This is a genomic window from Moorena sp. SIO1G6, assembly GCF_010672795.1.
In the GTDB taxonomy this organism is placed as follows: domain Bacteria; phylum Cyanobacteriota; class Cyanobacteriia; order Cyanobacteriales; family Coleofasciculaceae; genus Moorena; species Moorena producens.
In genome coordinates this window covers 1-57,671 of sequence record NZ_JAAHFZ010000005.1, presented here as the reverse complement: position 1 = coordinate 57,671, position 57,671 = coordinate 1, and the positions used below count along the sequence as shown (strand labels likewise).

The following is a 57,671-nucleotide window of genomic DNA, read 5'->3' as shown; positions in this document are numbered from 1 at the left end:
TGAAGTTAAGGAAATTGCGGAAATTCTGCTTCAGGAAATCTCTAGCTCTATACAAGAGAAAGGAATTATCCTGGAAGTCACAGAGGCTTTCAAGGACCACTTAGTCAAAGCAGGCTACGAACCGAGCTATGGTGCTAGACCTCTACGACGGGCAATTATGAGCCTGTTAGAAGATAGCTTAGCCGAAGCCATGCTATCTGGTCAGATTCAAGAGGGGGATACAGCAGTTGTTGATGTGGATGATCACGGTCAGGTCACCGTATTATCTGCAAACGCCCAAAAGAGGCTGCGGCAACCAGTTGGGGTTTGCTAGTGCCAAGGAATGATGCCAAATTTCGTTAAAGCCTGGACTTTAAAGGCTGGATCTGTAGAGGGGTTGCCTGCAATCCCTCTAACATATATCTACATCTACTATAAAAGATACAAAAAGTAGATATATACAGCGCCATAGTTAACCAGGAAAAAGGCTCCTCCTCATGAAGTTAGTTATTCCCGTTGCTCTACCAGAACATTCCTATGATATTGCGATCGCACAACACCTTCCTGATGGCAAGATGACCACAGGTGGCTTAGATGATATTGGGGTTTGGATGAGCCGTCTACAGTTGGGTAAAAAAGTTTTAGTGGTATCTAATCCAGCAATTTTCCGAAGATATGGGGAAAGAGCGATCGCAGCCTTGGAGTTAGTGGGATATCAGGTATCTAGCCTCACCCTGCCTGCTGGTGAACGATACAAAACTGTCAAATCTATCCAAAAGATCTATGATGTTGCCCTAGAAAACCGCCTAGAACGCTCCTCGACTCTAGTGGCATTGGGCGGTGGGGTAATTGGGGATATGACAGGATTTGCAGCTGCTACTTGGCTAAGGGGAATTAATTTCGTCCAGGTCCCCACATCGCTGTTGGCCATGGTTGATGCTTCAGTTGGTGGCAAAACTGGGGTCAATCACCCCAAGGGCAAAAACTTGATTGGTGCCTTCCATCAACCACGATTTGTCTTAATTGACCCCTCGGTCTTAAAAACATTGCCAGCCCGAGAATTGCGAGCAGGGATGGCAGAAGTGATTAAGTATGGGATTATCTGGGATGAAGAGCTATTTGTGAAACTAGAGGAATCAAAGCGACTTGACCAATTGCGTTACCTGAAGAAGGATTTATTAGAAACAATTCTCTCTCGGTCTTGTCAAGCTAAAGCAGATGTGGTCAGTCAGGATGAGAAAGAAGCTGGGATCAGAGCAATTTTGAACTATGGTCACACCATTGGTCATGCCGTAGAAAGCTTAACAGGCTACAAGTTAGTGAATCATGGGGAAGCGGTAGGGATTGGAATGGTAGCGGCAGGCCAGATTGCTGTGGGACTCCAGATGTGGCAGCCAGAAGAGGCCGAACGCCAGGATGCTTTAATCAAAAAAGCTGGACTACCTACTCAGTTACCCAGTGGGCTAGATATTGATGCGATTATTGATACCCTGCAAACGGATAAGAAAGTAAAAGAGGGTAAGGTAAGATTTGTTTTGCCTACCAAGATTGGTGAAGTAACCTTGACAGATCAGGTGCCAACTGATCTGATTAGGGAGGTGCTTAGGCAAATGCAGCTATAGCAAAGGGAATCGGGAGTGGGGAATCGGGAATCGGGAATCGGGAATCGGGAGTGGGGAATCGGGAATCGGGAATCGGGAATCGGGAATCGGGAATCGGGAATCGGGAGTCGCTTACAAGGGTAGGTTTTTGAGAAAGGGGTGAGTAGGTACTTTTATAGCACTACCCATTAAGCTTAGGACATTCCTAAACTCTGAAACTTAGTCATAGCTTACTTCTGACTTCTGACGCAAGAACCTTGCTGACTTGCGCGTAGCGCTATATTACGTATAAATTCCTCAAAATATGTATCACCATACACAATAATTTCCCGGATAATTATCCCCATTTCCCGCTTTTCCCGATTCCCCACTCCCGATTCCCCACTCCCGACTCCCGATTCCCGATTCCCCACTCCCGATTCCCCACTCCCAACTCAAATGTCAAGGTTTGATAACTTGCTCAAAACATCTATCGAAGATGCTATGAAACCATTGAGAACCGGCCAAAGGGTTGACCCCTCATGTCACTCAATTCCTGACTGGGTAAGACTCTCCCCAGGTTACCCTAGGGGGCGGAAAGGATTTGCCCACACCATTATCCATAGCAATTAGGGAAAGTTGATCGAGAAATCGCAAAATTTTGAAAATGAGCTAGGGTAGACATTGGCACCAATCTAGATTTCAATTTAGGGTTAGGTTGCCATTGACACACGAAAATTACCCAAAGCTATGGGCAAAGGGCTTATTGCCCCACGTTAAGGGTGAAATTAACAAAAAAATATGCGACCTTAGCAGTAGTGGCAATTCGTTGTAATTCGGTTCCAGTTGAGAGGCAATATTAATGAGTGATGGTATGGCATTCCTGACGGGGGCTGCCTTTGCCGGAATGGCAGCATTGTTTCTCCTCAAAGGAGGAGGCAATATGGTGGCGAATAACCTTCCCTCTTCCCAACCCTTCCAAATTTCCCCTAACAATCCCTATAATTCCCCTTACACAGATCAACCGCCAAACCAGGCTCTAGCTTCACCGAACTTAAATAATTTAAATAATAATTTAAATAATATGCTCAATGTTGAACAGCAGCGGCGGGACACTGAGCAGCTCAAAGCTATGGTTGAGCAACAACGAGCTGAAACTGAACAGCTCAAAGCCCAACTTCACAATCAGCAGTTACTGCTAGACAATCTAACTGCTCAGGTTGATGCCAGTGTGATCAGGGCTCCTGAGCAACTAATCCCTAATCGTAAAACTACTAATGAAACCGCAAATACCCTCATGTCAGGAATACTTTGGGGACTTGGCGGTATGGCGGTAACCATTGGTGGTGGTGCCGTTGTGATTGGCGGGTTAGCCTTGATATCACGACCACAGCGTCCTCCTCGTACAACTTACGTGGTCCAACACCCCTACTCTAGTGCTCCTCCTTCCCTACCAGCGAGACGGCGCTCTGAGTTTATGTCTCATCAATATGATGATAGACTTTATGACCGGATGGACTACGAATAGATTGTCCAAGTCTACTCATCGTAGTATAGGTCATCCTCAGAGTCTAGGAATTTCAAGGATTTCCCCAAAAGCTGCCACACTAGAGGTGCGATCGCTCCCCCAAGAAGACCAATACCAACGCTAACAGCCAAGACAACACCGATTGGCAGATCAATTGACTCGAAGACTAAAAACTTCACGGATACTTCCGTGATATTTTGGATCGAGAAAATAGCGATCGCGCCAATCCAAATAGCAACTATCAGAGAAGTCAGAAGTAAGCCAAGTTTTATGATCTGGGAATAGTTCATTTTGGTAACTAGTTAATGGTGACTAGTTCGACTCTATTTATTATTTTTTCTAGCACAGTAGCCCATCGAATACCTGATTCTGTCAACAGTAGGTGTAGGGTGGGCAAATAATTTTAGTTTCACCAAAAGTACAGTTATCATCGACATGCAGCCCACCCTACTGACTCTGGTGTAGGGTGGGCAAATAATTATAGTTTCACCAAAAGTACAGTTCTCATCTCCCTTTGCCCACCCTACTGACTGACTATGTCACAATGGCTGGTAAGGATAGCCGGAGGTGAGAGCGATGCCCCAACTACTCGACCAAACCACCGATCAACGCATCGTACATGATGGCAGCTGGGAACAGTTTAAGTTGATCCAGAAGGGCTTTGATGGTTCTCCTGGTGTTCGGCTGTTTTACTTTGATGGGATAATCGAGATTCTGATGCCAGGACGAGAACATGAAATTTTTGCCAGTATCATCGGTTACTTAATCACAACCTTTCTGACGGAAAAGGGTATTTTCTTTCAGCCAACTCGCTCAATGACTCAGGAAAAAGAAGGCGTCGCCTCTGCCCAAGCTGATGAGTCTTACTGCATCGGTAGTGTTAAGCCAATTCCAGATTTGTCCATTGAAGTGGTTTTTAGCAGTGGTGGCATCAGCAAGTTAGAACGTTATCAAGCTTTAGGTGTTCCAGAGGTTTGGTTTTGGGAAGATGGATTACTAAAGCTTTATCATCTTCAAGATGGCAGTTATGTCCCAATTGAGCGTAGCTTGCTACCCGGACTGAGTGAATTGGATCTTGATTGCTTCACACACTGTGTTTTGATGGCGGAAACCGATGCGGGAGAAGCGATTAGAGCGTTTCGTAGGCAGATTTAGGGTAAGCTGTCAGCTGTCAGCTTTCAGCTAAAGCGCTACGCGCACGCTACGCGAACAGCGATGAGTTGGGTAGGGTGGGCTGCGTCATGATAGTTTCACCAAAAGTACAGTAATCATTGACATGCAGCCCACCCTACAAAAGCGATCGCACTAATAACCTTCAACCTCATAACCTTGGCCAAAAGGCCACGCTACGCGAACAACCAACTAACCTTCAACCTGATAACCCAAAAAAAATAGTTCCCTCTAGACTGGCCCCACCACATGGCTGTCGTAAAAGCTAATTATGTTTCCTGAAGGTTCAGAGACATCAAACACACTGTGTATTCGCCCTTCGCGAATTTCGCTCGGTGCATAGCCAGCCTCTTGCAGGGCGACTTGTTGAGCCTTCAAATCATCAACCATCAGATCAAAACTCGCTTGTCCTGGTGCCGCTTCAGGTTTATTTCTAAGCACCAGATGGGTTCCCCCTCTCAACTCAAGCACTGCTAAGTCTGGAAATTCAGCAACCTTAAGCATTCCCACAAACTCGAAGAAGTCGAGAGATTTTTTGAAGTCTGAAACGTTTAACAAGATAGGGGAGGCAAGAGGGGGCGAAATTCCCCCACCTCGTCCAGGTGTTGAAGTTACCGTAAGGATAGTGGAGCCTTAATCAAAAAGTTTTAACCCTTTTATACATAACCGACCAACCATAAAGGCTCCACTATCCTAAGGTTTCGTTTCTGGGATGGATAGCCCCTTCAAATGCCAGAGACCTGTTTCCTTACCCAACTCTCTATATATTCTCCAACGCTTACCCCGGAGTCTTCAGCCGACAATTGCAACCATTTCCAAGTAGTATCTGTTAACCAGATTCCGTGTTGTCTTTTTAGCTCGTCATAATGAGCGGGTGCTCCCCTCATTCTTTTCTGAGGCTTTTTCCTTTTTGTGCTTGACATTTGTATTTACCATCAACTATACTAAAATAATATCAGCCCAAGCACGAAGATTTCAAGGAGGTGGTTTCATTCATGGCGAATCTCAGACATACATTTCGTCTGTATCCTAACAAAACAGCTGCGTCAAAGATGTTTTACGCGAGAAAAATGCACCAGTTGCTTTATAACGCTGGGATAGGCGATCGCCGCTATGAATGGAAAGCAAATAAAAAGTCCATAGGATATCTTGATCAACAAAACTGCTTGCCCGCCTTCAAGGAATGTTGGCCGGAGTACAAGGAGTTATATAGTACTTCCTTGCAAGCGACCCTTAAGAGGGTAGACCTGGCATATAATCGCTTCTTTCTTGGGTTAAGTGAAATTCCCAAATATAAGCCAATTCGGAAATACTCCGGATGGACTTATCCCAGTAAGGCTGGTTGGAAGGCTAATACTGACGGAAAAGATGGAACTTTGACGTTGAATGACCTCGGACTCACTATAAAGATGCGTGGTCAGGCCAAGTTTTGGGGGACACCAACGACTCTAACAATTACGTACAAGTCTAGTGTAAACGCTTGGTATGCTTCAATAACCGTTAAAGTAGAAACCCCCGACACTAAATATGGTTCAGGATCTGACTTAACGTACGAGAAAATCGTAGCCTATGACTTAGGGACTGAAACAGCAATCACAGCTTTCAACGGCAGCGAGTTTGAGGAGATAGCCAACCAGCGTTTTACGAAGACTCTAGAGCCTAAAGTGAAGGCCGCCGGGAAGGAAAAGCGCAGGAAGCAGGCTCCTAATTTCAAAAAAAGTATAAAGGCGTCTAAGCGTTGGAAAAAAGCCAACAAAAAAGAATCCCAACTAAAGAGGAAAGCGGGTAACGCGCGTAAAGATTGGCAACACGTCTTGATGCAGTCGCTCATGGGGGAAACCCCCAAGACCGCGCTGCATCGCAAGGTTACATCAGATTTATCTAGTCGTTATGACATCGGCGTAACCGAGAAGCTCAATACGAAAGGAATGACCCGGAAAGCCAAGAAAGGGTCGAAAAGAAGGAAACAAAAAGCTGGATTAAACAAAGCCATTCTGGATGTAGGATTCGGTACTCTCAATAAAATGCTGACCTACAAAATCGAACTCAAAGGCGGAATTGTTCTTCAACTACCGACTAGACAACTAAAGCCATCTCAGCGTTGTCCAGAATGTGGAAAGGTTCACAAAGACTGGGCTGAACTGTCGAATAGATACCACGTCTGTGATATTTGCGGCTTTGGGTTCGATAGAGACAAGACAAGCGCAATAGTGATGTTCAATGCAGCATTAGGAAAACAGCCGGGGTACGGTGCTGACCTCGATAAACGTGGATTTTCTAGCTCTACTTCAAAGACCAGAAAGCATACTGGATCAATGAAGCAACTGGGAAAGATGAAGCGTCAAAAATCACGCTCTAAGGATGGGGTAGCTGACACCCCGTCCTGGCCGTAGGCCACGCTACGCGAACGAACAGGGCGGGGTAGTTCATGCTAACATGCCCAATCCAAATAGGAGGGCGTTGATCTGACTGTGGATTATTTGGAGTCATGGTTCTTACTCTAAAACGGTTGGATATTGTTCAAATTTCTGTGAAGTAAGCATTCAGCTGTCAGGTGTCAGCTAATGGGCTATGCGCACGCTACGCGAACAGTTGGGTAGGGTGGGCTGCGTCATGATCGTTTCTACAAAAGTACAGTAATCATCGACCTTTGCCCACCCGACAAAAGCGATTACGCACCGACGCACGCTAAGCGATCGCACTTTCTATTCTTATTAATCTATCAATCTTAAATTCTCCTCTTATTAATCTATCAATCTTAAATTCTCCCGTTTGCCCATTGCGCACCGGCCCACGCTACGCTGGGTTTATTTTAAGCTGACGGCTGACAGCTGACAGCTGACTGCTTACATAACCTTCAACCAACTAACCTTCAACCTGATAACCTTCAACCTGATAACCTTCAACCTGATAACCTTCAACCTGATAACCTTCAACCAACTAACCTTCAACCAACTAACCTTCAACCAACTAACCTTCAACCAACTAACCAAAAAAAATAGCCGCAGAAATACTTTCCACGGCTAGGAATTTTCGCTTATGCACTCAATTTTCTCACCTATCTGTTCGCGTCGCAAACAGACCGGAGCCTTTGTCCGTAAGCATTCAGCTATCAGCTATCAGCATTCAGTAGTGGTGTCGGGTGGGCAAATAATCATAGTTTCACCATTTGTACAGTTATCATTGATATTTGTCCACCCTACAAAGCTATCTGTTCGCTATCAGCATTCAGTAGTGGTGTAGGGTGGGCAAATAATCATAGTTTCACCATTTGTACAGTTATCATCGACCTTTGCCCACCCTACAAAGCGCGATATTTCTACTGACGGCTGACGGCTGACGGCTGACGGCTAACCTTTGGCCAGGGGGGAAACCCCCCCAGAAATTTAAGGTCTTAACGCCAAATCCAATATCTGATCATAATCGTAATAAATTCTCCTGGATTTCCCGTCGGCTGAAGAGGACCCCAGTCAGTAAGTTGAGCGTAGCCCAAGCCATTAAGGATATACACGGTATGGGTTATTTGCTGGCGAGACCCTTTTAAAATGTACGGAACAACGAATCCGTTTGAATTATCGTTTGAATTTGGCTGAGAGTTTTGAGGCATAGTCGAATAATTGTTTTTAGTTTTATAAATATAATCATAATGATTACAAATTAATGTGTCAAGGGTTTTTAGATTTTTTTTTGTTGAGGGTTAATTGAAAGAAAGGTAAGCTATCAGCTATCAGCAAAATGCTTAAAATTTTGCTCGTTCGCGTAGCGTGCGCCGAAGCGCAAATGGTATAATTTAATGGGTTTAAATTTGGATATCTTATGAATAATATTTGGAAATTTTGTAGGGTGCGTTAGGCGGTTTGGGTGAGAAGATTATATGATATAACCAAGCGTTGAAGCCGTAACGCACCGTGGTATTGGTTGAGAATGGTTTGGTTTCAATTTGGATATAGGATGAATATAATTTTGGGATTTTGTAGGGTGCGTTAGGCGGTTTGGTTGAGAAGATTAGATGATATAACCAAGGGTTGAAGCCGTAACGCACCATGGTATTGGTAAAGAATGGTTTGGTTTCAATTTGGATATAGGATGAATATAATTTTGGGATTTTGTAGGGTGCGTTAGGCGGTTTGGTTGAGAAGATTATATGATATAACCAAGCGTTGAAGCCGTAACGCACCATGGTATATGTTAAGAATGGTTTGGTTTCAATTTGAATATATTGTATATAGATGGTGCGTTACATTTTATTAACGCACCCTACAAGAGCGATCGCACCAAAATGAGTTAAGCTAGCATCAACACAAAATTTCAAGCAACAACAGAGGCGATCGCACTTCAATTGAAAGTTCAAAATTAAAAATTAAAAATTAGGGAAGAAAATATTTAAGTGGGGTAGGGTGGGCAAATCATGAGACTTTGTCCATATGCTCCGTGAGCATGTATATTTGCCCACCCTACAAGAGCGATCGCACTACAAGAGCGATCGCACTAATAACCTTCAACCTGATCATCTTCAACCTGATCACCTTCAAGCAACTAACCAAAAAAAAAATAGGTGTAGGGTGGGCAAATAATAATAGTTTCACCATTTGTACAGTTATCATCGACCTTTGCCCACCCTACAAAAGCGATCGCACTAAGCTATTTGAGGGGCTCCAATTTTCTCCTTAAGCTTTTCATATATTTTATTGGCCGTAGATGAGAAGTTTCTATTTTTTTCATTTGCACCTTCTGAAAGTTGGAATATCATGTAGGCAAAGTTCTCCGCTACCTGATCTCCAACGTTAGCCCACTCGTATATACTGACGATTTGATTTTCCTTCTCACGTTTATCATATAAATTTACCGGTACTGTACTATATTTAAAATCGCTATAGTAGAGTGACTTGTATATATACCTTTCATTTGTATTATCACTATTATTTTGGTTCGGTTTGAGCTTTTGGCGTTTGTCTTTATCTTTGACATGGTCTTCTACTGTTGGGATATCTGCTATCATGAGATTATCTGCATCTTGAAATTTTTCTTTGATTTCATCTAAGGTTCTGTAATGGATAAAATACATGGGCCTCTCCTCGATAGTGGGATTTCGGGAAATGGTAAGGGCATGGTCTACCAAATGGCCTAGCTCATGGATTATTGTTGTTTTAAATAACTTATAGTTTGCCAATCCCTGTCCTTCTTTTGTTGTTCCTTCATGTGTTGTGCGCAATTCTTCGGCCTCGTTAGACTTATAATTTACTGTTATGAAGGTTTCTCCTTCTCGGCTTTTTCCATTTGTCTTTTCGTCTTCTTTTGTGGTTATTACTACCTTAGTGAAATATCTATTGTCTGCTAAATATCTGAGTAACCCGTTCCACCCGTCCTCCACTGTTTGAAAAGCATCGTTCGTTGCTGTTTTGATAGTTTCAACTTGATCGTAGTCATCTGTGAAAATATGATAAGATATTCTGTTGTCAATCCCGCACTCCCTTACGTGTTTGGCCGGTAATTTAAAAACCTTTCTTACCCAGTTGAACGAGACGGCCTGTACTTCCCTTCCATTTCTTTGAGCGTCCAGGTGGGGTTTCGAGTAGATTCTGGGGTGCAAGCTCTTCCCAGGAAAGGGCTCGGGTCTGTTTGCCCGTGTTAGACCGGACTCCGGCACCGGCTGATCCGCGCGCAGGCATATCGGCCAAACTGCGCCCTTTGGGTGGTGTTTTTTGCCTTGGTTCTTGTTGGCCGCTTTCGCACCCATCACATCGGATTCTTTCTCCAACCCTGCATCGTCGTTGATTTCCACACCATCGGTCTGCTTAGTCGGTTTTACCCTTCCCTGCTTCTGCTGCACCACATGCCAAGCCTCATGGGCCAAATGCTTCTCCTGCCCCGGCCCCACATGAATATCCGTCCCCTGTGTATAGGCCAGTGCCTGCAACTGTGCCGGTTTCTGCGAGTTGTAATGTACCCTCACATCATCCATCGAGTAACCCGAGAGGTTTTCAACGCCTGCTTTGAGGCGATCAGGCAAGCCAGTTTTGTTTTGATTATCACTCCTCGATGCCCTCAAGCTTTCGCCAGTTATCACCGTATCCCCCGTCAACGGTTGTGCTCTCCGCTGCACCATAATCCTTTTCGGCTGCATTACCTGATGCCCACCGACCTTCGCCCCTTCCTGGTTTTTATCAACCGGCAGTCCTATCCTTAGCTTTGCTTGCAGCCCCTTTTCATACCATGCTGTGTCGGGCACGTATTGTCCTGATTCTAAGGTGCGCATCACATTAGCACTCATACTTCCCCATTCCCCGACCGCCTCTTCGGCGTTCCACTCCCTTTCCTCGGCTTCCAATATTTCTCTATAACCAATCACTCTGGAGTCTTTCTTTTTTTGAGCAATTGTCCTAGAGGTAGAGTGAGAATATTTCGGTTTATAGGTATGAGTAGTGCGCATAGCAAGTTCCTTTTTCCTTGGTAAGTATTCTGCTATCAGCTGTCAGCCGTCAGCTAATCAATGGGAGGTAGTAAACAAGCTGGGGGGTGCTGGTACGGCTGGTTGAAAATCCCTGCTCGTTTTACACTATCCCTACCGTGCCGTAAACCGGCGTCGAAGGTTGACGCATCCCCCAATCAGCTGATATCTGTTCGCGTTGCGTGCGCGTAGCGCATTAGCTGACGGCTGAATGCTTACATCCCCTGTACCCTTGAAGAAAACAATATCAGGCGTAGGGTGGGCAAATTCTGTGAATCTGACCATCAGTACCGTTATCCTGTGCATTTGCTACAAGGCGTAGGGTGGGCAAATTCTGTGAATCTGACCATTAGATCAGGAATACTGTCGATTTGCCCACCCTACAAAAGACTTTTTTTGGGGAATCCTTTGGGCTTCATGAATATACAAATGCTAAGCCAGGTTAAACCAAGAATTACTTACTCGCACCGTATAAGAAACAATTATTAACAACAATTCTTCTATAGCAAAGGGAGTCGGGAGTCGGGAATCGGGAGTCGGGAATCGGGAGTCGGGAATCGGGGTAGGGTGGGCAAATACCTTTCCTCTGACCAAATCCTCTGGATTCGAGTCAATTTGCCCACCCTACAAGTGCTTTCGAATGGTCAACTGCCGGGTTTCGATGGTACATTAGCTGCAACAGTATTTATTGTGATCAGTGATCGACACCCCCGGTCGCCATCTACTATTGGAAATTGTATATTTACTTGGAGTGGTAAGCCATGGTGAGGCAGATTGAAACCCTATCGAGATCAGCTCTGCAAACGGAAGTATCTCACTTGCGGGAAGAGTTGCAGCTTAGAGACCAGTTAGTGCAGCAGCTGTCTCAAGAACTATTCCGCTTGGTGAAGGGGAATGCTAACTTCAAACCACCCCAAGAGGTGTCTGAGCGCCACAAGGCTCAGATGGTGGTCTTGCGCGAACAGTTGCACGATGTGGAGCAGCAGGTGGAATTTTATCAACAGCAAATTGCCACCCGTGACACGGAAATTAAGCAATTGCGGGATAATGTAGAAGAATTAACCGAGCGCTCCCGTCAGCTAGAACAAGTGGTTCAAGAGCTACCAAAAATTTATCACCAGAAGTTTTCGGAACGGATGGCACCAGTTAAGGAGAAGGTGACCATGTTACAGCGGGAAAACCGACAACTCCACGCAGAACTCCAGAGTGTCAGTTACCGACTAGCGGTCAGAAGCCGCAATATCACCCGCGTTGATCTACCGAGCTTCAATCGTCAGAATGGTAGTCCAATCCCAACGTTTGGTAGTGTGTAACAGCCTTTGGGTTAGGGGTGCGTCAACTGGATGGTTGAAGGTTAGTTAGTTGAAGGTTGAAGGTTGGGTTGTGGAAGGTTGAAGGTTAGATGGTTGAAGGTTGAAGGTTAGATGGTTGAAGGTTGAAGGTTAGATGGTTGAAGGTTGAAGATTAGTTGCGTAGGGTGCGTTAGGGGGGGCATGCCTTCATTTTCCGCCTCGTAGCCACTGTATAGATAGCCCGCCCCGTAACGCACCACCGGGTCACACTGCAATAATAAGATCTACCCGTTTGTGGAAGGTTGTTCGCCCTTGGCGTTCGGTTAGGGTAGGTTGGTTTGTGGAAGGTTGTTCGCCCTTGGCGTTCGGTTAGGGTAGGTTAGTTTGTTGTTGGCCTTAGGCGTTCGGTTAGGGTAGGTTAGCAACAGTTAACATTCGGGAAAACTTTCAACAACAAATGGGGAAAACTTGGGGAGAACTTGGGGAAAACTTTCAACTTTTACTCTGTCTTCGAGTTCCTAACTTGTCAACTTGCTAACTTGTTAACTTGCTAACCCTTCGACTTGGCAACCCTTCGACTTGACCACCCCATATCATGAGCTATTGTCTTAATCCTAAATGCCAAAATCCCCAAAATCCCAATCAGGCCAGGTTTTGTGCCTATTGTGGAACTAGATTACGATTAGGCGGACGCTTCCGTGCTCTGAAGCTAATTAGTATTGGTGGTATGGGGCGCACCTTTCTGGGGGTGGATGAGGCAGATGATAGCAATAGTAAGTGTATCATCAAACAGTTATCCTTACAACAGCAGGATACCAACAATGCTCAGAAAGCGGCTGAGTCTTTCCGCCAAGAAGCTACTAGGCTGCAAGTGCTGGGACAACATCCTCAGATTCCGGAACTTCTGGCCTATTTTGAGGCGGATCACCAATTAGGTATCGCAGGAGAACCTGCTTTAGTCCACAGGTATATCGAGGGGCAAAGCTTAGCCACAGAACTGGAAACGGAAGGGACCTTTAGGGAAAACCAGGTTCGGCAAGTCCTGATTGAATTGCTGCCAGTGCTGCGCTTTATCCATAGTCATCAGGTAATTCATCGGGATATTAATCCCCACAATATCATTCGTCGCCCTCCTCCTGAGTCCTCTTTGTCCCACTTACCAACACAAAAAACCAGGAAGAGGTTTTATTCTTGGGGGGGAAGGGGGAGCGAACTGTTTCTGGTGGATTTCAGTGCTGCTAAGCTGACTACAAAAACTGTGCTAGCACGAACGGGAACTATGATTGGCTCTGCGGCTTACACGGCTTCGGAACAGTTGATGGGAAAAGCGATCGCAACCAGTGATTTGTTCAGTTTAGGGGTTACCTGTATTCATCTGCTTACCAATGTTCACCCCTTTGATATGTTTAATAGTCTAGAAGGGAAGTGGGTTTGGGTCGATTACCTCAGGCAACCTGTGAGTGATCCGCTTATTCGCATCCTCAACAAAATGGTAGAGAATTTACCAAACCAACGCTACCAATCAGCTACTCAAGTCCTCGGAGCACTTGGTTTACCAGAGGATTTCGCTGCTATACCAGTAACGTCTTTATCTACAACAGTTCCCCCTAAATTTGATACTCCTACTTGGAAATGTATACATACTTTTTCCGAAGAGTCTAGTGGAATTAATTCTATCGCCTTTAGCCCTAATGGAGAAACTCTAGTTAGTGGTAGTACAGATAAAAATATCACGATCTTTAACTGGCAAGCTAAAACAGTGGTGGCTAAACTTTCAGGACATTTAAATGTGATTGAAGCGGTTGGGTTTAGTCCAGATGGAGAAATTATTGCTAGTAGCAGTTGGGATAATACCATTAAACTATGGCATGGGGATACGGGAAATTTAATCCATACCCTTTGTGGACATTCTGCTTGGGTGAAGTGTCTGGCAATTAGTCACAATGGGCAACTTATAGCTAGCGGTAGTGCGGATCAGACTATTAAGCTTTGGTTGCTGAAGAAGGCATCATTACAGACAACTTTGTTTGGCCATTTAGGAACAGTTAACGCAGTTGCTATTAGTAAACATGGACAACTGCTAGCTAGTGGTAGTGCTGACAAAACCATTAAGCTTTGGAATTTAGTAACTGGTAAGCTCGCCGCAACCATTACTGGACATTCGGCATCGGTAGAGTCACTCACCTTTAGCCCTAGTGGTCAAATCTTAATTAGTGGCAGTGCTGATAAAACCATTAAGATTTGGTTGCTGAAGAGGGATCGGTATTTACAAATACCAAAGAAACCGTTGGTTACTCTGACCGGACATGGGAATGCTGTTAAATCTATTGCTATTAGCCCTCAAGGGAATACGTTAATTAGTGGTAGCGCCGATAAGACTGTCAAAATCTGGCATCCTGGTAGTGGTGAATTGCTCTATACTCTCACCGATCATTTAGGCGCTGTCACTACAGTTGCTATTAGCCATGATGGTGCTACCATTGCTAGTAGTTCTCAAGATAATACTATTAAGATTTGGCAGTTTGAGTGATTGGGAGAAAGGGAACAGGGAATAGGGAATAGGGAATAGGGAATAGGGAATAGGGAGCAGGGAGCAGGCAATAGGCAATAGGCAATAGGCAATAGGCAATAGGCAATAGGCAATAGGCAAGAGGGAAAAAAACCTGTGTACCTCATAGGCGTAGGGTGTGTTAGGGACGGGCTTGCCCTCATTTTCTCAATAGCCAGTGTTGGGAGAGTCCGTCCGATTGTAACGGGCAAGATGCCCGTTCCACCCACCGGGTCAAACAGCTTTGATCAGATGCACCCGATTAAACCAATGCTTACCTGTTGTCTTGATGCAGTCGCTCATGGGGGAAACCACGGCAGTTGCTCATGGGGGAAACCCCCTTTGGCGGCACTGCCTCCCCAAGACCGCGCTGCATCGCTTATTCAAAAGCTGACGGCTGACGGCTGATAGCTGATAGCTAACAATCTATAATTGTTTCCGACGTTTTAAGGTTGAGGTAAAAAGCCACCCTCCTAGACCCAACATTCCCATCAATGTTGTTGGTTCAGGAACAAGTGTATAGGTGACAGTTCCACTTCCGAGAACGGGCTGGCGCGGCTCGTCTTCTGGAGTATAGAAGGTAGGATCGAAACCGTCAGTGAAATCACCATTAGAAAAGCGGAAAAAATCTCCAGGGAAGTCACCAACGGCGGTAAAAGGATGATAAACTACATCGTAATCTAGCCCCAGTAATTCTCCGTTTAGGAAATTGACAGTTGGGAAGTCTGGGAAACGCTCGTCGTCCTCTTCATTAATTCGAGGATCACTAAATAGGGTAACTAACAAACCATCGTCAACTCCTAAACTCTCAGCTCCCACCTTAGTCAAACTTGAATCGTCAAAGGTAAACTCACCGTTGTAATAATCAGGATTGGGGGCAATATCGAGTTCAGGAGAGCCAGTCAGGAAAAAGCTCTTTTCCAGATTCACTGTGAAATTATATTTGACAGTTGCTGCTTCAACGGAGTTAATTCCGACTACCCCTAAGCTTAAGCTACCGCCAACGATCGCTGCTGCTACTTTAGTTAAAGTCTTGATTGTCATTGTTATTCTCCTAGTACAAGAAAAAATACACAATAAATTTCACCTCTTTTCCAGCTAAGAGGGAAGCACCCGATGCCTGGATATGTAGATTTATAGCGCTACGCTTAGCGTCAGAAGTCAGAAGTCAGAAGTCAGAAGTAAGCTATTACTTACGTTTCGGAGTTTAGTAAACTTTTGCCTCTTGCCTCTTGCCTCTTGCCTTGCGTGTAGCGCTATATTGTTTCCGACGCTGTAAGGTTGAGGAGAAAAGCCACCCTCCCAGACCCAACACTCCTATCAATGTTGTTGGTTCAGGAACCGCAGAAACTTTGGCAAATTGTCCTGTTGTTTCTAAGTCAGTTAGTCGATCAATATAGGTGTCACCAACCTTGCCCGTATCAATCAGTTCCTGGGTGGTTCGAGTCGGAAACGCAATATCTTCATGGCTACTAAAACCGATAGGAAAACCAAACTCATCCAACCAATCATCTACATGGACGTGAGGGGTACTACTTTGGGGTGGTTTTGACCAGAAGGTTAAACCATCGCTTCTGGAGCCATCTCCAATGTTGATTCCATCTGGGTCAAAGTAAGTCCCCGATTGGAGTATTTGCTTTGTTTGAGTATCAAAATTGAAGTTAACGCCTGGATCCAAATGATTATCGGTATAGCTTCTCAAAAAATTGCCTTGAGGATCAAAAAATGAGACAGTCAGAGAATCTAAGTCACTGGTCCTGACGATTCCATCGGTGTAACTTTGGGTTTCGTCATAGCTAAATAAACCGGTAACGCTAAAGCCAGCAATTTGACCTGTCCAATCAAATCCAAAGGTAATTGCCTCAGCTACGGTAGGGATAACGATACTTAATGCTGTACTTACAGTGATAAGGGCTGTCTTGAAATAGCGAGACATAAGTTTAAATCTTCTAGAATCAAATGATATGCTTTCGGCAGAAGGAGTTAGTAGTCAATAGTTAAATTTAGTAGTTGCTAAACTCAAACTTACGAAGGATTTATGAGTAAACATTTTTAACTCCTTCTTTTAAAATTATTATTATTTGAAAAAAAAATTGCCTTTTAAAACATAAAATGCTCCTATAAAACCCAATGTTAAAAGCCCCAAAATTGAATTAAATTCAGAAACTTGAAGCAGCTCAATAAATCGGGTATAGCATTATTGGGTAAGGGTAACCATTCAGCTAATTTGCTACAGATGGTGCTTTTGAATGAATAAAATGGGTAAGCATTCGTTTAACCTGAGTTACGTCGTCACAGCGTCGTTCGCACAGCGTGGTCATTCGCTTAGCGTGGCCAAAAGGCCAAGGCCAAAGGCTGTGACACAAAGCACCTCAAGTAGCGTGGCCTTGGCTTTTGGCTTTTGGCCAACGCCTGAATGCTTACTACCAAATAGCGGACGAGAAAAAAATGTAGGCATTGTGTTGAACTGCTCTAAATCTCGAATGCCTCCTTATTAATAGTTTTTATCAATTAACGCCGATTTTAATCTATCAAGATTTTTAATAAAACTCAACCCTCAACTATGAAGATAATATAAAAATATTATAAAGATAAGATGAAGATAGCTTGAAAATTTAAACTGATACACCTCAGAGGGTCAAAATGTAATTTTTATGTGATATAATTAAAGTTTATGAGTTAAAGCTTAGGGTAAAATTACCAGTAATCATCTGTTGCTAGAAACGATTTAATCAGGTTTTCAGCCTGATTGTTGAGGGCGACTTGCTCTGGTTTGAGCTCACTTTCTTTAGGGTAGAATCCCTATCACCGAACACCCATCACTTAACCCCTGTCTACTTTTCAGCCTTATTGTCACCTGATCAGCTGATCTACCTAGGCTTGCTGCCCTCAATCCTTCCTCAAACCCTTAAGTAACCAAACGTCAGGGCAGAAAAATTTTGCTATTTGTTGACCGATCTTGACTATAAGATTCATCAATTATTAATAACTTATTTCAATTAGTGACTAGTTTTGGAATAGGGAATAGGGAATAGGGAATAGGGAGCAGGGACTTCGGAGCAGGGAATAGGAAAGAGATCCAAAGAATTTTTAATGTTGTGATAAATTAGCACCATTGTTCATAACCTATTTATATAGGGCTTCTCATAGCTATGAGGTACACAGGATTTTTTTCCTGATCTGAAGTTCCCTATTCTCTCTTCCCTACTCCCTGCTCCCTAACTTTGGAGTTAAACTGCATCTATGGACAGACTCCGATCACCCTTATGGAAATTACCATTCAACTCCCCGATGAAATCGCTAGTCAACTCCAAGTAGGTGACCTCTCCCGCAGAATCCTTGAACTGATTGTGGCTGATCGCTATCGTCAAGGTCAGCTTGGTGCTGCCCAAGTCCGCAGAATCCTTAACTTTTCTTCTCGCTGGGAAACCTACCAATTCCTCAAGCAGGAAAAAGCTTACCTTCCCTACACCGAAGCTGACCTAGAGCAAGATAGCCAAACCCTCGACAATCTATTTGCCAACCCTGGATGATCGTTGTTTCTAATACTTCCCCGATTAACTACCTAATCCTGATTGGGCAGATTAACCTGCTACCCCAACTGTTTGGGCAAATCATTATTCCCCAAGCAGTGTATGATGAGCTATCAGATGTGGCTGCCCCACCACCTGTGCAAACTTGGATTGCCACCCCACCCCCTTGGCTTAAAATTAGACCCGTTAGCCTATCTTCCGATTCAGTTCTAGATTTACTAGACCCCGGAGAACTGGCAGCTATTCTTTTAGCTCAAGAACTCACAGCAGATTTAATTTTGCTAGATGATATGAAGGCAAGGCGCATAGCAAAAGAACGAGGATTAACCATCACAGGTATTTTGGGAATTTTAGACCGGGCAGCTACTATGAAACTTATCAATTTACCTGTTGTTGTCGATAATCTTAAAAATACATCGTTTTGGGCATCGGAAAGTTTATTTGAAAAGCTTTTAGATAAGCATTCCTAAAAAACATGACAACGTCTCTTATAAATCCTAATCAAGATTTCGCTCTATGGGCTGTGCTGCTGTCAGCAGCAACAATTGGATTCTGGGCAGAACGAACTCCTTGGGGAGCTAAACTATCTGGGGCTGTTGTCACCATTTTGGTAACGTTCATCCTATCTAATCTTAGGATTATCCCACCGGATGCTCCCGCCTATGGTGTGGTCTGGTCTTACTTAGTTCCATTAGCTATTCCTTTACTACTATTCCAAGCTGACTTGTTTCGGATTGTGCGGGAGGCTGGACCTACTTTAATTGCCTATGGAATTGGTGCAGTGGGAACAATCTTAGGCACAGTAGTTGCTTACTATCTCATTCCTTTAGGAGAGGAAGGTTGGAAGTTGGCAGCAATTTTTTGTGCTACTTATATTGGTGGTTCTGTTAATTTTGCGGCAACCGCTGAAAGCACTGGATTAAGAGCAGGAGATTTACTGAGTGCCGGGGTAGCAGCAGATAATTTAGTGATGACCTTGTACTTTTTAGTGCTGTTTACTTTACCTTCCATTAAGTGGCTACGGGGAATTTTCCCTACCCAGCGTTCCCATGATAATTCTAATTCTAGTCAGTTTAGTGTCTTTGATTCCCAGTCTCGACAAGAACTGTCTGTTATCAAGATAAGTTTCGCATTAGCCATTAGTATGATTGCTTGTGCTGTCGGTTATGGTCTCGCTAGCTGGTTGGGCTTCAACAAAGGGGGAATTTTGGTAGTAACAGTTTTAATAGTAATGCTAGCGACAGTATTCCCAAGTTATTTGGGTAGGATAACGGCTGCAGAAAAAATTGGCTATCTGCTGATGCAGGTATTTTTTGCTGTAATTGGAGCCAGCGCTAATGTGGAAATAGTGCTACGAGTGGGATCAGTTCTTTGAACTCTCCACGGGTTGAAACCGCGTGGATTCTAAACGGATATCACTTCGCGGGTTGAAACCGCGCTCCGTGATGCCGCTTCACGATACGATCTAGAGAGAGAGTCTAGTTTGTATCGTTGGGGCAGGTTCAATACTGCCCTTCCGACCTCGGCTAAAGAAAACTCTAGCTGTGTCGCTACTTTTCTAAGGATGTTGGCCGCACCGTTGCAATCTGAATTGATTAATTCACCTTTTCCAGATCTGTAAAGCCCACGTCTAATTCTTCTTCCTGTCTCTTTCCACCCCTCGGGTTTTCCACCAAGTGTAGGCAAAAAATCACGATCTAAAAAACTAGCTTTGCTTGTATAGCTTTCTTCTGTTTCAACGAATTTAATTCCATGCTCAATACATAACTGTTCTATTCGGTTTTTTAATTTAGCCGTGGGTATTTGAACAAAATTCTGATTGTTCCTTTTTCCAATATTGATACTGTCTTTATTGCGTTGGTTCCAGCCGAAGACTATTGTACTGACTTCATTCCTTAAACACCAGTTAACTATAAATCTAGCTCCTTTGTTTATGTTGTCTCGCATTTGTATATTGCGCTTTTCGGTTAGGCTCGCAAGCTCATCGTCCCAATAGCTTTGCTCCTTCCCTTTCTTTAAACTAGCCACACGCTTGTTATAACGCTGGTTCTGAGACTTGACTTTTCTTCCATCTAAGATAAAGGATTTCCCCGTAGTAGAAACACAGGTTAGCCAGTTATTTACCCCAGGGTCTATACCTAATACTTTGTCTGTTTTCTGAACCTGTTCGGGAGTTGATCTTTCGTAAACAAAATCTATGTACAAGCACCCATTCCTGGGGACAAAGCGATACTCTTTAATTGACCCAAAGTCAATATTGGAAGGCATCGGAAGCATGAAATTATCTATCCCAAACCAAGCCTTTATTTGTTTCCCTAAGGTAAATTTTAACTGTCCCTTAACTTGTTTTACCCATCTAGCAGGGTAACTAACAACGGCTAGCCCTCCCTTTTTCCTGTAAGTGGGAACTCTAGGCTTGTTAGATAATTGACCTTTTTTGTACAGCTTGCTTAAAGCTTTATAAGATTTGAACGACTCAATTACTCCATGCAGTGTCTGCTGAGCACAAGCTGACCTCATTGCTTTAAAGTGAGGATTTGTCTTCATTATCTTGTCTAATTCAGCATTTGTAAGGTATTTACCAGCTTTAAACAAAATCTGACGACAATAGTAAATTCCACAATTGGTCAATTTATTCGCTTCTGAGCAAATGAATTCTAATATTGCTCTATTTTCAGGCGTAGTACTTATTAAATGCTGTTGACAACCGTACATGCTGCATCGACCTTTTAGCTGTGTTATTCTAATAATATACCCTGGAAATTAGGATGTCAACAAAATGTCGAAAGAAAACAAAAGAAAAGTGGGAAGACCCAGCCTTCATGGTGTCAGGAAAAAGTCATATAGCGTGATGGCCACAGAGACGGCTTGGAATGGAGTGAAAGAGATGGCGAAGACCTCTGGTTTGAGTCTCTCTGAATTTATTGAGACTTTAGGACGAACTAAGCAGCTTCCTTAATACGAGAGCCGGGATCAATCCCGGCTCGCTCCACGCCCACCCAATAAATTAGGTGGCTAACCCTCGCTTATTACTTTCTTGTTTATTTTTGCTGGATTAATTCTCGCCATCCATTTGTTAGTGCTACTGGGAGTTGGGCGATTGCTGGGTTTGGATTTAGCTGAATTAGTAATTGCGTCCAATGCTAATATGGGTGGGCCAACTACAGCAGCGGCTATGGCGACAGCACGGCAGTGGGATAAGCTAGTTACTCCAGCGATTCTTTGCGGTACTCTGGGTTATGCAGTAGCTACGTTTATTGGTGTCGGGTTAGGTAATTTTCTGCGGTCTTTGGGTTGATATTGAATTTTGAAATTGGGTGAGGTACTTACGCCGGTGGATTTTAGGGAGCAGGGAGCAGGGAGCAGGGAGCAGGGAGCAGGGAAGTCGGAAGTGGTAAAAAATACTGTTTACCTCATAGCTATGAAAAACGCTATATCGCATTTTCCTAGGTTTTGGAAATATTTCCGGATCTAGGTACAACTCCCTTGGATTCAGAAATAGTAGATGCACCCTGACTAATCCCTCAGCTACCCGCTGGGGTTTTTTGTTGATCTTGAACGTAGATATAAGGGAATTAACCAGAAGCAGAGGAATTTGGGAAAATACCAAGGCCGTATAGTATCACAAAACCCAAGGCAATTTAGCAGAAGAATTCCAGGTTTTCTCCCAAGGCTCACCACCAACTTCTAATCCACATAAATTACTTTCAGCTATCAAAATCGGTTCAACGTTATCCCCACGTCGTTGTTTAAGTTCCAACTTCAGGTGACCTTGCATAGTATCTCGGCAAATGAAATCTAAGCCCTTTTCCGTGGGAGCTCGTAGAAGTGTACCAGCATAGTCAGTTGTACCAGTTAACTCTACTTCATACTCACCATTGCGCCCTTGCATCTGCCAATTTCCCCAAGGCTTGATCTGCCAGCTTACTTCTGAATTCCAGGGGACGAATTCATAAAATTTACCTTCGTAGTGAATGCCAATCAAAGCAGCTGCTTCTGCCAAGCCCATTACTTCCCGTCTACCACCACCAGCAGTCAGAGCCAGGTCTGGTTGATCGGTAAAACTGTTGCAATTGAGCCAAAACCACTTCTTAGGAAAAGCACGACCCCAATTTTTTTCCCCATAGGCCGGGACATTGGTAAAGTCATATAGCCTACCATTCCAATCAATCCAGCCAGTGGCTAAACCGTGGGCCATCAAGATTTGCCATCCTGGTTCAAATATCTGTAAAAACGAAAGCCAGCCAGCGGTTGATTGCTGGGCTTTTCCCAGATCTCCCCAGCCATAAATCGGTTTAATTTCATAGCGCCAATCACAATAGCCTCCGCTGGCTGGGTCCCGAATAAACCCTTGATTCAAGGTAGCTGTAGCCTGATATCCTTCCTTGATTTGATACTCAAATTTATCGGGGTTAAGGTATTGAGGAGTAATTTGTAATTTAGTTTTACCCCAATGTCCTAGACCTAAGGATTCCGATGACCCCCAAAACTCTTCCGGATGGGGAAAGGTACGACACAGATACTGATCATCAGGGCCTAGAATTTGGGCTGAACCACCACTATAGGGTTGACCACCAATGGGGTCTTCAATGGAATACATAAACGCAAAGGTCTGACCACAATTCGGTAAAGTCACCCGATAGTACCAACCTTCAAAAAAGCGTCCGCTCTTACCGTCCCAGTGATATCCGCTGTGGGGTGTTTGAAAAGGATCTGTCATAGACTAGGGTTTGGTTCGATTGAATTTTGATAGTCTCAGCTTAGGGAGAAACAGGATTTTGCCATTAATTCTTAGGCGTTGCTGAATCAGGGTCTGATTTGAGGAGTTGCGTTCCCGGGAGTAATAGCATCACATTTCTCGCCAGATAATCAACCCAAGTCAATCCTACTATGCAATGCCGATTAATGTCAGTAATAATTCTTAACATCAAAGGTACCCTCAAGGGTAATGTCAAGCCAGGGTTAGATTTTCTATGATCAATGTGTTGATTGAAATTAATTACAGCAAGAGGTAAATGATGAGTATAGCAGGAACATGGGGTCAATCTGAGGGTCAATCTGAGATTACAGTGGAGGATATGCAGGTTACTATCACTATGGGTACTCGTCCAAATGGGCGTGGTGTTGTGATCTGTAGTGACCCAGATGTAATACGAGTTAACTTCCCAGATGATCGAGTTTACATAGGTACTCTGATTAATCAAAATCAAATACAGTGGGCCGGGATAGGAACATTAAACGCGAATAACGTTTGGACGAGGTAACAAGTTTAGGTAGTGGTAAAGATGTAGTGGTTTAGCTACTTGTTTACCACTACCGAAGTTTAGACCTCGGCGTTTGAGTCGTAAGTAATAAGCTGTTGTGCATTTAAAATGCACAACAGCTTAGTTAAGATCAGGACCCAAATAGTCTATCAAGCGAAAAAGTTTTTGCTACTCCAAATCCGAGGAAATGTGGCGACATTCTGGTAATTCACTATCTTAAATTTTGGGATGTTCCAGATCCTTCTCTGTGTAATTATTTAAATTATACCTTAATTCAGCAACGCCAATTCTTTTGAAACTCCCCGTCTCTTTAGAGCGGGGAGTTTCAATAATCCGATGGTGGGCAGTGCCTACCAACTAGAAGCGTTGAAAGTTAGCAGGTTACATGTTCGATGTTGGGCAAATAACCTACCCGACAGGAACGCCAAAGGCGAACAACCCCATCACCTTCAATCGTGGGCAGATGGTGGGCAGTGCCGAGTAACCCTATAGCCAGCTTGGTGAATCTGTCTAATCCACTGCCCACCCTACATCAACTGTTCCCTCTTACCCCTACTCCCTACTCCCTACTCCCTACTCCCTAATGCCCGATAACAAGGTATTCACACCGGAAATGACTGCTGATGGCTCATTTACCTTTTTTTGTTCAGAAATTGGTGAATCCTATCACAGCCGACAAGGTGCCATAGAAGAAGCCCAGGTGAAGTTTGTCAAACCTTGCCAACTAGCCCAAAAAGCCCAACAGCCAGTGCTACGGTTGTTGGATATCTGTTATGGTCTAGGTTACAACACCGCTGCTGCCCTAGGGGAAATTTGGACACAAAATCCCCACTGCCATGTCCAACTGGTTGCCCTAGAATTAGACTCTACCGTACCACAAGCTGCGATCGCTCAGGGTTGGCTGAATCACTTTCGTGATCCTATCCCCCAACTATTAGAGGCTCTGGCAACTACTGGACTGGTTGAAACCGAGCAATTCCAAGCTCAACTATATCTCGGTGATGCCAGAGAGACTATCCAACAGGTGCAACAAGGTAACTTCCAAGCCGATGCTATCTTTCTTGACCCCTTTTCCCCACCTAACTGTCCTCAATTATGGACCCTAGAATTTATTCAACACTTAGCCCAATGTTGCTCAGACACCGGTAGACTAGCCACCTACTCTTGTGCCGCAGCAGTTAGAATTGCCCTGATCACAGCTGGGTTTACGATTGGCTCTACCATTGAAGTGGGAAATCGGCAACCCGGTACTGTCGCTAGCTTTACTGAAACTGATTTACCTAGCTTATCAATCCGAGAGCAAGAACATTTGGAAACTCGTGCTGCTGTGCCTTACCGAGACCCTAATTTATCTGACTCAGCCTCAGGCATTTTACACCGACGCCGCCTAGAGCAGCAAAACTCTTTACTTGAAGCAACCTCTCATTGGAAAAAGCGTTGGTTGAGAGAGCAAAGGGAATAGGGAATAGGGAATAGGGAACAGGGAGTCGGGAGTCGGGAGTCGGGAGTCGGGAGTCGGGAGTCGGGAGTCGGGAGTCGGGAGTCGGGAGTAGCAAAAGGCAAAAGGTGTTGCTTAATAATTGAATGATTTTAAGAGTGAGGTGGAATGGGCATCTTGGTGGAATGGGCATCTTGCTGTGGAATGGGCATCTTGCTGTGGAATGGGCATCTTGCCCGTCCCTTGATCTTTTCGCGCGGGTAGGATGCCCACTCTACTCCTATTCATTCAAAGACTGACGCAACGCCAGGCAATAGGCATGCATGCTAAAGGCAAGACAGGTTTAAGCGATGCAGTCCCGATTCCCGATTCCCGATTCCCGATTCCCGATTCCCGTTCCCCTCCTGGGAGGGGTTAGGGGTGGGTTCCGATTCCCGATTCCCGATTCCCGATTCCATTCCTATAGTCATAATAAGTTAATTTTAAGCTAATTAGCAATTAATCAGAGTTTAATCCGGAATAATCCTATTTATTCTCCCAATAAATTCATCATTCTTATCCTTAATTCTTAATTCTCTCTGTTGCATCTTTAACAAAACTGCCAATTTATGACATTGAACTGAAGTCAAGTCTTAGTATGATAGGGATGCAAAGATGGAAGCAAAAAGCTAATCTATGGTTGCAGTAGCAATTCTAGCGGCAGGACGCGGAACTCGCATGAAATCTGACCTGCCCAAAGTCTGTCACCGTTTGGGTTCACAAACTCTAGTGGAGCGAGTGCTCAACAGTTGTGTTTCTATTAACCCCTCACGAGTGATCGTGATTTGTGGCTATCAGAGTGAACGGGTAAAAGAAAGTCTGAGCGCCTACACGGATGTAGAATTCGTTGAACAGAAAGAGCAATTGGGTACTGGTCATGCCGTCCAGCAACTGTTGCCCCACTTGGCAGACGATACGGGAGACTTACTGGTCTTAAATGGTGATGTTCCCTTGTTGCGTCCCGATACCATTAAACGACTATTAGAAAGCCATCAAGCCCATAACAATGGCGCTACGATCCTAACTGCCCATTTGCCCAATCCCACGGGCTATGGACGGGTTTTCTGTGATAGTAACAATCAGCTGCAACAGATTGTGGAACACCGGGATTGCACTGATGCTCAAAAGCAAAATCACCGCATCAATGCTGGTGTCTATTGCTTCAACTGGTCTCAATTGGCTTTGGTCCTACCAAAACTGTCTGCGGATAATGACCAAAATGAGTATTACCTAACGGATGCGGTTACCATGGTTAATCCAGTAATGGCAGTGGATGTGGAAGTAACCCACGAAATTCTCGGGATTAATGACCGTAAACAGCTGGCCATGGCTGAGCAGATTTTGCAAGAGCGGATTAAGGATGGCTGGATGAAGGCAGGGGTGACATTAATTAACCCAGACAGTATCACCATTGATGAGACTGTCCAATTGCAACCTGATGTCACCATTGAGCCCCAAACTCATTTGCGGGGTAAGACGGTGATTGGTGCTGGTAGCAGGATTGGCCCAGGGAGTCTGATTGAAAATAGCCAGTTGGGTGATAAGGTGACCGTGCTATATTCAGTGGTAAGTGATTCTGTGGTTCAAGATGGCACCCGTATTGGTCCGTATTCCCATCTTCGGGGTCATGCCCAAGTAGGAGAATCCTGCCGTATTGGAAATTTTGTGGAACTGAAAAATACTCAGATTGGCGATCGCACTAATGCCTCTCATCTATCTTATTTGGGAGATGCTACCCTAGGGTCACGAGTGAATATTGGCGCAGGTACCATTACTGCCAATTACGATGGTGTTAAAAAGCATAAAACCCAGATAGGCGATCGCACTAAGACTGGCTCGAATAGTGTTTTGGTGGCACCACTGACCTTAGGAGAGGATGTCACGGTGGCGGCTGGTTCTGTGGTTACCAAGGATGTGCCAAACGATAGCTTGGTGATTGCTCGTAGTAGAAATCAGGTCGTTAAACCCGGTTGGCGATTAAAGACCACTGAAGATTCCAACAGCTGAGCAAGGATAAGGGATGGCGGTAAGTTGATCAGGTTGTTGGGTGGTAAGCTATCAGCATTCAGCTAATGGGCTACAGATGGTGCTACTTGAGGTGCTATCAGCTAATGGGCTACAGATGGTGCTACTTGATGTGCCAAAGGCTGACGGCTGAATGCTGACGGCTGAATGCTGAGGTTGGGTGAATTACCAAATTGGGTGTTTCAAGAGGGGCAATAGGGGTAACAGAAGTAAGAAGCAGCAAGCTTATGACTAAAGACTAGGATAATAATTGTTTGTTGACGGAAAATGGAGCTTGCCCTATGACTTGGGAAATTGCTTCTGTTGTTGCTGAATCTGTTGCCCCTATTTTAGGGAGAAAAATTCAAACTAGGCTAACTCCTGCCGACATCCACAAAGCAGTAGAGCAAGGACTCAAAGCTGCCCTAATGCGAGAAGAACCTTTGGCACCAGAGCAGCGCCTTTTTTATTACTCCGCTCCTGATGCGATCGCGTTTTTTCTGGAAGACTTTTTCCAAGATAGGGAAGTACAGGAGGAATTACACAAACCCCTCCAAGAGGATAACAAAATACCCTTAACCCCTCTACTTGTGGAGAAATTTAAGCAGGTAGCCTCAAACTATGCCCCCACTCAACCACAAGATAGTTTTATTCTTCCGTGGATGGAAACCTTTGTCAAGACTTATAGTGAAAAAACCAGCAGTTATTTAGAATTTCAACTAACTAAGGAAAACTATTTCCTGCAAATTTCCAACAGGGTTGATGAGGTTAAGTTTGCTGGGATGTTGGTAGGGACCCAGGATGGAAACCATGCCGTTAAGCTTGACCAAATTTTTGTCATGCCTGAGGTGGAAGTGTTACATCCTCCTAGTAGTCAGCGACCGGTAGAGTTTTGGCTGGATCATCCTCAGATAGCATTACCCAGTAAGCCATGGCAACCATTGCGAACGCAAACGGCTCAACAAAAAACTCTTGCCCAATCTTTATTAGCGGTAAAAACCTGGCAGGCTACCTCTACTAAATCCCGGAACGTGATGCTACTGGGTGCGCCTGGTTCAGGTAAAACCACCTTAATGAATTATGTTGCTGTAATGTTAGCCCAGAAGCAACCAGAAGCAATTGGGTTAGCGCCAGATATTGACTGGCTGCCGATTTTAATTGATATCCGGGATTGGGTCGAGTATTCAGATATCAGTATTCTAGAGTATGCACGGCAGTTTGCGGAAAAAAAACTATTACTGAAATCCCTGCCTAAAGGTTTCTTTGAACATTGGTTGGAGGATGGACGAACAGTGATTTTGCTCGATGGGCTCGATCAAGTCACAGAACCAGCCAAAGGTGAGCAAGTCGTAGGGCAAATTAAAGATTTTATCCAGCAATTTCCTAACAATTGGGAATTATAACCTCCGATAACGACCGTTACCTTAACTCAAATTACCCCTGGGATTTTTTATGGAACAAAAAATTTTATCACTATCAACTTCAGTTATTTGATGACAGTAAAATTGAAGAATTTATTCAGCGCTGGTACTATAGTCAGATTCAAGACAAAGCAGAAGCACAACGACTGAAAGAAAGCCTGATCAACCTACTATCTGAGCATGATCAGATTAGAAACCTGGCAAGACATCCCCTATTGTTAACGATTATTACCCTAATTCACCGCTATCATTTCCGATTGCCTTTGGAGCGCTATCAGCTTTATGACCAGGCAGTAGACCTGTTATTAACCTCCTGGGATAATAAACCAGATATTAATAAACCAGATATTAATAAACCAGATATTAGTAATAATCAGACGCTGAAATATCTGGGATTGAATGATTGCAGACGATTGATGGAACGTCTCGGGTATTGGATGCATACCCAGGATAGTAAAAAGGAAAAAGATAAAACGGAGAAAGAAGGTAGGATAGTAATTAATCGAGATGAACTGATCGCTTGGTTTGGTAGAGAAATTAAAACCATGAAACAGATTCAGTTATACGAGGCCAAGGCAGAAGCCAAACGGTTGGTTAATTTAATTAGCGTTCGCGTAGCGGCTCCAAAGGAGCATCGCACTGGCATTTTAACACAACAAGGGTTGGATGGTTACGCCTTTATCCATAAAATATTTCAAGACTATCTGTGTGCTCAAGAAATTAACTATCAAGCCGATAATGAAGGGAATTTTGATATTATCCTGAATCATATCCAAGACTATCTCCATGACTCCCAGTCGCAAGACGTCTTGCTCCTACTAATTGCTCAGCTTAAACCCAAAAAAGCCGCTAAAGCAATTCAGGAAATTTTCAATAATGGCAGTGAGTATGAGTCTTGGTTACATCGTGATTTATTATTTGCTGCCACTTGCATTGCCGAAAATCCTCAACCCTTGAAGATAGCAGATAATTCACTAATGCAAGAAATTTTAGCAGCATTAGTTACCCTAGCAGCCAGTGATTCACGGCGCGTTGGTTACCAAATTCATCAGCAGGTCTTTCAAACCCTTTCCGACTTGAATCAGACTGAGATTAAACTTGACGTTTTACAAGTATTGAAAGATATAGCAAACTCTCATAAAGATACACAATCCCAGGAAAGCCAAGTCGAGTTAGGGCAAAACCAATTAGGGCAAAAACAATTAGGGCAAAACCCGACAGTCCTCAAAACCTTTTTGGCAGGGCTAGAAGATAAAAATAATACCGTGCGTCACCAGGCCAGTGAGATATTAACTAGTGATAGATTAACTAGTGTAACTAAATTAGACTATCCCGACTATTATCTCACTACTACCGAGCACACTAGTCTTCAAAAAAATATTCAGAACTTATCACTAAGCGCTATTGTCAGATTAGACAATACTTCAGAAAGCTTAGTAAATACATTGCTGAGCTGGCTAAAAGATGACGATGCTACCATTCGTTCTGAAGCAGCTTTAGCATTAGGTGAATTGGATCAGGTTTCTGAGCCAGTAGTGAATAGCTTGTTGATGGGGCTAAACGATAAAAATGCTCGTGTTCGTTACTCCAGTATCTGGGCATTGGGCAAATTGAAGCAGCATGGTAAAACCGTTGTGAGTGCCTTATTGACAAGGCTAAACGATCAAAATTCTCGTGTTCGTTGCTTGAGTGCTTCGGTCTTGGGTAAATTAGACCAGCATAGTGAAAGCGTAGTCAGTGCTTTAGTCACATGCCTCAAAGATAAAGATTCTGATCTTCGTTGTGCCGCTGCTACTGCTTTAGGTCAGTTAGGTAATGGTCAGTTAGGTAACCTTTCTGAAACAGTGATCAGTGCCCTACTACCACAGCTAGAGGATCAAGATTCTGATGTACGTTGTGCCGCTATTAAAGCCTTAAGCCAGTTGGGTAATTCTTCACAAGTTGTGATCACTGCCTTGCTGGGGTGCCTCAAAGATGAGGAGTCTGGTGTACGAGCCTCAGCTGCTGAGACCTTGGCTGAGTTAGGTAAACCATCTAGTTATGTGTCCAGTGCTCTTGCACAATGGATTGAGCTGCACCAAGCCTCAGACTATGTTGGTAGTGGGATTGATGCTCTATGGAATTTGGAGAACCCAAAGTAGGTTATTAGTTATAGGTCAGATCATTTTTGGCAAAAATCACCATTCTATTCTGAAGAAAATCAATAGTTTTAGGATAAATCCATTCTGGAACCTTTGGAGATTCTTGGTCAAATACAATGTGATAAGGATAGTTTTCCTCTAAAAGATCGCTAAAAAATTTGTATAGGGAAGGATAGTCATTTTTAAGACGGACAATAAATCTTTTGTAGTAGCGGGAATTAACCGCAATATAGTCTGGTTTTCGGTCTTTCAATCTCTCAAGGTTATACCATTGTGTATCTTCTTCTCTATCTTCCTTCTCCCAGCGTATATGTGTTGACCACTGCAGGCGTGCCATGATCCAGGGATTATCTTTAAATAGACGGCTAAACTTTTTTTTACGTCCGCTAATATCTGGCATTATTTGTTCTGTTAAAATCACCCCTGGTATCTTACTAAATTGTGGAGAATAGGCACTCGATTCTATTGAACTTCCCTTTTCAATATTTGTTTTTACCCACTCTTGAGCTACCATTCGAGGGTCTTCTGTAAAACGCTTACCCACATAAAAACTGCAAATCAAGTTGTAACTTAAAATAACTAGTAAAAGTCCAATCATTAACCGCCGATTTCCCTTGATTTTATTCCAGAATACACCAGAAATAATTAAACCAAAAGGAACTATTGGCATTACGAAGCGAGTTTCCATTCTCGGAAAAGAGCCAAACTTAAAATAATATAATAAAAATACACTAAAAAGTAACAATATCCCTTTATGTTCGAGGGGTTTTTCCTTGTCTACAGCAAGACTATAAAAACAAAATAATAAGCCAAGCAAAAACACTAACCATGATGGTAAACCGATAATTTCTTGGATGGCGACAACAAATTCCCCAAAACTATTCCCTTCTGCAATTCCCCCATAGACAGGGGTGACAATATAGTTGTACCAAAAATGCTCCCAAAAAGTAGAATAGTCAAGTAAGGCAAAGGGATTGCATACCAAAAAACCAATAACGACCATCGAAAGACCAATAATAAGTTTTTTGTCGAACAGTAATTTTTTCCATTGCCTCAATGATATTGAAGTAATGGAAAGAACATGAGCAACAACAATTCCCATTCCTATTGCCAAACCATTATATTTAGTAGCTGTGGCAATTCCCGTGCAAAAACCAGCTATAACATAATCCGATAACTTGCCAGATAACAAAATATTTTGAGCGAAATAGAAGGATAATAACATCCAAAACATTACGGGAATCTCTGTTGTCAAAAAATGACTAAAGCTGATGAAGCCTGCGCTGGTAGCAAAAATAATTGTCACTAGGCGAGCTGGGAAAACCCCAAAAAACCTCTTGCAGATCTGATAGACTAAAATAATTGAACCTAAAAACAGAAAAACTGTTAGCATTCTTGACCAGAGGAGTTTAGCTGGATTAATATCATCGGCGGATAGATGTAGAGTATTGCCGATTAATTCAAAGGGTAAAACAGATAAAAAGTAAACAAAATAGGTATGAAAAGGTGGCTTCTGAAATGATTCTGGATTGAAAGGTAATTTTCCAGCTTGAAAAAGTTCTTTAAAGCCCATTTGGTCAGGATTCCATTCTTCCACCCATCCCCAATTAATCCCGTAGATACAGAAAACTAGACCCAAGAAAAGAGCAAATAGCAAAACCTTGTCTAATTTTTTGAGCATTTTAGCACTATTCATATCATGTCTGCTTGATTACTTACGATACAGCAGTTTTCAATTGGGTTAGGTACTTTCGTCTTGGGTTTTAGGGAGCAGGGACTGCAGTCGCTCTCAGAAAAAATGGCTAAAAGTATTGCTAGGCAACGCTTTTAGCCATTGAGATACTATTTAGTATAAAAAATCAATTATCAAAATCTCAAAGCTATAAACAATAGTAGTTTGAGGCGACTAAAGTATATAGCTTAGTCTAACAGGTACCGAAAAGCCATTAATAATAACTATCAAGATTTCAGCATCCTGTATCCGTAAGTTGTCAGATACCCTTAAATCGAGAGAAATTCCACATCCTTAGTCATATTCAACGTATCCACAATCTTTTCCCCAGTATGATAAGCCGCTAGCAGAACTTCACTAGTTTTGCCCCATGCGATCGCACCATTAGCATCTAGAGCGATAGCGGCAAAATCTCGCTGATTCTTCCGAGCTTCCTTAAATGAACGCTCCATTGCATTCACCAGGGATGAACCATCAGTGACTCGCACCACAATCCGTGCTGCTAGACACTCTTCCATAATGTCTTCCCCGATACCGGTGCAGCTCACTGCTGCATCAGCAGTAGCGTAATTTCCTGCTGGCATCGCCGAGTCGCTGACGCGACCAATCCGTTCAAAACCCTTACCACCAGTAGAGGTCCCTGCTGCCAGATGACCCCGGCCATCTAGTACAACCACACCAATGGTTCCCCGTCGAGCTTCAGAGCTCGTCACCAATTCGTCCTCAGCAATAACTCCCGCCATCTTATGGCTAAAATTGGCCTGCCTTTCTTGGAGCCACTCTTGTAACCGCAGCTTCGTCATAGGATTGTAAACCGGGAGTTGAAGGTCTCGTAACAATTCTGCAGCTCCATAGTCCGACAGCACGCGGTCATCGGAGCCTTGCAACGCTTCTGCCAGCTCAATCGGATGCTGCACTCGCGACACATTAATCACACCGCTGAAGCGTTGAGATTGACCTTCCATCAGGGACGCACTCATCCGGATTTGCCCATCTGATTGCAACACTGAACCGGTTCCAGCATTAAAGCGGGGGTCATCTTCTAACAGTTGGCAACCTCGGACAACAGCATCAGTCGCACTAGTACCGTTCACTAACAAGGCATAAATCTCCTCAATAATTGAGTGGAGGGACTTGCGAATCGCATCAGCCCCTCCTTTGCCTTTTATAGAACTACCAGCACCACCGTGGATAATGACTTTGGGACACACCGTCTTCACAAACATACACAATACTGAAGAAAATATTAAGGATTAAAACATTTAGTGTGAATTATGAGACTCTGATGTGTCAAGTGTGAAAATATACAAAACCCGAAAAACTGACTAAGAAAATTTCTCGATCCAGCCCTGGTTATCCTTGATACCTCATCTCTGCTTCACGCCAGATTTCCGTCTGCGACAGCGCTCTGAGCAATATTTGACTTCCTCCCAACAATCTTGCCATTTTTTGCGCCATGTAAACGAACGTTGACAAACAGGGCAAATTTTTGTTGGCAGGTTCGATTTCAATTGCTGGCGTGTCATATTAGTTTTATTATAGATTATAAATACCTATAATTGTAACAATTTATTAACTTATATCAAGTTTAATTAAAACAATTTACAAAAGTTAATTGTTAATTGTTAGTTAATTGTTAATTGTTAATCGTTAATTGGTAAGCATTCAGCTATCAGCTAATGCGCTACTTGAGGTGCTACTTGAGGTGCTATCAGCTTAAGTATTCAGCTATCAGCTATCAGCTATCAGTTATCAGCTATCAGTTATCAGCTATAGCGGTTTTTAAGCTAGTAAGGTACAAGTTTTTGGCTTTTAGGGAGCAGGGACTGAGGCCGTAGGCCACGCTTCGCGAACGGAGCAGGGAGCAGTAAAGTCGGAAGAGGAAAGAGGTAAAAAGTTTTGTGTACCTCATTAGGCTAAAAACCGCTATATAAGTTATCAGTTATCAGCTATCAGTTATTAGCTTTCAGTAGACTTCGCGGCAGTTGTCGGGAACAGCGGATCACCGGAACAGGGAACAGTGGACAAGAATTGACGCAAAGCGATGCAGAGGTGCGACCCGTGGCGAATTTAATTACGGGTCAAACGCACCATTACGGTCTTGGGGAGGCAGTGCGGTCTTGGGGAGGCAGCGCGGTCTTGGGGGTTTCCCCCATGAGCGACTGCCGTGGTTCCCCCCATGAGCAACTGCCGTGGTTTCCCCCACTCGCGCTTTGCATCAAGAACACTATTAGAAAAATACTTTTGCAAGAGGTCTAGTCAACAGCTGACGGCTGAAGGCTAATAACTGATAGCTGACCCCTGACCGCTGACCGCTGAAGGCTGACCGCTGACCGCTGACCGCTGACCGCTGACCGCTGACCGCTGACCGCTGACCGCTGACGGCACCTCAAGTAGCGTGAGCCTTAGGCTCACGGCTGAATGCTTACCTATCAGCTAAAGGCTTGTGGCCACGCTACGGGAAAAGTTTATGCCCATAGCGTGGCCAACGGCCAACGGCTGACCGCTGACCGCTGACCGCTGAATGCTTACGTTAATTGTTAATTGTTAATTGACCACTTTTGAGTTTTGATTGTCTATAGCAATTCTAAATAGGTTGTGAAATTTCACGGGGGCAGGATACCCGTACTCACAAGGATTTTGGGTTTCTGAATGTTCACAACTCGTTTATAAAACCTATTTTTCATACTTATCAAGTACTTTGTCCTAGGTTTTAGGCAATAGGTAGTAGGCAATAGGGAGTAGGCATAAGCCAATTGACTGTACATCATTACTAGGAGAAATGCTATAGTAAGGGGAAAAAGAACCCCTATTATCAAGTCAGGTTGAATACCCATAATTAGAGGGAGGGTGGGGAGGGTGGGAAGTCTGGTGAGATAGGGAGATGGGGAGATGGGGAGATGGGGAGATGGGGGAGATTTTTATTAAGGGTAACTATCCCGACATGATCTATGACCTTTCCCAACTAAATCGATAACTAGATAACAATTAATCAAACTAACAATTAATCACGCTAACAACTAATCAAATAAGCTATGCAACCTATTCGACAAGGGGACGTTATTTTACTTCCTGTAGAGCAAATCAATGGACAACAGTTACCTCACCTAACCCTAGCAGAAGGGGAGGTAACTGGACATTCTCATCGCATCAGTGATGGTGTTGCTCAGTTATACGAAAAAAATGGCATCCTTTATCTACAAGTTGTTTCAGAAACAGCAACCTTAACTCACGAAGAGCATAAGGCCATAGAGCTTCCCTATGGTAGCTGGATGGTGCGAATTCAACGGGAATATGAACCTCAAGGATGGCGATATGTTGCTGACTAATATCATGTCCGGTTGACTACTTATATAGCACAGGGAGTAGGGAGTAGGGAGTAGGGAGTAGGGAGTAGGGAACAACAATTATCACAATTCCTACACGGATCCCTATTCAAACTTGTAACGTGAAACTTGATAACTTGTAAGTTGTAAGTTGATAACTTTTAACTTACCAATTACTAATTACTAAGCATTCAGCTGACGGCTGACAGCTGACGGCTGTATGCTTACCTCGATACTATCTCCTTAAATCTTATCCAGTTGAACCAAAGCATTGTAGTCTGGAATATCTACTTCAGGCGATCGCTTACCTTTATCCAATAGCACATTTCCTTCAGGCCAATGTACCTGTAAATTTCCTGGTGTAATCGGTGCGATATGGATGTGTCCTTGGAATTGACCCTGTTGATTCCTCAGAATTACGGCATCGCCATGGTTTAATCCCAGTTTTTTAGCATCTACCTGACTAATCAGCACCGCCTCTCGCTTTGCACCAGTAATGGCATCTTTCTGTTCTTGCACCATGCTGTTAAATTGCTTACCTCGCCTGGTGGCTACTAGGAAATGACCGTCTGGCAGTTCTAACTTCGGTGGAGATAAGGGGGAAAAATGGGCTAACCCATCGGCTGTGGGGAAATTCCAGCCAAAGCAAAGATGGGAACCGCCATACTGGAACTGATCACCAGCTTCCTTAAGATGTTGGATACCAGCATACTGGGGGATAACCTGGGCAATTTCTGCCCGAATCGCGGCTGTGCTATCAAAGTGTAATTTATCTGCTAAATCCGGACGCACTCGCCGTGCTAGTTCCATAAACACTTCCCACTCCGGACGGGCTTCCCCAATCCGAGGGCCAGGAATTTCTGGACTGAAAATCACCCTTCTCTCGGTACTGGTTTCAGTTACTCCCCCTGGGATTTCGTAGCGAGTCGTGGCGGGTAACAAGACTACGGTTTCTCCAGGTTCTACTAACATTTGACTGGAGAGGACAATATCCATATGGACTCTCAGAGGGATTCGCTGTAGTGCCTCTTTGATATATTCTGGTTCTGGCAACACCTCCAGGAAATTGCCTCCTACAGAAAATACTATATCCAACTCCCCTGAATGGGCAGCATCAATCATTTCTGCTGCTGTTAATCCTTTGGTGGTGGGGACCTCAAACTGCCATTGTTGGCTGAGCTTGGCAGCATTTTCTGGAGTAATGGGCTTGCCACCAGGAAAAACCGTGGCATAGCATCCCATTTCTGCTCCTCCTTGCACCCCAGAGTGCCCCCGAATCGGCATTAAGCCACAGCCTTCTCGACCAACAAACCCTTTGGCTAAGGCTAGGTTAATGATGGCTCGCACATTATCTTCCCCACACTGATGCTGGGTAATACCCATGCTCCAGACAAACACAGCTTTATCAGCTTCAGCTAGCATCTTGGCAAAGGCATACATATGTTTACGGGAAGTACCAGAAAGCTGTTCTAGTTCTTCCCAGGATTGGTTAGCTAGGGTTGCTTTTAATTGCTCAAAATTAGTCGTATGATTTTTGATGAAGGATGAGTCTACCCAATTATTGGCAATCATCTCCTTGAGCGTGCCATTGAGGAATGCCATATCCCCACCCATATTGATTAAAAAGAAGTCTTCGGCAAATTTAGTACCAAATAAGGCACTTTCTGGTATCGAAGGCACCCAATAGCGTTCCATACCTGGTTCTTGGTAAGTGTTAATTACCACGATTTTGGTACCAGCCTTCTTAGCCCAGTGGAGATACTTAACTGTAACTGGTTGATTGTTGGCAACGTTAGAGCCAATGAATACTAATAAATCTGTGCCAATCCAATCTTTATAAGAACAAGTAGTAGCTGCTACTCCTAATCCGGCTTTAAGTCCAGCAGTACTGGGAGAATGGCAGATGCGAGCAGCATTATCTATATTATTAGTCCCGATCGCCCGCACTGCTTTTTGGGCAGCGTAGTAGGTTTCATTTACTGTACCTCTACTGGTTAGATAAACGCTAAATCGGTTGGTGCTGCTATCGGTGGGTGAAGGGGAACTATTCCGTAGGGAATCGCTGATTAATTCCAGTGCTTTATCCCAGCTAATTCGACAGAATCCTTTCTCCCCTCGTTGCCGCATCATGGGGTAAGGAAGCCGTCCCAAATCCCGCAGTTGGATACTTTTTTTTCTCTGAAGCTGGGAGACATCTGCTAAGATTTGGGGGTCAAATGCTGCCATGGTATTCATCCGCAACAACCGTAGCCGGACATTACAGACATGGACGCCATCAAGAGTCCAGTCTTTCATACCAGTAGTGCCAAGGGCGCAACCGTCGCACACTCCCTGATTTAAGATATCCCAAGCATAGGATAACTGGTCTCGGTTTTCCCAAGCTGCTCTGAAGACTTCCCAATAATTGTTCGGGTATTGTTCACCAATACCGAATGGTTTCCAGTTTGCCCAGTGGGAAGGAGTCCAGCCTTTTTTGGGTTGACGCAGCATGAGTTTGGAGTAACGTTAAAATCTGGTTACTTGATCACGTTACCATAAACTTTAGCAGACAAACTATTACGTAATATTAATTTTTTATTTATTACTAATTAGAGCAATAAAAGTAGAGTTTAGGACATAGTTTTTTTGGGAATAGGGAACAGGGAATAGGGAACAGGCAACAGCGAAGATAAATATGTATTAACCGTCAGCTGTCAGCTATCATGCTGAAAATAAACCTGTTTCGGGATAATTTAATAGTTCGAGATTGTATCGAATTTAAAGTCTGGGGAAAAGCCCTTGGCCTATGGCCACGCTACGCGAACAGCTTTCCGTAACAGAGATTAGCAACAAAGCTCCTCAAGTAGCTTAGCCATTCCCGTAGCGTGGCCATTCGCGTAGGGTGGCCCAAAGGCCAAGGCCAACGGCTGATATCTGAATGCTTACTCTTAACCTTTACTTCGACTGCTATACAAAAGATTGGGAAGCACCTATCCTATGCCTAAAAAATTTGTAGCACTATTAGATACTATTAGATAAGATTAGCCAAATCATTAAACTACCGATCAGGTCATATAGCAGTTCCCAATTGGGTATTGAAAACTGCTATCAACCAACTATGAATCAGCACCGTAGCAAAACTAAATCCCAAGTCTGGGTATTGGAAAACAGCCAAGTGCGATCGCGTTTAGATCAACTGGCAACAGAGGAACCCTTGGAAATTCGCCTGACCTCTCCCCAGAAAACCGTAGCTGTGACTATGCGCACCCCAGGGGCAGATTTTGAACTAGCAGCCGGGTTCCTCTACAGTGAAGGAGTTGTAAGGCATCGGGATGATATTCAACGGATTAGCTACTGTGTGGATGCTAATCGAGATGGTCAACAGCGCTATAACATTGTGAATGTGGCCCTGAGGGAGGAACTGACTCCAGATTTGCAGCCCCTGGAACGTCACTTTTTTACCACTAGCGCCTGTGGAATTTGTGGAAAAGCCAGTCTTGAGGCACTACGGTTGCGAGGGTGTCCAGTGATGTCTGATAGCCTGGAAGTCAGTACTGAGGTGATTTACAGCCTCTCGGAACAGCTGCGTTCCGCCCAATCAGTGTTTTCCACAACTGGGGGAATCCATGCTGCTGGGTTGTTTAATACCCAAGGAGAGTTACTATCCTTACAAGAAGATGTGGGACGTCACAATGCTCTGGATAAATTGGTGGGTTCAGCCTTATTAACTAATCAACTGCCCTTAAGCGATCGCATTGTGATGGTCAGTGGGCGCTCTAGTTTTGAGATTTTACAGAAATGTCTGATGGCTAGGGTACCGATTGTTTGCGCAGTATCTGCTCCCAGCAGTCTAGCGGTAACCCTAGCCAGAGAGTTTGGGATTACTCTAGTGGGATTTCTGCGGGGAAAACGGTTTAATGTTTATTCTGGCAAAGAGCGTATTTCTAGTTTGTGTGATCATGGTTGAGATGTCAGCATTCAGCGGTCAGCTGTCAGCGGTCAGCATTCCGTAACTCAGATTAAACTTTTGCTTACCTATTGTCTTGATGCAGTCGCTTATTCAAAAGCTGTTTGCTGTAGCTTATCCTATACCCATAAGCAGATCAAGTACTGTGGCACAGGCTAGAAGCCTGTGCCACGCATGAGCTGATAGCTGATAGCTGATAGCTTACGCTAGATTAAAAAATAACATCGTTAACCGTAATCATATTGGCGCTCACACCATTCAATGTAGCTAACGGTTGATTATTTTCAGTTGTGATCCAGGTATTACCATTTTGTTCAAAGATAGAAAGTGACCCAAAGGTTAGATCTCCATCTAATTTCAACAAATCTTGACCATCTTCAAAGTCCTCAATAGTGTTCTTGCCTGCAGTGGACAAGACAAAGATATCTTTTCCAGTGCCACCAGTCAGGATGTTATCTCCTTGACCACCATTGAGGAGGTCGTTACCGCTACCGCCAAAGAGTTTATCTTGACCTTGGCCGCCTAAGAGGGTGTCATTGCCAGCCTCTCCAAATAACTTATCATCACCGCCGCCACCGTCAATAAAATCATCACCTGCTAGACCTTTGGCAATATCTTGACCGGTCAACAGATTGATGGTGTCGTTGTTTGGGGTGAGGGTTAGATTATCGTCGTTGGGGGTTGCTTGTATAGCCTCAAAGGCACCGATGTCGAATCCATTACCTTGAGGACGAGTTACACCACGTTGATCGATCAGTACACCAGCATTAGGATTAGCAGCATCAATGGCTGGGCTGCCATCAAGCAGGGCGTGAGTGAAAGTTGGACCACCGTTATCTTGCAAAGTGGTGTCGATAACTGAGTCAACGGATACACTTAACTCCTCGCTGGCATTGAAACCAGTGCTACCTTGCAGATTGCCAATTAGGTTATTACCTTCACTAGTGAAATTCCCACTCACATCAGCGTTATTCCTAAAAAATCGAACAGTATTATTTCCAGCAATAATACTGTTACTAACTACAAAGGTACCTATTGGCACTGAAACTCCGCCATTAATACCAAAATTATCACCTCCTATATTTCCTGTATTGTTAATGATGGTGCTAAAACTAACATTTGCTGTTGGATTAGATCCAAGCATTATGATACCGCCGCCTCCATCAGCAGATTCATTGCCACTAATGGTGCTATTAATTACCTTTAAGCTACCCCCATTGTAAATACCACCACCCCGAGAAGCCTTATTATTGTTAATAGTGCTGCTATCTATCTCAAGACTTCCACTTGAAAAATTGCGGATACCACCGCCACCTGAGAAGACACCACCAGTAGACCCAAAGCTAGGGTCTTCGTTGCCGCTAACAGTGCTCCCAAATAGTTTCAAGATCCCATTGTTAGCAATGCCAGCACCAGTCCTACCTTTATTATTGCTGATAGTACTGCTATTTAATGTGAGATTTTCTGTGTTAAAGATGCCAGCACCCGTTTCACCAAAGCGACTAATTCGTCCACCAGTAATGGTCAAGTCTTCAATCTCAACATTAATGAGGTTACTACTATTTCCATCGTCAATCCGAAAAACACGGGAGGCATTATTACCACTGACGGTCAACTTGTCTGCTCCCAGACCCTCGATGGTTAGGTCTTTGTCAATCGTTAGTTGACCTTGGGTAAGAATGATGGTTCCACCTGTAAGACTAGAAGCAAAGTTAACAGTCCCTCCAGCACTGATAGAAGCAATTGCCTCTCGCAAGGAAACATCCCCAGGACTCAGGTTGCCATCGTTTTCATCTACCAAAGTGTCTACAGTTAGACTGGCAAAAACTCCTTGATATACCTGCATCAATTCCGGCAAAAATGCTGAATCTACAGCAATCTCAGCCGTACAACATTCTAGATTCCAATCACCACCTAAGGCAGCATTACCCGTGCGGTTCGCAGAAGCAGCAATCTCAGTACCAGTTATTTGGTGGAGTCGTTCCAAAAATTCTGTACCAGCATCGACCGTAGCAACATTGCAGCCGTAGAGGAGAATAGGAGTGGGTGAATCAGTCGTTGACCAAGTTTTTAATTGAGGGGCGTAATAGTTTAAAGTATCTAGACTAAGTTGGCTATTCCCTAAATACAAACATCCCGGTGAACCGTGAGAAACGATGTGGATAGCAGTAATATCAGTGCGTCCTTGCAGAGCCTTGGTAATTTCTTCAACGCCATCCTGTGTAGAGTCCAGGACAATCACCTCAGCTTCGGGTACCGTACCATTAACTAAACTCTGATAATCATCAACCCCTGAGTCAATAAAGACAATAGTGCTAGAGGTTTTGGAGTGACTTCCCAGAACTTTGTGTACCTCAGTCTCCCCAAAGTTCAACGACTTATCGAGATCGTTAAAACTTGCATATTTGATATCAAACATGCTAAAATGCCCCTTTATAATGTGTTGGTTTGTAACAGTAGCCACTGGTGAAATGGCTACTAGTCTCAGCAGTCCTCTAAAATCCCATTGATTACTGTTAGCATCCTGCACATTAGTATTAGTAGGTGGCTGCCATCCACCTACTAATTGTGACAAGTTGCTAACAGCCTCAAGCATTCGATAATAAGGGTTTGACTGATTATAATCTCAACCCAAATTACCAATCAGATATTTAGGATAATATTTGCGACCTCAGATATCCTAACTACAAATCCGGCCAATGTAGGTGAAGCTTTGATGAAGTATCACTGAAGTTTTATTAAATTTCAGTTAAGCAGGGCTTTCACATTTATAGGGCTTACGCATTTGCCCCCTAAATCCCCCAATTATGGGGTACTTTGACATCATTACCCCTCCCGGTGCGCTTTCCGCATCTAATTATTAAATTCGCCACGGGTCGCACCGAAAAATTGGGGGGCTAGGGCGTGTCTTCAAACTCCGAGTACCCCCGTTTCCCTTAAAAAAGGGGGACTTTGAGTATGGCTCCCCCCTTAATAAGGGGGGCTGGGGGGGATCTAATATCTTGCGGAAAACTTTGAAAACACACCCTAGGGGGGCGAAATCCACTTAACTGCGTAAGTCCTGATTTAATCAGATATAGCGTTTGTATTTGATTTGTGAACATACTCCCAAAGGGCAAGAGGCAACAGGCAACAGGCAACAGGCAAGAGTAACCCACCCGACACCTGACGTCAAATTAAAAAACCTACACCCTACACCCTACACCCTGCTCCGAAGTCCCTGCTCCCTAAAACCCAGAGATTTGTACCTCATCAGTATAATAATTGCTAGATATGATTAATCACAACGATGCTAAAAAATCTGCTCAAAAAAATCTACTAAAACTATTCCGTATACCCCTAAAAGCCACTCTAATTGGGTTTTTCCTTATCAATGGAGGATGCTTGGGAGGATGCTTAGCCCAGACAATTCCACTGACCGAAAATCTGATTAACCTCGATTCCGATCACGGCGAACAGTTACTGATGGCAAGCCAAGCCCGAGAAGACTATTTGCCCCTAAGTATTCAGTTTGTGACTCAGGAAAAGCTTACTTACTGTGGAGTAGCTAGTATGGTTATGGTGCTGAATGCTTTATCAATTCAAGCTCCAAAAGCACCCGAATTTAGGACTAACCGCTTCACCCAGAAGAATGTTTTGAATGCCAAAACTGAGCAAGTGCGCATGGCTGAGGTGATTGCTCGTCGGGGCATGACTTTGGAACAATTAGCAGGATTATTGGAAACTTATCCAGTTAGAGCAGAGGTTTACCATGGTGGTGATTTGACCCTGGATGAGTTTCGCAACATAGTGGTGAAGAATTTGCAAGAAGCGGAAAATTTTGTCTTAGTCAATTACTCACGCAAAGCCATTGCTCAGAAAGGTCCGGGACATATTTCTCCTTTAGCTGCCTACAACCAAGAAGCAGACCGTTTTCTGATCCTAGATGTCTCTCGTTACAAATATCCTCCGGTCTGGGTCAAGGCTGAAGAATTGTGGCAAGCAATGGCGACTAAGGATTCAGAGTCTAAAAAGACACGGGGGTTTGTGCTGGTGAGTCCCCGTTGATTGTCAAATTGATGGCATTTTCATTAATCTATCAATATTGAGGTTTATTTTAAGCTGACAGCTGACAGCTGACAGCTGAAGGCTTACAAATTAATCATTAAAATTAATCGGTTCTCCCATTGATCAATGTTTTGTCTGTGACCAGCAAAGACAAGAAAATAAGTAATGGCAAAAACACAATTGCCCAGCCAAGTCCTAAAGCCCAGGCTGGGTATCCTTCATAGGGAGTCCTAATATCTTTTGAAAACTGGGTTGCTAGCAAAGCGACTAAAGCCATAGGAATCAGGTATTTTATAGAAAAATTCCACCATTTACCAACCGTCCAATCACTAACTTGGTTCATGTATCGTCGCAGCTTTTCTGCACCATACACCCATCCCACTAGGATAGATTGGAAAATAGCTACCAACATCAAGTTATAGTTAGTAACAAAATGATCTACAATATCTAAAATGTATAATCCAGCTCTGGTAGTGTAAATAATTCCAGCAATAAATCCCCCTAGACAAACCCCAATTGAAACCTTAGCAACATTTCCCTGTTGTTGTTTGTCGAGGATAGTCGCATTCAAAGCTTCTACTAGGGAAAAAGCGCTGTCGATGCCTAGGGAAAGCAGCATCACAAAAAACAGCAGACTGAACAGCCAAGGCAAGGGCATTAAGCTTAAAGCTTCCGGAAAAACCACAAACGCTAGACCCGGACCAGAAGCAGCCAGCTCTGCCAAGGGGGTGTTGGTAACTCCTGCCATATATCCCAAAATTCCGAACACCACAAAACCGGCAAATAAGCTGATACCACTGTTGATCAAGGCAGTTAACCAGGTATCTTTAGCAATGTCATCCTCTGAGTTCTTGTAGCTAGCATAAGTCACCATAATTCCAAATCCCAGAGATAAGGTAAAGAAAATTTGTGAGAATGCAGCTGTCCAAACTTCGGGGTCAACTAATGCACTCCAAACCGGAGTAAGATACAGTTTCCAGCCATTGAGGAAACCTGGTAAAGTTACTGCTCGTAATAGCAATACCCCCAGTAAAATAATCGGAAGTGGCACGCTGTAGACAACGACTTTGCCCACACTGGTCGTGCCTTTCCAAACACAGAAATAAATCAAGACCCAGACTACAAGTAGAGACCATAAGATTGGCCAGTTGATACCACCTAATACGTTGACCCCATCACTGATTTGCAGAACACTATCAAAGAAGTAGCTTTTAGCATCACTCGACCACTTGACCCCAAAGGATGCCAGAAAGTAAATCAAGCTCCAGCCCATGACAACTGCATAATAGGAGACAATGATAAAGGCTGACATCAGGGCAAACAGACCGAGACTGCCGAAATTGGGGTGTAATTTCCTAAATGAGCCTATGGCTCCCCGTTGCATTTTTTGTCCTACCGCAAATTCCAGCATCAACAGTGGAACCCCAATTAGGACTAAAGCGATCAGGTAAGGCACTAGAAATGCTCCCCCACCGTATTTCCCAGCTAGGTAGGGAAAGCGCCACACATTCCCTAAGCCAACTGCAGAACCTACTGCTGCGAGGAGAAATACTGTTCTTGAAGCCCAACGTTGACGAGCCATCTACAATTCCCTCTATCTTGATAGTTCATGCTTCATACTTCATCCTTGATACTTCATCTTTTACAATTCATGCTTCATACTTCATACTTCTTTAAATTATTGTCATCGGTTTGCTTATTCCATCACAGGTTTTAGGGAGTAGGGAGTAGGGAGTAGGGAGTAGGGAGTAGGGAATAGAAAAAAAATTATCTGTATCTCATTACTATGAGAAACTTTTATAGCGTTTCTCGCAGTTATAATATAGAGTCTTCTTTGACGTTGATTTCCTATCTTGATGCAGCGGATCGCTATTCCCTGTTCCCTGTTCCCTGTTCCCTGTTCCCTGTTCCCTGTTCCCTGTTCCCTAAAACCCAAAAAATTTGTACCTCACCTAATTGAAAAACCATATATTTCACTTCAACGTGCTTGGTAACTTTACGCCCAGTACTATCGCTCTTCCTGCCATAAACAAGGATAAAGCTAACCAAAGAAGATGAACACTTTGAAACTGCCAAGACGCCACAGCCATAGGGACAAATCCCACCACCAAGGCGATTACGGTAGAATTACGTAAGGTCTGTCCTGCAGCTAAGCCCAGAAAATAACCATCCAGCATAAACGCAATGGAACCAAATCCTAACACCAACAGTAACCAAGGAATATAGACAGTAATAGATTCGATCACCTCAGTGTGGTTTGTTAACAGCCCAAAGAGTGTCTGGGGAAACAGGATAAACAGGAAAGCAAAGTTAAGTCCCAATAGCAAACTGCTTCCTCCGACAATTTTCAATAAAGGGACTAACTGCTCTTTTGCTCCCTGACCTTGTAAATTACCCGTCAGAGTTTCCGTAGCAAATGCCAATCCATCAATAAAATAAACAGCCAAGCTGAACACCTCTAGTATCAAAGCATTTTCCGCCAAGATTGTGGTACCAAGAGCTGAGCTCAAATTGGTAAAAATAGACAAGGTAAAAAGAATCGCTAAGCTTCTGATAAAAAGATTACTATTTAGGGTAAAAGTAGCTTTTATATCCAACAAGTTCCAAATTCGTTTGGCTACTGCTCTTAGCTCTTGCCACTTTATTTCTTGGCTAACTAAAACTATGCCCACTAAAACCATCACGTATTGACTAACTGCTACGGATAATCCAGCGCCAGTGCTTTCCCAACCCCACCGAATAATAGTAAAGTAATCGCAAACTATATTAGCGGTGTTACCGATAATGGACAGCAGCAAAACCTTACCACTCATTTCTCTACCGAGAAACCAACCAATCAGTACGAAATTGAGTAATGTTGCAGGAGCTCCCCAAATCCGAGCATTAAAATAAGCAATACCGGAAAATTTGACATCTGGTGTAGCACTTAACAAAGCAAATCCAAGCTCTCTGAGAGGATACTGTAAACTTAAGATAACTACACCTAAAATCAGAGCAATTAAGCCATTACGAAGTCCCACCAGCAACATAGCATCTCGGTCATTTCCTCCGACAGCTTGAGCGGTTATCCCAGTAGTTCCCATCCGTAAAAAAGCCAAACTATTGTAGATTAAGTTAAACAGGATGGTGGCGAGAGCGACTCCAGCTAAGTGGCGGATTTGATCTAAATGACCTAAGAAAGCCACGCTGATTAAACCCGCAAGGGGTATCATGAGAGTAGAAAGAATATTGATGATCGCCAGTTTCCAGAAGCGATAGACCACATTGTCTTGGTTTGAGCAAGTAAAAGTCATCAATTTATCTTAAAATTTCAGGCATGATTTAGTGTAAAATTAAGGATTTTATACCTTTAAAAAAAGGTTAGCTTAGTGGCTTTATCAAGTCGATACTATAGAGGATAATATTTTTATATCCCGAGATTAATATAGATATAATTATCGACTATAATATAAAGAATTACGACGACCATAACCCTAAAGATGAAACTGATGATTTTTTTGATGTTTTTTTTAAAATTACCTATACAAGGATACCATAAAGGAAAAGTAAAGACTAGTTGCCAGAGTAACAGCAAGGCACCTGGACAAGCTAAAATCAATAAGCTGTTAATTCTTAACTACTGACGGCGGAGGCTGAGGATGAGTAAAGTCAAGACGATTCAAAAACTATACGCGGAATGGGTGACATCAGAGAACTTTCAGCCCTACGGTCAAGTCATCTTTGCAAGTGTTGACGGCAAACCCTATGATCAAGATGATGCTCAGTTAAACCTCGAAAATGGGACATCCCGGTTTTATATCATGCGGCTACACCACAAAGGTCGTAAGTTTGATAAAATTACTCGTCATGTCCAATGTACTCAGTGTCTCGGTTCTCTAGAAGGGAAAGACTGGTTCATGGCTGTAGCTCCTCCCAATCAGGATGACCAACCAGTTTTAGAGGATATTGCGGCTTTTCGGATTCCAGGTAACTGCTTTATTAAATTAGAAGTAGGAACTTGGCACGCTGGTCCCTATTTTGACCAGGAATTTATAGATTTCTACAATTTGGAACTTGCTGATACCAATGTCGTCGATCATTTTACCCATGATTTTCTAGACAGCCATCAGTTACAGTTTGAAATTGTTATAGCAAAGGGAGTAGGGAGTAGGGAGTAGGGAGTAGGGAGTAGGGAGTAGGGAATATGGCCTAAAATAATGATCACAATTCCTACACTGATACCTAGAGTGAGTGATAATATAGAAGGGGGAATTACCAGCAATTACTAATACCATAATTATTCATATAAGCCAAAATAACTAAGCCAAAATAACTAATGACTAATATTATTGGAGATCGAATCAGTTATCAAATAATCAAATATTATGACTTTTACCTGTTCCCGATTCCCGATTCCCGATTCCCGATTCCCTACCTTGACAGGTAAATTTTAAACTTGGTGATGAAAAATAAAAAAGGAAACCTATGACAGTAAACATACAAAAATTATATAAAGCCTGTAATCCCAGCAAAACGTTAACGGTCGATCAGCCGGAAGACTGTAAGTATTATATCGATTTTTCCTCAGTGCGAGGGGGCAAGATCATTGAAGAGTTGAAGGATAATATCACTTTCTTCTCCATGGATGAGCCGACCTGCGAGCTATTTACTGGACATATTGGTTGTGGTAAGTCTACGGAGTTACTGCGACTGAAAGCCGAATTGGAGGAAGCTGACTTTCACGTGGTCTATTTTGAATCTTCTCAAGACTTGGAAATGGGAGATGTAGATGTCGGGGACATCTTACTCGCTATTGCCCGTCGCGTCAGTGAAAGCTTAGACAAAATTAAGCTAGGTGAACCGAAAGGCTTTAAAAAATTACTGGCAGGTGCGGCTAAACTGTTGCTCACTGAAATTGAATTAAGCGGTAGGGTAGGAGTTCCTGGGATTGGTGAGGTTGGAGTAGACACTGAGGGGGCGGTTTCCCTAGCAGTTGGGATTGGTGAGATTACGGCTAAGGCTAAGGATAGCCCGGATCTGCGCAGTCGCTTACGGCAATATCTCGAACCTCAAACCAATCGGTTGTTAGAAGTGATTAACCAAGAGTTGCTCGAACCTGCGATCGCAAACCTCCAAAAACTTGGGAAACAAGGGCTAGTGGTGATTGTAGATAACCTCGATCGGGTGGACGCTTCCCAGAAGCCTTGGGGACGTGATCAGCCGGAATATCTATTTGTGGATCGCGGAGCCCAGTTAAAGGGGTTACACTGTCATGTGGTCTACACCATGCCCCTAGCGCTACGATTTTCTAATGACTATAGTGCCTTGACTCAGCGCTTTGTGGTAGATCCCAAAGTGTTACCAATGGTACCGGTAAAGTTACGAGATGGTACTCCCCATGAACAGGGCATGGCACTGCTGCGACAAATGGTACTGGCGAGAGCCTTTCCTAATTTAGAGCCTGTGGAGCGTCTTGCTAGAGTAAAAGAGGTGTTCGACTCCCCTGACACTTTAGATCGCCTGTGTTACGCTAGCGGGGGTCATGTGCGGAATTTGCTCCGGTTTCTCAGTACCTGGATCAAGAAAGAAAGACGATTACCTCTGTCTCAAGGCATGTTAGAAAATGTAATTCGAGACCGGCGCAATGAACTAACCCTACCCATCTCAGATGATGAGTGGGAACTATTGTGTCACGTCGCTAAACATAAAAAGGTAGTTGGAGATGAAGGTTACCAACTCTTGATCCGCAGCATGTTCGTCTATGAGTACCGAGACCAAGATGGGTCTTGGTTTGACGTTAATCCCATTTTGGCAGAAGCGGAAGGATTCAAATCATGCCTAGCTTATACCGCGTAGAAGATGCGGATGCCTACAACAACAATTCAATGCAGGAACTCGCCTGGGCAATGGAGACGTCCCAAGGGGAGTTTTCCCTGATTTTAGCCCGCCGCAACTATGAAGCTTTACAGGATTACATTGTGCGGAAGTTGCGGCAAGTCTGTGCTATTGAGTTCCAGGAAATATACCTGAACCAGTCGGTTAAGGTGAAGAGTCTCTATACCACTATCTTGGAGGAGCTAGGGGATGAACAGCCAGCTGCCGTGATGGTCTTTGGTTTAGAGTCCCTGAGCAACCTGGAGCAAGTACTAATCACTACCAACCAAGTACGGGAGGAGTTTCGCAAGCATTGCCCCTTCCCTCTAGTGTTATGGGTAAATGACGAGGTATTGGAAACGCTAATTCGGTTTGTGCCGGATTTAGAGAGTTGGGCAACAACCACAAATTTTGTCCTCTCCTCAAATCACTTGATTGAAGCTCTAGCAGAGCGAGAGAGTTATTTATTTACTCGTATTTTGGATGCCGGTGGGGATCAGTTCCTACCCAATACCGCTATTTTTGGTTCCAGCTATTGCCGAGAATTGGACTCAGCTTTGAGGGATTTGCAAACTCGTGGAGATGTCTTAGAAATAACCCAAGAAGCTAGTTTGCCATTTGTGCTTGGTCGAGAAGCTTATATTAATGGTCAGATCGATCAGGCGTTAGAGTATTATCAGCAAAGTTTAGCATTTTGGCAGCAGGAATCTAGGAGCTGGGAAACACAACAACAGGAAACACAACAGCAGAGTAGTTTCCCCTCCCGACTAGGTCAAGCTACCCCAATATCTCCTTACCTCCGGACGTTGTCAAAGGAGCCCTCAACCCCTTCATCCCCTCAACCCCTCACCCCTTCACCACGAGAACGTCAAGCTCTACTGCTGTTTCATATCGGTTTGTGTTATCTGAACCTGGCTGAACTCAATCGATCCCAAAGTCGTCACCACTGGATCACAGCCAGAGGGTATTTTCAAAAGTGTATCGATACATTTGAACAAGCAAAACGCCCAGATTTAATTGCCAAGTTTATTACTAAACTTGGCGAAACCCTACAACGACTGGAAGCTTGGAAAGACTTACAAGGTCTGGCGCAACGCTCCCTGGTACTGCACAGAACCTATGGCAATCCACTGCAACTGTCTCAAGATTATGGATTTATCGCTGCAGTCGCCCTTCAAGACTGCCGTTGGATGGGCGCTCAGCAAGCAGCTAGGAAAGCTTTAGAACTTCTGACACGGTTAACTAATACCTCTGGACAGTATCAGATGTCCTATCTACTGCTTCTGGCTCAAGCGAAGCGGCATTTGGGTCTCTCGGAAGAGGCGATCACTATCCTGGAAAGGGCTAAGGAAACCGGTCCGATGGATTCTCCACAACTTTATATTCGCATTTTGGAAAAATTGCGGACGCTTTATTTCCGGCAAAAGCAGTATCTAGAAGCCTTTCGGGTCAAACAAGAACGATTCTCCGTTGAGCAGCAATATGGTTTCCGTGCCTTTATCGGACCTGGTCGGCTTAAACCTCATCTACGCCAAAGTTCTACCTTACTCCTAGAGCAGGAAACCCCTGCTGAGGAAATCACTGCTTCTGTACGTCAGAACGATGTAGAGCGCTTAGTGGAACGTATTGGCAGCACCCAGCACAAACTGACAGTGATTTATGGTCAGTCAGGGGTAGGTAAGAGTTCTGTCCTAGAAGCTGGATTAGTCCCCACTCTCAAAACTAAGGTAATTGGAACCCGTGATGTCGTACCAATTTTGGTAAGGGTTTATACCGATTGGGTCAGGGAAGTCTGGAAATCCTTAGCATCTTCACCGTTAAAAGTTGACCAGTTTAACCTTGAGAGTTCTTCTGTGTTGAACGTTGACCAGTTGAACGGTGAAGGTTCTTCTCAGTTGAAGGTTGACCGGTTGAAGGTTGTTCGCGAAGCGTGGCCGAAAGGCCAAGGTTCACAGCAGTATTCTAACCTGCAACCGGCAACCCAAACTAACCTGCAACCAGCCACCCAAACTAACCTGCAACCAGCCACCCTTTTAGAGCAATTGCGACAAAATGAACATCGCAATTTGCTAACCGTACTGATTTTTGACCAGTTTGAAGAGTTTTTCTTTATTTGGGAGAATCATACTGAAAGAAAACGCTTCTTTGATTTTTTCCGGGAGTGTCTTCAGATTCCTTTCGTCAAGGTTATATTGTCATTACGGGAAAATGATTTGTATTTTTTGTTGCAGGGAATTCGTCATCAAAATTTTGATTCAATCAACAATAATATTCTCAATAAAAATATTCTTTATTATTTAGGTAATTTCTCCCTAGAGGATGCTAAATCTATTATTCAACGACTAACCGAGCGCTCTCAAGTTTATTTAGAAGAAGCCTTAGTCAATACGTTAGTGCAAGAACTAGGTAGTAGTGAAGGAGAAGTTCGTCCCATTGAATTACAAATCGTAGGAGCTCAACTACAGACTGAAGGAATTACTACCCTAGCTCATTATCGGAGAAAAGGTCCTAAAGAAAAATTGGTGCAGCGTTACCTGCAAGAAGTGATCGCAGATTGTGGCTCCGAAAATGAAAAAGCTGCTGAACTTATCTTGTATTTACTCACCGAAGAAAATAACACGCGCCCGCCTAAAACCCGCCAGGATTTGGAAAAAGATTTAAACGCCTTGGCAGTGGATTTAGCGATAGAAAAAATAGACCAGTTAGATTTAGTCTTAAATATCCTGGTCGAATCAGGATTAGTGGTGCTCTTACGAGAAAGTCCCCTTAACCGCTATCAATTGGTTCATGATTATCTAGTTTCTGTGATTCGCCAGCAGCAAGATAGCGAATTACTCGCCAAACTTAAAAAAGCCCAAGAGCAACATCGGCTTTCTCAAGCCCAGTTACAGAAGTCGAAGATAGCACTCACCGGCTCTATTGCTCTAGTTGGTATGTTAGCGATCTCAACCCTCTCTGCCGCTATATTTTGGGCGCAAGCTAGAAACAACGAAATCAGAGCTTTGATTAAATCCTCAGAAGCCCTTTACGGTTCCAATAGTCATGCCCTGGATCCACTAAAAGATGCCTTAGAGGCAGGAAAAAAACTCAAGTGGTCAGTTGGGGTAAGCTCTGACACTAAGGATATAGCGATGAGTTCTCTACAGCAAGCCTTTTATGGGGTTAGAGAGCGCAACCGCTTAGAAGGTCATAATGATACAGTCAACAATGTTAGTTTCAGTCCCGACGGTGAGCTAATTGCTACGGCTAGTTCCGACAATGTCAAAATCTGGTCCAAGGAAGGGAAAGAACTCTACACGTTAGCAGGAAAGCATAAACATAAGGATGAAATCAGAAGTGTTACCTTCAGTCCTGATGGAAAGTTGATTGCCACGGCTAGTAAAGATAAAACTGTTAAAGTCTGGCAACGGAATGGTAAGTATATTCAAACCCTGACAGGGCATACCGGTTGGGTTTGGAGCGTGCGTTTTAGCCCTGATCTCAAAAGCCTTGCTGCTTCTAGCGAGGATGGAAGAGTTATCATCTGGAGCCTCGAAGGCAAAAAACCCCAAATCTTCAAAGCCCATGATAAAGCAGTGCTCAGTATTAGTTTCAGCCCCGATAGCAAGGTGCTGGCAACTGGTAGTTTTGACAACACGGTTAAACTCTGGCGTAGAGACAGGAATGGCTTGTACAAGAGAAAGCCTCTAACCATACAAGCCCATGAGGATGCGGTTTTCAGCGTCAGTTTCAGTCCCAAAGGTAAACTGATTGCTACTGGTAGTAAGGATAAGACTGTCAAACTCTGGAAAATGGACGGTACTCGGTATCAGACATTGGGAAATGATGACCATGAAAGTCATCAAAGTACTGTGACTAGCATCACTTTCAGTCCGGACGGTCAGACCCTTGCTAGCGCTAGTGCTGACAACACCGTTAAACTTTGGAATCGAAATGGCAAGCTACTGGAAACCCTTACCGGTCATGAAAGTACCGTATGGAGCGTTAATTTCAGCCCCGACAGCCAGACCCTTGCTAGCGCTAGTGCTGACAACACCGTTAAACTTTGGAGTCGATACGGTAATGAACTCCCTATTCCCACAGGGGAAGAGAATACCGTTTTCAGCGTCAGTTATAGCCCCGACGGTCAGACTATTGCTACGGCTAGTAAGAACAACACTATCCAACTCTGGAGCTTAAATGGTCAATTGCAGCGAACTCTGACTGGTCATACCGATTGGGTGTGGGGTGTTAGTTTCAGCCCTGATGGTAAAACTATTGCTAGCGCTAGTGCTGACAAGACTGCCAAACTCTGGAATAAGAATGGTAAGTTACTGCACACCCTATCTGGTCATGAGAAAGTGGTTAGGAGTATCACTTTCAGTCCCGATGGTAAAATTATCGCTACGGCTAGTCGGGACAACACAGTTAAACTCTGGAATCAGAATGGTATCCTGATTAGAACTCTGACTGGTCATACAAATTGGGTAAATAGCGTCACATTCAGTCCTGATGGTGAGACTCTTGCTACGGCTAGTGCTGCTACGGCTAGTTCTGACCCAACCGTCAAACTCTGGAATGTTAGTGATGGCAAGGAACTGAAATCTTTCGATGGTCATACCGATTGGGTTTTTAGCGTTCGTTTCAGCCCTGATGGTAAAACCCTGGCCTCTGCTAGCAGGGATAAGACGGTTAAACTCTGGAATGTTAGTGATGGTGAGGAACTAACATCTCTTGATGGTCATCAGAATACCGTCTGGAGTGTGGTATTTAGCCCCGATGGTGAAACCATTGCTACAGCTAGTGCTGACCAAACTGTCAAGGTTTGGAACAGGAAAGGTAAACAACTTCAAACCTTTTATGGCCATGATGATGGTGTAGTTAGCCTCAGTTTTAGTCCCGATGGCCAGACTATTGCATCATCAGATTCATCTGCTAGAGTAATTATATGGAATTTAGACAATATCCGACATCCTGATCAACTACAGTCCCTTGCTTGCGATTGGCTACAGGATTATCTGAAGCACAATACTAATGTCAATAAGGGGGAGCGTCGTTGGTGTCGTTAGTGGGTGAGTGCTGAGTCCTGATTCCGTGAGAAGCAGTCTGGCATGGGATGGCAAACCACTATGGCAATTTTCATAATTGTTAGGTAGTAGTGTTAGATAGTGTTAGGTAGTGTTAGGTATTAGGTGTTACTACTTAACACTTAATCAGATCATGACTAATCACAAAAAAATCACAAAAAATTGCCATTTTGCTACCAGGATAGAATTTAATTTCCTGATAACATAATTACCTCACTTGCTGGCATACGCACTTGCTGGCATAAGCAATATCCTTAAAATCATGATTAACTCACCCCTACTCGAGCCTGTAGCTACTCACCACCGGGATGCTGTAGAAGAACTAGCCTGGGCAATAGCTGCTAGTGAGGGACAGTTTTTACTGATGTTAGCACACTGTAATTATGCCAAGTGGCGTAAGCGAGTGGTGCGCAGGCTACACAAAATTTCTTCTGTCCCAATCCGGGAAGTATTCCTAGACCAATCTGCTTGTACACTCTACACCACCCTCCGACAGGAAATCGGGGAGGAACAGCCAGCAGCCTTGATGGTGTTTGGTTTAGAGTCAGTCACGGACCTTGATGAACTGTTAATCGCCACTAACCAAGTTAGAGAAGAGTTTCGCAAAAATTTCCAGTTTCCATTAGTGTTGTGGATTAACGATGAGGTACTGTGTAAGCTGATTCGCATCACACCAGATTTTCACAGTTGGGCAACAACGGTTATGTTTGAAATCCCAACCTCAAGACTAATTCGCAACCTACAACAAAAAGCCAATTCTTTATTTACCAAAGTCTTGGAATTAGGTGCCAGTGAAATTTTCCCCAATGATGCTATCTTAGGTGCTGGTTATACTACGGAAATTAAGTTTGCCTTACGGGATTTGGAAAGTGGGAACCACGAGTTGCCACCAGAGTTGCTAGCCAGTCTTAACTTTGTCTGGGGTCGAGAGGCTTATGGATTGGGCAAGATTGATGTTGCTATTACCCACTATCAGAAAAGTTTAGAATTCTGGCAACAGGAACCCCGCAAGCAGGAGAGCAAGCCAGAAAACAACGGTGAGATTCTCCCTGGACTTGGTCTGCCTACCTTCATATCCCGTAAACCCATTACCCCTCCACGTCGCGAGCGACAAGCAGTTATCCTGTTTCACCTAGGATTATGCTATTGCGATCAGGCTAAGCAGTATCCACCGGGAGACCCTAGCTATCGAGAAAATTGGCACAAGGCTAAAGAGTATTTAGAGCAGTGTATGGTGGTGTTCGAGCAAGAGCAACGACCGGATTTAGTGGCTAAGTTGATTAATCAACTCGGTGAGATACTGCAATCTCTGGAAGCCTGGGACGATTTGGCAAGTCTAGCTACAAAGTCTCTAGCACTACACAGAACCTACTCTGCTCCTGTTCAACTGGCTCAGGATTATGGATTTATAGCAAAAGTGGCGCTACACAAATCCCGCTGGCAGGAAGCTTACACAAACGCAATATATGCCAATGTAATTATAACAAAAGTCACAGAAGAACAGGGTGTTGCCCACCATAGGGAAGATTTGTTGGCCTATGCAGCAGAGGGAAGAGGGGGAAGTAAAAAATTGTCCTATTATCCCCCAAGTATCCAAGCCCAAGAACAGCAACAGTACCCTAGCTATCAGGAAAATTCTGCTTTATCTTGCCTCAATGGAGTAGTTAAAATAGATAAACAGATTATAAATAAATATACAAATAAATCTCCCGTTGGTCGCTATCTGTTACTTCTGGCTCAAGCGCAACAACACTTGGGTCAACATTCCGAAGCGATTAGCCATCTGGAACGGGCTAGGGAGTTAGGGATTCAGGATGACCCGAAACTCTACCTGGAAATCCTGGAAACTCTCGGAACCCTCTACTGGCAACAAAAACGATATCAAGCAGCATTTAGATTAAAACAAGAACGGCTTGCGATCGCACAACAGAATGGTTTACTTGCTTTTATCGGTGCAGGTAAACTCAAATCCTCCCAACAGAATCAGTTAGCACAGAATCAGTTACCACAGAATCACTTAGCACAGACAAAGAGTAAAGGTAGCGCTACCGTATATCAGGCCATGACTGCTTCCGATTGGCAACACAAAGTAAAAGAGCTAGTGCAACGCATTGCCAGCACCCAGCACAAACTAACTGTAATTTATGGTCAAGCTGGAGTGGGCAAGAGTTCCTTACTAGAAGCTGGGCTAATCCCTGCCCTAAAACAACAACCCATTGGTAACCGTAATGTAGTCCCAATTAGATTGAAGGTTTACACTGACTGGGTCACAGAGCTGGGTCAACGTATCCTAGAGTCGAAGGGTGAAGGTTATTCACCGTTGAAGGTTGAAAGTTTAAAGGTTGAAGGTTTAAAGCTTGAAGGTTTAAAGGTTGAAGGTTATAAAAACAACTTTGAACTGGTTACTATTCTAGATCAGTTGCAAAAAAATCAACGGCGAAACCAGATAAACATCCTGATTTTTGACCAATTTGAAGAGTTTTTCTTTGCTTGCCGAGAGCCAGCTGAACAAAAACGCTTCTTTGAATTTTTCCGTGACTGTCTTAATATTCCCTATCTCAAAGTCATCCTGTGTTTACGGGAGGATTATCTACACCTATTATTAAAGTGCGCTCGTCAGGTAGATTTGGATGCCATTAATAATGATATTCTTAATAAAGGTATCCTTTATTATGTCGGGAATTTTTCTCCAGACGAGGCAAAATCGATTATTTATAATCTAACCACTAAAGCTAAATTTTACCTAGAGGATGCATTACTCGATGAGTTGGTAAACGACCTAGCTAAGAATGAACCAGTGGGAGAAGTAAGCCCGATTGAATTACAGATAGTGGGAGTGCAACTGCAAACTGAGCAAATCACTACCTTAGCAGCTTATCGACAAAACGGATCAAAAGAAAAGCTAGTGGAGCGCTATTTAGAAGGGGTTGTTTCTGATTGTGGTTCAGAAAACCAAAACGCGGCTTGGAAAATTTTGGGTTTGTTAACGGATAAGCATGGTACTCGACCATTCCGAACAAAAGATGACTTAGGAGCAGAGTTACAATTATCCACTGACCAGTTAGATTTTATCCTAGAGCTATTGGTCAAATCAGGTTTAGTCATGAAATGGCAGCAAGAACCAGAAGCTCAATATCAACTGATGTATGATTATTTAGTTGAGCCGATTCGTAGGCGTTGCTGATTGTAAGCTATCAGCTATCAGCTATCAGCTATCAGCTATCAGCTATCAGCTATCAGCTATCAGCTATCAGCTATCAGCTATCAGCTATCAGCTATCAGCTATCAGCTATCAGCTATCAGCTATCAGCTATCA

General features: G+C 43.7%; 53 protein-coding genes (1 of these 53 running past the window's edge). 29 read left to right on the top strand and 24 right to left on the bottom strand.

Features of this window, described 5'->3' with window-relative positions:
- Both F6K63_RS06590 and aroB read left to right on the top strand, forming a co-directional pair.
- On the top strand, positions 1-313 hold the 3' portion of the coding sequence (locus F6K63_RS06590) for an ATP-dependent Clp protease ATP-binding subunit (RefSeq protein WP_287294474.1). It extends 2,075 nt beyond the left edge of the window; the window shows 313 of its 2,388 coding nt (coding positions 2,076-2,388); its start codon lies beyond the left edge, outside the window; its stop codon occupies positions 311-313.
- A gap of 163 nt (positions 314-476) precedes the next feature.
- Positions 477-1,601 carry a 3-dehydroquinate synthase gene (gene aroB, locus F6K63_RS06585; protein ID WP_287311344.1) on the top strand — a complete coding sequence of 375 codons (1,125 nt, stop codon included), beginning with the start codon at positions 477-479 and terminating at the stop codon, positions 1,599-1,601.
- Positions 1,602-1,810: 209 nt separating this feature from the next.
- Here aroB and F6K63_RS06580 read toward each other — a convergent pair whose 3' ends face one another.
- Positions 1,811-1,993, bottom strand: a complete 183-nt coding sequence (locus F6K63_RS06580; RefSeq protein WP_081473263.1) for a hypothetical protein — start codon at positions 1,991-1,993, stop codon at positions 1,811-1,813.
- A gap of 428 nt (positions 1,994-2,421) precedes the next feature.
- Here F6K63_RS06580 and F6K63_RS06575 point away from each other — a divergent pair, with 428 nt between their 5' ends.
- Entirely contained in the window at positions 2,422-3,087 is a 666-nt protein-coding gene (locus F6K63_RS06575; protein ID WP_009149370.1) for a hypothetical protein, read from the top strand.
- A gap of 11 nt (positions 3,088-3,098) precedes the next feature.
- Here the strand turns inward: F6K63_RS06575 and F6K63_RS06570 are convergent, their stop codons facing one another.
- Complete coding sequence (locus F6K63_RS06570) at positions 3,099-3,377, bottom strand: lipopolysaccharide assembly protein LapA domain-containing protein (protein ID WP_009149372.1); 279 nt, start codon at positions 3,375-3,377, stop codon at positions 3,099-3,101.
- A gap of 286 nt (positions 3,378-3,663) precedes the next feature.
- Here F6K63_RS06570 and F6K63_RS06565 point away from each other — a divergent pair, with 286 nt between their 5' ends.
- On the top strand, positions 3,664-4,242 hold the full coding sequence (locus tag F6K63_RS06565) for a Uma2 family endonuclease (RefSeq protein ID WP_287311342.1): 579 nt from the start codon (positions 3,664-3,666) through the stop codon (positions 4,240-4,242).
- A gap of 246 nt (positions 4,243-4,488) precedes the next feature.
- On the opposite strand, the gene F6K63_RS06560 is transcribed toward F6K63_RS06565, so the two are convergent.
- Together F6K63_RS06560 and F6K63_RS06555 are read right to left on the bottom strand one after the other, a co-directional pair.
- The gene (locus F6K63_RS06560) at positions 4,489-4,815 is read right to left on the bottom strand and encodes a VOC family protein (protein WP_287311341.1); all 327 of its coding nucleotides are present in this window, start codon (positions 4,813-4,815) and stop codon (positions 4,489-4,491) included.
- Between the two features lie 167 nt (positions 4,816-4,982).
- Positions 4,983-5,180: a hypothetical protein gene (locus F6K63_RS06555; protein WP_009149378.1), complete on the bottom strand. Its 198-nt coding sequence runs from the start codon at positions 5,178-5,180 to the stop codon at positions 4,983-4,985.
- A 72-nt stretch (positions 5,181-5,252) separates the two neighbouring features.
- Between F6K63_RS06555 and F6K63_RS06550 the strand changes: the two genes are divergently transcribed.
- Together F6K63_RS06550 and F6K63_RS06545 are read left to right on the top strand one after the other, a co-directional pair.
- Positions 5,253-6,650 (top strand): RNA-guided endonuclease InsQ/TnpB family protein, encoded by a 1,398-nt coding sequence (locus tag F6K63_RS06550; protein WP_287311339.1) that lies wholly within the window; start codon positions 5,253-5,255, stop codon positions 6,648-6,650.
- A gap of 2,044 nt (positions 6,651-8,694) precedes the next feature.
- Positions 8,695-8,928: a hypothetical protein gene (locus F6K63_RS06545; RefSeq protein WP_287253553.1), complete on the top strand. Its 234-nt coding sequence runs from the start codon at positions 8,695-8,697 to the stop codon at positions 8,926-8,928.
- On the opposite strand, the gene F6K63_RS06540 is transcribed toward F6K63_RS06545, so the two are convergent.
- From F6K63_RS06540 to F6K63_RS06530, 3 genes are all read right to left on the bottom strand, one after another.
- A complete protein-coding gene (locus tag F6K63_RS06540; RefSeq protein ID WP_287311337.1) occupies positions 8,894-10,687 on the bottom strand; it encodes an eCIS core domain-containing protein in 1,794 nt (597 codons plus the stop codon). The genes F6K63_RS06545 and F6K63_RS06540 overlap by 35 nt on opposite strands.
- Positions 10,688-10,819: 132 nt before the next feature.
- A complete protein-coding gene (locus F6K63_RS06535) occupies positions 10,820-10,990 on the bottom strand; it encodes a hypothetical protein (RefSeq protein ID WP_287253556.1) in 171 nt (56 codons plus the stop codon).
- Positions 10,991-11,137: 147 nt separating this feature from the next.
- A complete protein-coding gene (locus F6K63_RS06530; protein WP_158026763.1) occupies positions 11,138-11,299 on the bottom strand; it encodes a hypothetical protein in 162 nt (53 codons plus the stop codon).
- Between the two features lie 167 nt (positions 11,300-11,466).
- Between F6K63_RS06530 and F6K63_RS06525 the strand changes: the two genes are divergently transcribed.
- Positions 11,467-12,018: an Npun_F5560 family protein gene (locus F6K63_RS06525; protein ID WP_287311335.1), complete on the top strand. Its 552-nt coding sequence runs from the start codon at positions 11,467-11,469 to the stop codon at positions 12,016-12,018.
- Positions 12,019-12,125: 107 nt separating this feature from the next.
- Here the strand turns inward: F6K63_RS06525 and F6K63_RS06520 are convergent, their stop codons facing one another.
- Positions 12,126-12,272, bottom strand: a complete 147-nt coding sequence (locus F6K63_RS06520; protein ID WP_287311333.1) for a hypothetical protein — start codon at positions 12,270-12,272, stop codon at positions 12,126-12,128.
- A 320-nt stretch (positions 12,273-12,592) separates the two neighbouring features.
- Between F6K63_RS06520 and F6K63_RS06515 the strand changes: the two genes are divergently transcribed.
- Positions 12,593-14,527 carry a WD40 repeat domain-containing serine/threonine-protein kinase gene (locus F6K63_RS06515; RefSeq protein WP_287311331.1) on the top strand — a complete coding sequence of 645 codons (1,935 nt, stop codon included), beginning with the start codon at positions 12,593-12,595 and terminating at the stop codon, positions 14,525-14,527.
- Here the strand turns inward: F6K63_RS06515 and F6K63_RS06510 are convergent.
- On the bottom strand, positions 14,491-14,673 hold the full coding sequence (locus F6K63_RS06510; RefSeq protein WP_193431539.1) for a hypothetical protein: 183 nt from the start codon (positions 14,671-14,673) through the stop codon (positions 14,491-14,493). The two genes, F6K63_RS06515 and F6K63_RS06510, sit on opposite strands and share 37 nt — an antisense overlap.
- An 85-nt stretch (positions 14,674-14,758) precedes the next feature.
- Here F6K63_RS06510 and F6K63_RS06505 point away from each other — a divergent pair, with 85 nt between their 5' ends.
- Positions 14,759-14,953 carry a hypothetical protein gene (locus F6K63_RS06505; protein ID WP_137985759.1) on the top strand — a complete coding sequence of 65 codons (195 nt, stop codon included), beginning with the start codon at positions 14,759-14,761 and terminating at the stop codon, positions 14,951-14,953.
- A gap of 18 nt (positions 14,954-14,971) precedes the next feature.
- Here F6K63_RS06505 and F6K63_RS06500 read toward each other — a convergent pair whose 3' ends face one another.
- The 3 genes from F6K63_RS06500 to F6K63_RS06490 all read right to left on the bottom strand — a co-directional run bounded on the left by F6K63_RS06500 (position 14,972) and on the right by F6K63_RS06490 (position 17,003).
- A complete protein-coding gene (locus F6K63_RS06500) occupies positions 14,972-15,589 on the bottom strand; it encodes a PEP-CTERM sorting domain-containing protein (RefSeq protein WP_071106750.1) in 618 nt (205 codons plus the stop codon).
- Positions 15,590-15,752: 163 nt separating this feature from the next.
- Positions 15,753-16,481 (bottom strand): PEP-CTERM sorting domain-containing protein, encoded by a 729-nt coding sequence (locus F6K63_RS06495; RefSeq protein WP_287311329.1) that lies wholly within the window; start codon positions 16,479-16,481, stop codon positions 15,753-15,755.
- A 381-nt stretch (positions 16,482-16,862) separates the two neighbouring features.
- Complete coding sequence (locus F6K63_RS06490) at positions 16,863-17,003, bottom strand: hypothetical protein (protein ID WP_158026762.1); 141 nt, start codon at positions 17,001-17,003, stop codon at positions 16,863-16,865.
- Between the two features lie 808 nt (positions 17,004-17,811).
- Between F6K63_RS06490 and F6K63_RS06485 the strand changes: the two genes are divergently transcribed.
- From F6K63_RS06485 to F6K63_RS06475, 3 genes are read left to right on the top strand one after another with little or no spacing between them, the layout of a single operon-like run.
- Positions 17,812-18,078 carry a UPF0175 family protein gene (locus F6K63_RS06485; protein WP_071106748.1) on the top strand — a complete coding sequence of 89 codons (267 nt, stop codon included), beginning with the start codon at positions 17,812-17,814 and terminating at the stop codon, positions 18,076-18,078.
- Positions 18,075-18,548, top strand: a complete 474-nt coding sequence (locus F6K63_RS06480; protein ID WP_071106747.1) for a PIN domain-containing protein — start codon at positions 18,075-18,077, stop codon at positions 18,546-18,548. The genes F6K63_RS06485 and F6K63_RS06480 overlap by 4 nt, the downstream gene beginning before the upstream one ends.
- A 5-nt stretch (positions 18,549-18,553) precedes the next feature.
- Positions 18,554-19,453 (top strand): DUF819 family protein, encoded by a 900-nt coding sequence (locus F6K63_RS06475; protein ID WP_287311327.1) that lies wholly within the window; start codon positions 18,554-18,556, stop codon positions 19,451-19,453.
- 29 nt (positions 19,454-19,482) lie between these two features.
- Here the strand turns inward: F6K63_RS06475 and F6K63_RS06470 are convergent, their stop codons facing one another.
- The gene (locus F6K63_RS06470; protein ID WP_287311325.1) at positions 19,483-20,793 is read right to left on the bottom strand and encodes an RNA-guided endonuclease InsQ/TnpB family protein; all 1,311 of its coding nucleotides are present in this window, start codon (positions 20,791-20,793) and stop codon (positions 19,483-19,485) included.
- Positions 20,794-20,857: 64 nt separating this feature from the next.
- Between F6K63_RS06470 and F6K63_RS06465 the strand changes: the two genes are divergently transcribed.
- Both F6K63_RS06465 and F6K63_RS06460 read left to right on the top strand, forming a co-directional pair.
- Entirely contained in the window at positions 20,858-21,037 is a 180-nt protein-coding gene (locus tag F6K63_RS06465; RefSeq protein WP_287311323.1) for a hypothetical protein, read from the top strand.
- A 78-nt stretch (positions 21,038-21,115) separates the two neighbouring features.
- Positions 21,116-21,376, top strand: a complete 261-nt coding sequence (locus F6K63_RS06460; RefSeq protein ID WP_287311322.1) for a DUF819 family protein — start codon at positions 21,116-21,118, stop codon at positions 21,374-21,376.
- 324 nt (positions 21,377-21,700) lie between these two features.
- On the opposite strand, the gene F6K63_RS06455 is transcribed toward F6K63_RS06460, so the two are convergent.
- Positions 21,701-22,798, bottom strand: coding sequence for a tocopherol cyclase family protein (locus F6K63_RS06455; protein ID WP_287311320.1), 1,098 nt, complete (start codon positions 22,796-22,798; stop codon positions 21,701-21,703).
- A 295-nt stretch (positions 22,799-23,093) separates the two neighbouring features.
- Between F6K63_RS06455 and F6K63_RS06450 the strand changes: the two genes are divergently transcribed.
- The 3 genes from F6K63_RS06450 (at position 23,094) to F6K63_RS06440 (ending at position 24,804) form a co-directional block, all read left to right on the top strand.
- On the top strand, positions 23,094-23,342 hold the full coding sequence (locus F6K63_RS06450) for a hypothetical protein (protein WP_287311318.1): 249 nt from the start codon (positions 23,094-23,096) through the stop codon (positions 23,340-23,342).
- 455 nt (positions 23,343-23,797) lie between these two features.
- Positions 23,798-23,926, top strand: coding sequence for a hypothetical protein (locus F6K63_RS06445; protein WP_287311317.1), 129 nt, complete (start codon positions 23,798-23,800; stop codon positions 23,924-23,926).
- Positions 23,926-24,804 (top strand): tRNA (5-methylaminomethyl-2-thiouridine)(34)-methyltransferase MnmD, encoded by an 879-nt coding sequence (locus tag F6K63_RS06440; protein WP_287311316.1) that lies wholly within the window; start codon positions 23,926-23,928, stop codon positions 24,802-24,804. Before F6K63_RS06445 ends, F6K63_RS06440 begins: the two co-directional genes overlap by 1 nt.
- On the opposite strand, the gene F6K63_RS06435 is transcribed toward F6K63_RS06440, so the two are convergent.
- Positions 24,765-24,905 (bottom strand): hypothetical protein, encoded by a 141-nt coding sequence (locus tag F6K63_RS06435; protein WP_287311315.1) that lies wholly within the window; start codon positions 24,903-24,905, stop codon positions 24,765-24,767. The genes F6K63_RS06440 and F6K63_RS06435 overlap by 40 nt on opposite strands.
- Before the next feature lie 225 nt (positions 24,906-25,130).
- Here F6K63_RS06435 and F6K63_RS06430 point away from each other — a divergent pair, with 225 nt between their 5' ends.
- The 4 genes from F6K63_RS06430 to F6K63_RS06415 all read left to right on the top strand — a co-directional run bounded on the left by F6K63_RS06430 (position 25,131) and on the right by F6K63_RS06415 (position 30,385).
- A complete protein-coding gene (locus F6K63_RS06430; protein WP_158026760.1) occupies positions 25,131-25,271 on the top strand; it encodes a hypothetical protein in 141 nt (46 codons plus the stop codon).
- A 184-nt stretch (positions 25,272-25,455) separates the two neighbouring features.
- Positions 25,456-26,826 (top strand): bifunctional UDP-N-acetylglucosamine diphosphorylase/glucosamine-1-phosphate N-acetyltransferase GlmU, encoded by a 1,371-nt coding sequence (gene glmU / locus F6K63_RS06425; protein ID WP_287311313.1) that lies wholly within the window; start codon positions 25,456-25,458, stop codon positions 26,824-26,826.
- A gap of 299 nt (positions 26,827-27,125) precedes the next feature.
- A complete protein-coding gene (locus F6K63_RS06420) occupies positions 27,126-28,226 on the top strand; it encodes an NACHT domain-containing protein (protein WP_287311311.1) in 1,101 nt (366 codons plus the stop codon).
- Positions 28,214-30,385, top strand: a complete 2,172-nt coding sequence (locus F6K63_RS06415; RefSeq protein WP_287311309.1) for an NACHT domain-containing protein — start codon at positions 28,214-28,216, stop codon at positions 30,383-30,385. Before F6K63_RS06420 ends, F6K63_RS06415 begins: the two co-directional genes overlap by 13 nt.
- A 4-nt stretch (positions 30,386-30,389) precedes the next feature.
- Here the strand turns inward: F6K63_RS06415 and F6K63_RS06410 are convergent, their stop codons facing one another.
- From F6K63_RS06410 to F6K63_RS06400, 3 genes are all read right to left on the bottom strand, one after another.
- The gene (locus tag F6K63_RS06410) at positions 30,390-32,081 is read right to left on the bottom strand and encodes an ArnT family glycosyltransferase (protein ID WP_287266849.1); all 1,692 of its coding nucleotides are present in this window, start codon (positions 32,079-32,081) and stop codon (positions 30,390-30,392) included.
- Positions 32,082-32,386: 305 nt separating this feature from the next.
- The gene (locus tag F6K63_RS06405; RefSeq protein WP_071106740.1) at positions 32,387-33,343 is read right to left on the bottom strand and encodes an isoaspartyl peptidase/L-asparaginase; all 957 of its coding nucleotides are present in this window, start codon (positions 33,341-33,343) and stop codon (positions 32,387-32,389) included.
- Positions 33,344-33,484: 141 nt separating this feature from the next.
- Positions 33,485-33,643: a DUF2256 domain-containing protein gene (locus F6K63_RS06400; RefSeq protein ID WP_075904077.1), complete on the bottom strand. Its 159-nt coding sequence runs from the start codon at positions 33,641-33,643 to the stop codon at positions 33,485-33,487.
- Between the two features lie 535 nt (positions 33,644-34,178).
- Between F6K63_RS06400 and F6K63_RS06395 the strand changes: the two genes are divergently transcribed.
- A complete protein-coding gene (locus F6K63_RS06395) occupies positions 34,179-34,376 on the top strand; it encodes a hypothetical protein (RefSeq protein WP_287266850.1) in 198 nt (65 codons plus the stop codon).
- Between the two features lie 21 nt (positions 34,377-34,397).
- Here the strand turns inward: F6K63_RS06395 and F6K63_RS06390 are convergent, their stop codons facing one another.
- The gene (locus tag F6K63_RS06390) at positions 34,398-34,532 is read right to left on the bottom strand and encodes a hypothetical protein (RefSeq protein ID WP_271968796.1); all 135 of its coding nucleotides are present in this window, start codon (positions 34,530-34,532) and stop codon (positions 34,398-34,400) included.
- 620 nt (positions 34,533-35,152) lie between these two features.
- Here F6K63_RS06390 and F6K63_RS06385 point away from each other — a divergent pair.
- Positions 35,153-35,446, top strand: a complete 294-nt coding sequence (locus tag F6K63_RS06385; RefSeq protein WP_071106738.1) for a DUF8820 family protein — start codon at positions 35,153-35,155, stop codon at positions 35,444-35,446.
- Between the two features lie 240 nt (positions 35,447-35,686).
- Here F6K63_RS06385 and F6K63_RS06380 read toward each other — a convergent pair whose 3' ends face one another.
- Positions 35,687-37,933 (bottom strand): FdhF/YdeP family oxidoreductase, encoded by a 2,247-nt coding sequence (locus F6K63_RS06380; protein WP_287311308.1) that lies wholly within the window; start codon positions 37,931-37,933, stop codon positions 35,687-35,689.
- A gap of 607 nt (positions 37,934-38,540) precedes the next feature.
- On the opposite strand from F6K63_RS06380, the gene fdhD reads away from it, so the two are divergent.
- On the top strand, positions 38,541-39,389 hold the full coding sequence (gene fdhD / locus F6K63_RS06375; protein WP_009149402.1) for a formate dehydrogenase accessory sulfurtransferase FdhD: 849 nt from the start codon (positions 38,541-38,543) through the stop codon (positions 39,387-39,389).
- A 211-nt stretch (positions 39,390-39,600) separates the two neighbouring features.
- Here the strand turns inward: fdhD and F6K63_RS06370 are convergent, their stop codons facing one another.
- Positions 39,601-41,964, bottom strand: coding sequence for a DUF4347 domain-containing protein (locus F6K63_RS06370; RefSeq protein ID WP_287296800.1), 2,364 nt, complete (start codon positions 41,962-41,964; stop codon positions 39,601-39,603).
- A 698-nt stretch (positions 41,965-42,662) separates the two neighbouring features.
- Between F6K63_RS06370 and F6K63_RS06365 the strand changes: the two genes are divergently transcribed.
- Positions 42,663-43,436, top strand: a complete 774-nt coding sequence (locus tag F6K63_RS06365) for a phytochelatin synthase family protein (RefSeq protein WP_009149408.1) — start codon at positions 42,663-42,665, stop codon at positions 43,434-43,436.
- A gap of 103 nt (positions 43,437-43,539) precedes the next feature.
- Here the strand turns inward: F6K63_RS06365 and F6K63_RS06360 are convergent, their stop codons facing one another.
- From F6K63_RS06360 to gntT, 3 genes are all read right to left on the bottom strand, one after another.
- On the bottom strand, positions 43,540-45,018 hold the full coding sequence (locus F6K63_RS06360) for a sodium-dependent transporter (RefSeq protein WP_009149410.1): 1,479 nt from the start codon (positions 45,016-45,018) through the stop codon (positions 43,540-43,542).
- A 114-nt stretch (positions 45,019-45,132) separates the two neighbouring features.
- Complete coding sequence (locus F6K63_RS06355) at positions 45,133-45,372, bottom strand: hypothetical protein (protein WP_287266855.1); 240 nt, start codon at positions 45,370-45,372, stop codon at positions 45,133-45,135.
- Positions 45,373-45,409: 37 nt separating this feature from the next.
- Positions 45,410-46,729, bottom strand: coding sequence for a guanitoxin biosynthesis MATE family efflux transporter GntT (gene gntT / locus F6K63_RS06350; protein WP_287266857.1), 1,320 nt, complete (start codon positions 46,727-46,729; stop codon positions 45,410-45,412).
- 345 nt (positions 46,730-47,074) lie between these two features.
- Between gntT and F6K63_RS06345 the strand changes: the two genes are divergently transcribed.
- The 4 genes from F6K63_RS06345 (at position 47,075) to F6K63_RS06330 (ending at position 57,539) form a co-directional block, all read left to right on the top strand.
- Positions 47,075-47,593 (top strand): ureidoglycolate lyase, encoded by a 519-nt coding sequence (locus F6K63_RS06345; RefSeq protein WP_009149420.1) that lies wholly within the window; start codon positions 47,075-47,077, stop codon positions 47,591-47,593.
- A 307-nt stretch (positions 47,594-47,900) separates the two neighbouring features.
- Positions 47,901-49,271 carry a P-loop NTPase fold protein gene (locus F6K63_RS06340; RefSeq protein ID WP_009149422.1) on the top strand — a complete coding sequence of 457 codons (1,371 nt, stop codon included), beginning with the start codon at positions 47,901-47,903 and terminating at the stop codon, positions 49,269-49,271.
- Positions 49,250-54,337, top strand: a complete 5,088-nt coding sequence (locus F6K63_RS06335; protein WP_044494430.1) for a WD40 repeat domain-containing protein — start codon at positions 49,250-49,252, stop codon at positions 54,335-54,337. The genes F6K63_RS06340 and F6K63_RS06335 overlap by 22 nt, the downstream gene beginning before the upstream one ends.
- Before the next feature lie 280 nt (positions 54,338-54,617).
- Positions 54,618-57,539 carry a tetratricopeptide repeat protein gene (locus F6K63_RS06330; RefSeq protein WP_009149426.1) on the top strand — a complete coding sequence of 974 codons (2,922 nt, stop codon included), beginning with the start codon at positions 54,618-54,620 and terminating at the stop codon, positions 57,537-57,539.
- Positions 57,540-57,671 lie beyond the last annotated feature (132 nt).

What these genes read in the sequence shown, in the direction of transcription:
- aroB (WP_287311344.1), top strand. Translation starts at nt 477, where the DNA reads ATGAAGTTAGTTATTCCCGTTGCTCTACCAGAACATTCCTATGATATT.
- F6K63_RS06575 (WP_009149370.1), top strand. Translation starts at nt 2,422, where the DNA reads ATGAGTGATGGTATGGCATTCCTGACGGGGGCTGCCTTTGCCGGAATG.
- F6K63_RS06570 (WP_009149372.1), bottom strand. Translation starts at nt 3,377, where the DNA reads ATGAACTATTCCCAGATCATAAAACTTGGCTTACTTCTGACTTCTCTG.
- F6K63_RS06565 (WP_287311342.1), top strand. Translation starts at nt 3,664, where the DNA reads ATGCCCCAACTACTCGACCAAACCACCGATCAACGCATCGTACATGAT.
- F6K63_RS06555 (WP_009149378.1), bottom strand. Translation starts at nt 5,180, where the DNA reads ATGTCAAGCACAAAAAGGAAAAAGCCTCAGAAAAGAATGAGGGGAGCA.
- F6K63_RS06550 (WP_287311339.1), top strand. Translation starts at nt 5,253, where the DNA reads ATGGCGAATCTCAGACATACATTTCGTCTGTATCCTAACAAAACAGCT.
- F6K63_RS06545 (WP_287253553.1), top strand. Translation starts at nt 8,695, where the DNA reads ATGTATATTTGCCCACCCTACAAGAGCGATCGCACTACAAGAGCGATC.
- F6K63_RS06540 (WP_287311337.1), bottom strand. Translation starts at nt 10,687, where the DNA reads ATGCGCACTACTCATACCTATAAACCGAAATATTCTCACTCTACCTCT.
- F6K63_RS06535 (WP_287253556.1), bottom strand. Translation starts at nt 10,990, where the DNA reads ATGGTCAGATTCACAGAATTTGCCCACCCTACGCCTGATATTGTTTTC.
- F6K63_RS06525 (WP_287311335.1), top strand. Translation starts at nt 11,467, where the DNA reads ATGGTGAGGCAGATTGAAACCCTATCGAGATCAGCTCTGCAAACGGAA.
- F6K63_RS06515 (WP_287311331.1), top strand. Translation starts at nt 12,593, where the DNA reads ATGAGCTATTGTCTTAATCCTAAATGCCAAAATCCCCAAAATCCCAAT.
- F6K63_RS06510 (WP_193431539.1), bottom strand. Translation starts at nt 14,673, where the DNA reads ATGAGGTACACAGGTTTTTTTCCCTCTTGCCTATTGCCTATTGCCTAT.
- F6K63_RS06505 (WP_137985759.1), top strand. Translation starts at nt 14,759, where the DNA reads ATGCCCGTTCCACCCACCGGGTCAAACAGCTTTGATCAGATGCACCCG.
- F6K63_RS06500 (WP_071106750.1), bottom strand. Translation starts at nt 15,589, where the DNA reads ATGACAATCAAGACTTTAACTAAAGTAGCAGCAGCGATCGTTGGCGGT.
- F6K63_RS06495 (WP_287311329.1), bottom strand. Translation starts at nt 16,481, where the DNA reads ATGTCTCGCTATTTCAAGACAGCCCTTATCACTGTAAGTACAGCATTA.
- F6K63_RS06490 (WP_158026762.1), bottom strand. Translation starts at nt 17,003, where the DNA reads ATGCCTACATTTTTTTCTCGTCCGCTATTTGGTAGTAAGCATTCAGGC.
- F6K63_RS06485 (WP_071106748.1), top strand. Translation starts at nt 17,812, where the DNA reads ATGGAAATTACCATTCAACTCCCCGATGAAATCGCTAGTCAACTCCAA.
- F6K63_RS06480 (WP_071106747.1), top strand. Translation starts at nt 18,075, where the DNA reads ATGATCGTTGTTTCTAATACTTCCCCGATTAACTACCTAATCCTGATT.
- F6K63_RS06475 (WP_287311327.1), top strand. Translation starts at nt 18,554, where the DNA reads ATGACAACGTCTCTTATAAATCCTAATCAAGATTTCGCTCTATGGGCT.
- F6K63_RS06470 (WP_287311325.1), bottom strand. Translation starts at nt 20,793, where the DNA reads ATGTACGGTTGTCAACAGCATTTAATAAGTACTACGCCTGAAAATAGA.
- F6K63_RS06465 (WP_287311323.1), top strand. Translation starts at nt 20,858, where the DNA reads ATGTCGAAAGAAAACAAAAGAAAAGTGGGAAGACCCAGCCTTCATGGT.
- F6K63_RS06455 (WP_287311320.1), bottom strand. Translation starts at nt 22,798, where the DNA reads ATGACAGATCCTTTTCAAACACCCCACAGCGGATATCACTGGGACGGT.
- F6K63_RS06450 (WP_287311318.1), top strand. Translation starts at nt 23,094, where the DNA reads ATGATGAGTATAGCAGGAACATGGGGTCAATCTGAGGGTCAATCTGAG.
- F6K63_RS06440 (WP_287311316.1), top strand. Translation starts at nt 23,926, where the DNA reads ATGCCCGATAACAAGGTATTCACACCGGAAATGACTGCTGATGGCTCA.
- F6K63_RS06430 (WP_158026760.1), top strand. Translation starts at nt 25,131, where the DNA reads ATGCAGTCCCGATTCCCGATTCCCGATTCCCGATTCCCGATTCCCGTT.
- glmU (WP_287311313.1), top strand. Translation starts at nt 25,456, where the DNA reads ATGGTTGCAGTAGCAATTCTAGCGGCAGGACGCGGAACTCGCATGAAA.
- F6K63_RS06420 (WP_287311311.1), top strand. Translation starts at nt 27,126, where the DNA reads ATGACTTGGGAAATTGCTTCTGTTGTTGCTGAATCTGTTGCCCCTATT.
- F6K63_RS06410 (WP_287266849.1), bottom strand. Translation starts at nt 32,081, where the DNA reads ATGAATAGTGCTAAAATGCTCAAAAAATTAGACAAGGTTTTGCTATTT.
- F6K63_RS06405 (WP_071106740.1), bottom strand. Translation starts at nt 33,343, where the DNA reads ATGTTTGTGAAGACGGTGTGTCCCAAAGTCATTATCCACGGTGGTGCT.
- F6K63_RS06400 (WP_075904077.1), bottom strand. Translation starts at nt 33,643, where the DNA reads ATGACACGCCAGCAATTGAAATCGAACCTGCCAACAAAAATTTGCCCT.
- F6K63_RS06385 (WP_071106738.1), top strand. Translation starts at nt 35,153, where the DNA reads ATGCAACCTATTCGACAAGGGGACGTTATTTTACTTCCTGTAGAGCAA.
- F6K63_RS06380 (WP_287311308.1), bottom strand. Translation starts at nt 37,933, where the DNA reads ATGCTGCGTCAACCCAAAAAAGGCTGGACTCCTTCCCACTGGGCAAAC.
- fdhD (WP_009149402.1), top strand. Translation starts at nt 38,541, where the DNA reads ATGAATCAGCACCGTAGCAAAACTAAATCCCAAGTCTGGGTATTGGAA.
- F6K63_RS06365 (WP_009149408.1), top strand. Translation starts at nt 42,663, where the DNA reads ATGATTAATCACAACGATGCTAAAAAATCTGCTCAAAAAAATCTACTA.
- F6K63_RS06360 (WP_009149410.1), bottom strand. Translation starts at nt 45,018, where the DNA reads ATGGCTCGTCAACGTTGGGCTTCAAGAACAGTATTTCTCCTCGCAGCA.
- gntT (WP_287266857.1), bottom strand. Translation starts at nt 46,729, where the DNA reads ATGACTTTTACTTGCTCAAACCAAGACAATGTGGTCTATCGCTTCTGG.
- F6K63_RS06345 (WP_009149420.1), top strand. Translation starts at nt 47,075, where the DNA reads ATGAGTAAAGTCAAGACGATTCAAAAACTATACGCGGAATGGGTGACA.
- F6K63_RS06340 (WP_009149422.1), top strand. Translation starts at nt 47,901, where the DNA reads ATGACAGTAAACATACAAAAATTATATAAAGCCTGTAATCCCAGCAAA.
- F6K63_RS06335 (WP_044494430.1), top strand. Translation starts at nt 49,250, where the DNA reads ATGCCTAGCTTATACCGCGTAGAAGATGCGGATGCCTACAACAACAAT.
- F6K63_RS06330 (WP_009149426.1), top strand. Translation starts at nt 54,618, where the DNA reads ATGATTAACTCACCCCTACTCGAGCCTGTAGCTACTCACCACCGGGAT.